Genomic DNA, 57,671 nt, shown 5'->3' on the forward strand with positions numbered 1-57,671 from the left:
CTCAAAAAATGTAAAGCCATTCAAATGTTTCAGGACATCGACGGCTTCTTTCATTTTTTCCATGTCCATGGAGGAAATAGGAGAGTTGCTAATGCTGTAATTCGGGTCATCGTAGCTATAATATCGACGGTCCTTCACAACTATAGGAGCATTATATCCAAGTTTATTGCTTCGCATCAACTGTATATCGCCTTGAATTGTCCTTTTACTGACACCACTATTGATCCCTTCCAACTCGTAAAGTGCATCCGAGACCTTTTCTATCAAGTCCTCCAAGGTCCATTTCCTATGGGTTTGTTGAAGGCATTGGTCGATGATTTTGTATCGAATAAGAGCAAGTTTGTTTGTAGACATGGATTTCCTTTCCTTTTTGGATAAAATAAAGATAGATAATTTAACATTACTACGCAAAGTATTTGCGTAGTAATGTCTTTTTGTAAATATGTTATAAAAAAGTTGTTAAATTAATTACTTGATACACAGTATTATAAATGTATATTATTAAAATAATTTGAATAAAATTTAACTACGCATAAGTGTTGCGTAGTGCTGTATGCATCTTTGTAATGTCGGGTATGACAAATGTTCTTTGATTAAACAAGCGATAAGCTTTTTATACGATATATGTCCAACAGGATATATAATCTGTAGAGATCAAATCGTAATCCTGGTGTCCTGTTTCTGTATGGCAGGCTAGTGCTTTTCCAGTAGGATGAAGTATTCTGATTATGAGATGGGTCTATAGATTAATTGTTTGCAGTGCAGGTTCGAATCCTGCTCCTGGTTTCCAGGATAATTCAAATGGCTAGAATAACAAACCCATGGTTGAAATAGGACCATAAACATCCTCACACGATGCATTTCCGTGGTAAAACACGATGGACGAGTTTAGGTCTTCTCTAAAAAGATCAAAAGCTTATTGCCAATGGTTCGGTTAAAGGCATGTTCATGCCAATAACAGTTGGAAAGGATCTTTGCAACTTTTTGCTAGACCTAGACCAAAGGCGAATTGTTCCTGAACTACCGGAAGACCTGTTCTCCCAGTGTGGAAAGGGCAAGGTCGCTGGATGGTCTAGGACTACCCTAGAGTTCCGTTCCGGACCGATGAACGATTGGCAATAGCTTTTTAGGATTAAATGAATGAGTGAAATAATTAAATAGAAAAACAATGAAAAAGGTATTAATTAACAGAAACGAAGTAGGGTTGATCATCAAAAACAATGCTGTAAAAAGGGTTGTGACTGAAGGAAAATACTGGTTAGGCTTTGGGGAATCCATTGAGCGCCATGATATGGCGAAACCATTTCAGGTTGCTTATCATCTAGATGTTTTGTTGACTGTACCTGGATTTGTAGAATTGGTTGAAATTGTTGAGGTCTTGGACAATGAAATCGCTTTGATGTTCAAGAACAAGAACCTTGTAGGCTTGTTGAATGCGGGAAGACATGTCTTCTGGAAAGGATTGGATGATTTGGAATTCCAAATTGAAAATATGGATACCTTGGAGGTACGTTCATCCATCAACAAGGCTTATTTAAGGAAAGACTTGTTCAAACCTTATGTGAGCAGATATCAGATTGAAGAATTTCAAGGAGCATTGCTTTTTGTAAATGGAAAATTTGAAAGAGAATTGTTGGCTGGCGAATACTTCTTTTGGAAAAACGCTGATGCCATTCAGGTGGCCATCGTGGACCAAAGAGCTACGTATATGGAGATTCCAGGTCAGGAAATCTTGACTAAGGACAAAGTGCAGATACGATTGAATATTGGTTTCCAATATCAAGTAAAAGATATCAAGATGGCCTTGTTGGAAAACCAATCCTTTGATAATCATTTATATGTTTTGATGCAAATGATCGTAAGAACGTATGTATCTGACCAAACATTCGATGGATTATTGGAAAATAAGGATGCGATCGCAAAGGTGATCTTGGAAGAAGCGAAGAGGTCGGTTCAGCGATTGGGAATTGAATTGATTTCCATGGGTATCAAGGATATTATCCTTCCGGGAGAAATCAAGGATATCATGAACCAAGTGTTGGTCGCTGAGAAGAAAGCTCAGGCGAATATCATTACCAGAAGGGAAGAAACGGCCTCGACAAGGAGCTTGCTGAATACCGCGAAGCTTTTGGAAGAGAATGCGATGTTGTTCCGGTTAAAGGAAATGGAATACGTGGAGAAGATTGCGGACAAGATCAATACGATTTCTGTTTCTGGAAACGGACAGATCGTAGATCAATTGAAACAATTGTTCTTAAATAAATAGGAAGTCCTGCAGGGTAATAAGGCCCTGCAGATTTATTAAATGGTCATTATTTGTTAAATTAATGAAAGATGGAAAATAAGAGAATTAATGGCAATGATTTGATTGCCTTAGGATATAAAGAGAATTTGGCTATTGGTGTTGCTTTGAAGATCAATAAGAAGCGATTGGGTTTTAGCAAAGAGGAAATGTTGACGAAATTTAAAGCTGTTTTGGATGATCCAAAAGCTTTTGCCGAAGATCCCGTGTTTTCACCGCTCTCATTTGCCTTGTTGAATATAGAGGAATTGGAAAAATACAATATCCCCTTGAAGACTGAAGAATTGCCATACGAGGTGTATGGCGCTGAGCAAATTGAGGATGGGGCAAAGAGCCAAATGAAAACGGCGATGAAACTGCCGGTAACGGTTGCCGGTGCCTTGATGCCTGATGCACACCAAGGCTATGGATTGCCTATTGGTGGGGTATTGGGAACGAAAAATGCAATCATTCCTTATGGTGTTGGGGTCGATATCGGTTGCCGTATGGCGCTCTCCATATTTGACCTTCCGGCCAGTTATGTGGATACCCATCGGGACGAGCTGAAAAAGATCTTGATGAAAACCACGCGCTTTGGTGCAGGGAACGGTTTCTTGAAAGATGAACGTCTTGACCACGAGGTGTTGGAGAACGATCAGTTTGATGCCAATCCTTTTGTGAAGCAATTAAAAGATAAAGCTTGGACACAGTTAGGATCTTCAGGTGGTGGCAACCACTTTGTGGAGTTTGGCATCATGGAATTTAATGAAGAGGATAAAGAATTAGGGGTTCCTCAAGGACAGTACTTGGCTCTATTGACGCATTCTGGCTCTCGTGGATTGGGAGCAATGATCGCCAATCACTATACCAAAATGGCTATGCAGTTCTGTCAATTGCCGCATGAGGCCAAGCATTTGGCTTATTTCGACTTAGATTCTGCTGAAGGTCAAGAATATTGGTTAGCCATGAACCTAGCGGGGGACTATGCCTCAGCCTGCCATGAAGTGATCCATGAAAAGGTGCTCTCTGAATTGGGTGCTGAGCGATTAACGAAGGTGGAAAATCACCATAACTTTGCTTGGAAAGAGATGTGGAAAGGAGAGGAGCTGATCGTGCACCGTAAGGGCGCAACTCCAGCGGCAAAAGGGGTGATGGGAATCATTCCGGGATCGATGGCTGCACCAGGATTTCTGGTGCGTGGGAAAGGGGCTGAGGGAGCGATTAATTCGGCTTCACATGGTGCAGGACGATTGATGAGCCGTACCCAAGCGATAAAGACCTTGTCACGAAAAGAGCTTAATCAGCGGTTGGAAGATCTAGGGATAACCTTGATCGGAGCGGATTTGGACGAAGCGCCAATGGCCTATAAGAATATCCATGAGGTCATGGATGCACAAAAGGAATTACTGGATGTGGTTGCATCCTTCCATCCAAAGGTGGTCCGCATGGCTGACGATGGTTCAAGGGAAGATTAAGCATGGAGGTATTGGCTTTTTGTTCGGTTCTTTGACCTTAATATTGCCTTTTAATAAAAAGGGATAAGGTTAGGCAGGATTTTTACCTGCCATCTTATCCTTTAGTAATTGTCACACTAATTACTCTCTTTAATATCTTAACTGGTTGAAGTTCCAGTTTTTGCCATCGATGATGGTCAACTGGTTTACAGGGACATTAAGTCCCAGAATAACTTTCAGGGTCAACATGGCCATCATGGTTCCAGTGATTCCCGCCAAAGCTCCCAGAACCCCAAATTGGTCACAGTTCTGTACATCCTCTGGATTAGGGGGACTTGGAAATATATCCCTTAGGTTCTTGCTGCCCTCATAATTGAATACAGCCACTTGACCCTCAAAGGAAAATATGCTTCCATAAACGAGTGTTTTTCCCATTTTGATACAGTGGTCATTAATCAAGTATCTCGTTTCAAAATTATCTGAACCATCTACGATGATGTCGTATCCCGAAAATACAGCCGCAATGTTTTCCTTATTTAGTTTCTGGTCGATGGGCTCGAAAGAAATTCCTGAATTGAATTGGCGTACAAAAGAATGTGCACTTTCGACCTTTGGCCTTCCAATAAAGCTTTCTTGGTGTATCACCTGTCGGTTTAAGTTGTGGATTTCAAGTATATCAAAGTCGATTGCAGCCAATTTCCCAACGCCTGCTGCTGCAAGGTATTGAATGACAGGGGATCCTAATCCGCCTGCACCGATCACCAGAACCCTTGAGTTTCCAATCTTGCGCTGGCCTTCTATGGATACTTCTTTCATGAAGATCTGTCGGCTATAGCGACTGAATTCTTTATCCATGGTTGCTGTTTGAGTTGCTGAATTGTTCAGAAAAACAGGAGTCCCAATCTTTCATGATAGGGTCATAGCCCTTGGCCTTTATTCTGTTCTTTATTTCTTCCATACTTCGTTCATCGGAAATTTCAAACTGCTCCAGAGATTGCGGGTCCACGACATATCCACCAGGATTGGTTTTTGAGGCAGCGCTCATGGTTGTTGCTCCCAATGCGATGATATGGTTCCTGAAGTTTTCACTTTCTCGCGTAGAGATTGAAATCTCCAGATCCGGATTCCAGATCCTATAGGCGCAGATCAATTGCAACAAGTGACGGTCCTCCATAATGAAGTTGGGTTCAATTATGCCCTCCGCGGGTCGCAATCGTGGAAATGAAACGGAATATTTGGTTTTCCAATATCGCTGTTGTAGGTAATTCAGATGAACCGCATTGAAGAAGCTGTCAATCCGCCAATCCTCTAGGCCTAATAGAACGCCTAGACCTATTTTATGGATTCCGGCAGAGCCTATGCGATCTGGTGTTTCTAATCGGAATTTGAAATTGGACTTTTTGCCTTTCGGGTGGTATATTTTATAGACTTCCTCGTGATAGGTTTCTTGATAGACCAACACTGAATGTACTCCTGCCTGATGGAGCATGGCATACTCTTCCTGGGAGAGTGGCTGTACCTCAATGGAGATATTTGAAAAAAAGGGTTTCAAGAGACTGATGGCGTTCAGGAAATATTGGATTTCTACGGTCTTATTGGCTTCTCCCGAAACCAATAGGACATGATTGATCCCCATCTCTTTTAATGCCATGGCTTCCAAGATGATTTCAGCATTGCTCAAGGTCCTTCGTTTTATTTTGTTGTCCATACTGAAGCCACAGTAGGTACAGATGTTCTGGCATTCATTGCTCAGGTATAAAGGGGCATACAGTTGTATGGTCTTGCCAAAACGCTGTTGGGTCAACTGGTTGCTTAGTTGTGCCATTGGTTCCAAATAAAGTTCTGCAGCAGGTGAGATTAGGTTCAGAAAGTCCATGATAGACTTCTTAGGCCGAATCAGGGATGCTTCAACATCGGAGGTTTTGCAATTCTGTATTTTGTTTTGGATTTCTTTCCAGTCGTATTGGTTTAAGGTTTCTTTGATGTCCATCCTGTTATTGATCCATTAAAAAACTAGTTAGTGGAGAAGATGGATTGGCATTGAAGCTCTTGCTTGCTAATCCAGATTCATAAGCCATCCTTCCTGAAATCACGGCCAGCTTGAAAGCTTCGGCCATTTTAATAGGGTCCGAGGCCGTGGCAATTGCAGTGTTCACCAATACGGCATCTGCTCCAATTTCCATGGCTTGGGCAGCATCAGAGGGGGTTCCAATGCCCGCATCGACTACTACCGGTACCTGACTCTGTTCAATGATGATCTCCAAAAAGTCTATGGTCTTTAATCCCTTGTTGCTTCCTATTGGAGAACCTAATGGCATAACAACTGCCGTACCGGCATCCTCCAGTTTTTTACATAAAACAGGGTCAGCATGAATATAGGGCATGATGATAAAACCCTGTTTGGCTAACGCCTCGGTAGCTATTAAAGTTTCGATGGGGTCAGGCATCAAATATCGAGGGTCAGGATGGATTTCAAGTTTGATCCAATTGGTTTCAAAAGCTTCTCTTGCAAGTTGGGCTGCAAAAATTGCTTCTTTTGCATTCCTAGCTCCCGAAGTATTGGGAAGCAAGGCCACATTGGGTAATGACAAGGAATTCAGCAAGGTATCCTCGGCAGATTGGTGATCCACTCTTTTTAACGCTAAGGTGACCAATTCGGTTTGAGAAACTAAAATAGCTTCCTCCATTTGGGAAAGGTTTCCAAATTTTCCAGAACCTAAGAAAAGTCTGGATTGAAATGTTTTATCGGCTATTTTCAACATAATCTTCTATGTAAAATTGATTCATTCTTGAAGTTGCAGAAGGGTCATTTTGAATCAGGCTTGATACAGCCACACCATAAATCCCTGCTTGCAACAATTCGGTTAAGTCCTGTTCTTTTATCCCTCCAATGGCATAAATTGGAGGGTATTGTACCTTTTCATTTTTTAGTCTTTGAATGATTTCCTGGTATCCTGAAAATCCTAGAACTGGACTCAGTTTCTGTTTGGTTGAGGTGAACCTTAATGGTCCAAGACCAATGTAATCGCATTCTTCCTGGATTCTTTGAAGTACATCCTGGAAGCTGTTTGCTGTCCCTCCAATAATTTTTTCATTGCCTAAGACAGCTCTAGCACTTAAAATAGATTCATCCTGCAACCCTAAATGGATTCCATCTGCATCCAGGTCTTTGGCTAAATATAAATGGTCGTTGATGATAAAGGTTGCCTGATAGAGTTCACAGAGCTTTCGGCTCAATTCTGCAAGCTGATGAAGTTCCTTTTCTCTTCCAAATTTCCACCTGAGTTGTAGCCACTTGATTCCTGAATCCAGAGCCTTCCTGATATTTCTTTCCTGGTCCGAAAAAGTTCTTCCATCAGATATGTATTGGATTCGACTTAAGTTAGTTTTCATAGTTGGTCTGCCTTCCATAATGCTAGTTTTTCATTGCAGGAGATCAAATAATTAGTTGGATCAATCTGATTCCAAATGGACCCTAACAAAGCAATTCCATCCGAACCTTTGCCTAATACTCTTTCCATGTTTTGATATTCAATTCCTCCTAGTCCAATCAAATCGACATCTGCATTGTCCTTTAGTTCAATATCTTCAAAAACATTGTTCGAAATACCGTGTCCAGGCTTTGAGATACTTTGAAAAATAGGGCTAAGAAAGGCGTAAGACCAAGTCTTGTTCAATTCATTGAATTCCTGAATAGAATGCGTGGAGGTCGATAAGATGTAATTTCCATTATACTCCAATTGCTTCCCTCTTATCCGATCATAACTATTGAAATGCAGACGCTCAATGTCCATAAACTCAGTCGCTAGGTGATGGTGGGAGTGAAGTACGATTTTCTTTCTTTGACAAACATCAATATTGTCCAAATACTCCAAAGCCAGCTCATCCGATGAGGCATATTTCCTGAAATGAAATAGCTCTAATCCATTATCTAACATGTTGTTGACATGCAATGGTTCGTTAGGATAATTGCTGTTTGGAGAAACGACTATGATCATAGGTATATTTCTTTTCCGCTTTCAATAAATTCCTTCGATTTTTCCAACATCCCTTCTTCGGTTGCCTCCCTGATCTCTTGCGTTATTTTCATGGAACAGAATTTAGGGCCGCACATCGAACAGAAATGAGCCACCTTTGCTGCATCTGCAGGTAAAGTTTCGTCATGAAACTCTCTTGCGGTATCAGGATCGAGTGAAAGGTTAAATTGGTCCTCCCATCTGAATTCGAATCTCGCTTTGCTCAATGCATTGTCTCTGTATTGGGCGCCAGGGTGTCCTTTGGCCAAATCTGCAGCATGGGCAGCAAGTTTATAGGTGATTACACCGTCCTTAACGTCTTTTTTATTGGGAAGGCCTAAGTGTTCTTTTGGTGTTACGTAGCACAGCATAGCACAACCGTACCAGCCGATCATTGCAGCTCCAATAGCTGAAGTGACATGGTCATAGCCGGGTGCAATATCCGTTGTCAATGGGCCTAAGGTATAAAATGGAGCCTCATCACATTCTTCCAATTGCTTTTCCATGTTCTCTTTGATCATGTGCATAGGGACATGTCCCGGACCTTCTATCATCACCTGAACATCATGCTTCCAAGCTATTTTAGTCAGTTCTCCTAAGGTTTCCAATTCTGCAAATTGAGCCTCATCGTTGGCATCGGCAATAGAGCCTGGTCTTAATCCATCACCTAAAGAGAAGGCTACATCATACTTTTTCATGATTTCGCATATCTCCTCAAAATGCGTATACAGGAAATTCTCTTTATGATGGTATAGGCACCACTTAGCCATAATAGAACCACCTCTAGAAACAATTCCTGTTACCCTTTTCGCCGTTAAATGGATATATCTCAACAGGACACCCGCATGTATCGTAAAGTAGGAAACACCCTGTTCTGCTTGCTCAATGAGGGTATCCTTGAAAATCTCCCAAGTCAGATCTTCGGGCACACCTTTAACTTTTTCTAAAGCTTGATAGATAGGAACTGTACCTATTGGTACTGGAGAATTTCGGATAATCCACTCGCGGGTTTCATGGATATTTTTTCCGGTAGAGAGGTCCATGATCGTGTCTGCACCCCATCGGCATGCCCAGACTGCTTTCTCCACTTCCTCTTCGATACTGGAACTTACAGCGCTGTTTCCGATATTGGCGTTGATCTTCACCAAGAAATTGCGGCCAATGATCATAGGTTCACTTTCCGGATGGTTAATATTATTTGGAATGATTGCCCTTCCGGCTGCGATTTCATCCCGCACAAATTCAGGGCTGATCCGTTTTGGCGTATTGGCACCAAAGCTTTCACCTTTATGTTGTTCAGCCATTCCTTTCGTAGCAGCCTGTAATTGTTCAATTCTTTGGTTCTCACGAATGGCGACATATTCCATTTCCGCAGTGATGATCCCTTTCTTAGCATAGTGCAGCTGGGTTACATTTTGTCCATCTGCTGCTCTTTTCGGTTTATGATTGTAGGAAAACCGCAATACATCCAAGCTTGGATCATGGAGTCTTTTTTGGCCGTACTCGGAACTGATGCTATCCAGAATCTCAACATCCTTACGGTCTACAATCCATTGTTCCCTGATCCTATCCAGGCCTTTACGGATATCAATTTCAGAATTCAGATCTGTATATGGACCAGAAGTATCATAAATCGTAACAGGAGGGTTTATTTCAAGACCACCCTTGCTCAACTTGGTTGGGCTCAGGGATATTTCACGCATTGCAACTTGGATAGGGTGCAGGTTGCCTGGAATATAAACCTTTTTGGAATTTGGAAAAGCATTGGTTGTAATCTTTTGTTGTGTCATGTCTTCAAATATTTAAGGGTTATCCGCCTTGAGTTGCGGTTATGATTAGGATAGAATCAGTATCAGTCAATAAGGTATCCGACCATTTGTCTCTAGGGATGACTTGGTTATTTAGGGCAACAGCAACACCTTTGGTTTTGCCTTTAAGCTCCAAATCCATTAATTCCTCCAAGGTAAATGGAGATCTCTTGTACTGTTTTGTCTGATTATTGATAATAAGTAACATTCCTGAATAGTTATTTAAGCATTAATGCTTTAGGAATGTCTACTTTAGGTACAGGACGCACCCATGAATGACATTTTACTTTTCCCTACGCTAGTATGATCTAGATCAGGTTATAAGGGTAAAATCTCAGCCTGCAATTAATGCAGACACCCCTAAAGCGTAGGCAAGTTAGCTAAATGAGTTAACTAAAAGAAATTATTTGTGATTATAATACAATTTACAGGTTGCTTCTTTACCGAGAAGAAACCTCAAGCAATCCCTAGAACTACTTTAGGATCAATCTTTCAGCAGGGTTTTTCTCTTTAAATTCTTTGTAGTATTTCTTGATATACACATGCAGGTCATAGCTGGTCCAATATTGGGCAGTTTCGAAATCAGGTCTATATTCCACCATAAACTGTTCCAGCTCTTCATCGTCCATGGGGATAATATCGCTGATGCTTGCTTTGTTGAAGATTTGGTCCACTTCCATATTTTTGATTTCTTGTTGCATAAAAGCATTGAACCTTCTCGCGTTTCTACCAGATTTACTGAATTTTTCGTAGAAGTAAGTAACGGTTGGCATGCCAAAGGGTAGAAGCAGGTACCATGGTGGTTCACCGGAGTAATATAGTCCCCCTTTAACGTTGATATCTTTTTTCATGCTTTCCAGTTCCTTCAGCTTTGCAGCTTTGGTATTCCCCATGACGACGATCTCTTCTAGCACGATGGATTTTTTCTGTAGGAAAACATGCTGCTTTAGATCTTCAGCCAAGATACTGAGGCTATTCCAATGCGGATGGACAAAGGTTATGCTATCAGACGGGCGGGCATCGATGCCAAAGGAACCATCAAAATCTGATCGCAGCGTTTGTTTTGTTCTTTGGTTAATGACATCCACATTTTTGATCAACAGACTGCTGTCACTGGAGTAAACTGTGCCGGTATACCTCTTTTGAGCTTGGGAAAATGCCACCAAACTATAAAGGAACAAAAGGAAGGAAATAATAATCGGTTTTAATGCCATAGCTCTAATATTAAGCTTTCATTTTCTTTAGGTGAAAATAATTCATCTAGTCTAATTTACTAAATCTAAATGCTTAGAATGACAGTAATAACTATATTTAACATATTGGTTAAGAAAATTAAATACAGGAAGTCGTTTGGGGAATTAATTATTCTCATTTCGCCGGTTTAATAAAAATGAAAGGCTATTTTTGGATTCAATTTTAAAAAGAGCGATTGACCATGTTTGCCAAAATCCGAAACACCAATATTGCTGTTGCTGCTGCCATCTTATCCATGATCTGTGTGCAAGGGGGAGCATCATTCGCGAAGCAGTTGTTTCCGGCCATTGGTCCCATTGCGACAACAACCTTGAGGATTGGCTTATCTGCCATTCTGCTCTATGCGATCAATAGGCCGAAGCTACGTACCTTCAACAAGCAACAATGGATGTACTGTGGTCTTTACGGAATCGGCATTGCCGTCATGAACCTCATTTTTTATATGGCCATCCAAAGAATCCCATTGGGCTTAGGTGTTACCATTGAATTCGTAGGACCTCTGTTCTTGGCCTTTGTCCTATCAAAGAAATGGACAGATGTCATCTGGGCAGTATTGGCGTTGACAGGAATTTTACTGATCGTTCCTTGGAAGAGCAATGGCATCGATCCGATAGGATTGGGATTAGCCTTACTTGCAGGGGTCTTCTGGGCCGTTTATATCCTGATGGGGGCCAAGCTTTCCAAAGTTATGGAGGGTAAACAGGCATTTACTACCGGGATGATGATCGCAACGGTCTTTATAGTTCCATTTGCCTTAATGGATGGCGCGATATTGAACATCAATACTGGGCAATTTTCCAAAGGGCTTCTCGTGGCCATCTTATCTTCTGCATTGCCGTTTTCATTAGACATGATGGCCTTGGGAAGACTGCCAGCCAAAACATTCAGCATCTTGACCAGTCTGCAGCCTGCATTCGGTGCACTCTCTGGACTGATATTTTTACATGAATACCTCAGTATCAATCAATGGGTGTCTGTCTTATGTGTGGTATTGGCAAGTATAGGGACGACAATTTTTTCTCGAAAACAGGAAAAGCTTGAACTATAAATAAAAAATTCCAACAAAAAAATCCATGAAATGTTCAAAGGGTATAAACAAATTTTCAATGATATGCCCAGAGAAAAAACACCCCAGATAAAAAAACCAAAAACCTATGATGCATTGGTAGATAAGGGGATGAGTAAAGAAAAAGCTGCCCGAATCTCAAATGCACAGGCTGCTGGTACCATCGATCATAATTCTAAAAAGCTGGAAGAAAGATCAAAATCTGATTTATTGGCAGAAGCAAAAGAAATCGGTATAAAAAATCGTCACAGCATGAATAAGGGACAGCTTATCAAAGAAATCAGAGGACATTAACAGTCCTCTTTTTTTTATCCTCCTAAATTTACTACGCGATTTAGGGAATCTAAGCTTGCAGTACATTTTTCATTAGCTTTCGTGCCTATGACTTGAGTATCGCTCTCTTCGACATCATAGCCTTTGCTCTTCAGGTAATGGATCAACGTATTCCTATGATCGACTTCAAAGTTTGAGATTACCTGCGGGAAGGTTGTGAATATTCTGTAATGATTATCTTTTCTGTTCTGTTGGATTAACTCTGATTTTACGGTCATGAGCATGACCCCACTGCCATAATCTGCTAGGTAATAGGCGTCGGCATCAAACATTCCGACTGCGATTATGCCCAATCGATGTAAGTCTTCCTGTTTGATCGAAAATTCAGGAGTCCTCAATTGATCTATTTTATTTTTCACACCAAACTCCTTCAATGCTTTCGCATCAATTAGGAGGTTTTCAGGTAAGTTTGATTGACTATTTGCCCATGACCAAAGCCAAGTGTTCACAGAATAAGAAAAGCTCCCAATAATCTGCAATGGAAACTCAAGTCCATCACCAAAAGTGATTGACCCACGGGTCAAATCCGCATCCCAGCTCTTGTCTTCAATTAATTCCGAAAAGTCCACTTGCTTTTCAAATCCATAAGCTGCATAACTCTCAAATAATTCTTTCTCCGTTTTTATTGGCTCAATTATAGGGCTTTCTTTGCTGGTTGGTTGTTCTGATTTTTCATTTTCCTGTTTAGGTGTAGGTTTTCCAAATAACCTATTTAAAAATCCCATAATATATTACTTTACTGTGTTAGTTTCTTTTGATGATTTAAGTTAACAAAGGCTGGTTGAAATCCATAATTAGAAGGGGCTAATGTTATAGGAAATTCATTTTTCGTAGTGTTATATCTACTGTTTGTAGGAGAAAATACTTATCAGTCTAAATCGTCGAATATTAATTTTACCTCAATTAAAGTGAAGTTAGGTTTTATTTTAGCTTATTAATGGTCGTTTGGTTAAATATTTGCTTAAATTCTGGACTTAATAAGGGAGCCTATTATAAGATCGTGTTTTTTTGATATTGTAAAATTTACATAGATAAATGGTTGTGTAACAATTTGTTATTGTAAAGATAGCCGAATTGTTACAGCAATGTCTGTTCAAACAGTTGTTTCGCTTAACAAAATAATCTTTCATTCTTGTGATTATTAGTGTTATGTGCTGAAAAGTAATTGTTTTATTGGCTATTTTTGACCATTATTATTTTTACCTGTGAAACCATTATTACTCTTGACCGGGCTACTGCTTTTAGTATCCTGTAAAAACCAAATTACATCTACTCAAGAATCAGAAAAGAATCCGTATTACGAACAGGCATACGATTTCTTGGACAAAAATGAGTTTGATAGTGCATTTGTCTATTTTGAGAAAGCAAAATCTCTGTTCTTGGAAAGGGATGATAGTGTCGGTGTGGCCGAAAGCTTGATCAATATGGCCGTGACCCAATCTGATTTTGGTGATTATTATGGTTCCCAGGAAACCTCCACCAAGGCCATTGAATATCTCAACCTGAACGATACCGCTCAATACGGCTTGTTGGGAATGGTCTACAACAATTTAAGTAATGTCTATACTTCCCTAAAGGATACTGAAAAATCAATTGAAGCCAATCAATTAGCTATACGGTATGCCGCAGACCCTTCCAATAAAAAGGTTTACGAAAATAACTTGGCTTCCACTTATATAGCGAATAGAGAATATCAAAAAGCCATTGAAATCTTAAAAAAACTACTATCCAATACAGATTCAAATTCCATTGATTATGCACGATTCTTAACGAATTATGCCAGGGCCAAAAGCCATGTCGATACGAATTACAGGTTTTTGCCCGTATTGAGGAAGGCCATGCTGATCCGTCAGAAGAAGAAAGACCCTTGGGGGCTCAATTCGAGTTATTCCCATTTGGCGAACTATTATAAGGAGAGGAACAAGGATTCATCGCTGTATTATTCCAAGCAGCAATATGAGGCGGCAAAGGCTATCAAAAATCCAGATGCCCAAATGGATGCCCTGCAGCGCATGTTGGAACTTTCTGTTCTAGAAAGAAACCAACCTATACTAGAAAGGTACCATAAGATACAGGACAGCGTCGAAATTGCACGGATGACTGCAAAAAATCAATTTGCATTAATCCGCTACGAGGTGGAAAAGAGTAAAACCAACAACCTGAAGCTTAGCAATGAAGTTGCTGAAAAGCAATATAGATTGAACTTGATGCGGGTATTCATCGTTGGTCTGTTGATTGTGGCTGCACTGACTTCATTCTATTTCTTGAATTGGCATAAAAGAAGGAAACAGCGAATGGAATTGGAAGCTGAAAATAGGGTGAAGGAAAGTCAACTGAAAACTTCCAGAAAAGTCCATGATGTCGTTGCGAATGGGATTTACAGGGTAATGGCTGAATTAGAGAATCGAGATGATATCAACCGAGAGGAGCTATTGGACCGGTTGGAAATCCTATATGATAAGTCTAGGGATATATCCTACGAAGTTGAAGACCTCGGGATGGATGATATTCAGTTCCATCTGACCATCTCCGAATTGCTGAAGTCATTTTCAAATGAGGACCGTACCATCCTGATTGCAGGGAACGAGGAAGCTATTTGGGAAAAATTCAATGCCCTTCAAAAGGACAACCTAGAGCAGGTCTTGCAGGAGCTGCTAGTCAATATGCAGAAGCATAGTAAAGCGCAGGAAGTCATCGTTCGATTTGATTACGATGGAAATAACCTTCATGTTCATTATAAAGATGATGGCATTGGACTTTCGGATTCCTTAAAATATGGCAATGGATTTAAGAATACGGAAAACCGTATAAATCTATTGAAAGGGACCCTTACTTTTGAGAAAAATAATAATAGAGGTTTAGGAATTCACATTTCCATCCCTATTCAAAAATAGGATGTTATGTTTAAAAAAGTATTGATTGCTGAAGATCATGAGGTGGCCAACCTTTCTGTCCATAAGACGGTACAGGAAATGGGAGTCACGGATACCAAATATGTCTATTACTGCGATGATGCCCTCAGTTGGATCAAAAAAGCAGTTCGCGAGGGAGAGCCGTATGACCTCCTGATTACCGACTTGGTTTTCGAAGATGATATCGTCCCGCAAAAGATTTCCCATGGTAAGGACTTGATAAAAGCCGCAAAAGAAGTACAACCAGATCTGAAGGTGATTGTCTTTTCTTCCATTGATCGGATCAGCTTGATTGAGGATCTCTTTAGAAATTATCAGATCGATGCCTATGTCAGGAAGGCAAGGCATGATGGGCAACATTTTAGAGAAGCGCTGAAAGCGGTTGCCAGCAACAAAATTTATCAATCACCCGATATCCGCTTGGCCCTAAGGTCAAAGAATTCACATGAATTTACCAATATGGATATCCAGATTATCTCATCCCTATCCCAAGGAGTCCTTCAAAAGAACATCCCTCAAATCTTGCAGGAAAAGAATATCAAACCTTCGGGATTGAGTAGTATCGAGAAAAGATTGAACCTGATGAAAGAGGTATTAGGCTTTACCAAGAATGAACAACTGGTATTGTATTGCAAGGATAAGGGATTAATATAAAATTAATGATTGCTTTACGGAAAACCGTATGGTAATGCCAAGTAGGGAAAGTATCTTTGCTTACTGATTTGACCAACCCATATTAACCAAAATAAATATAAATGGCTTCTAATTATTTAGAGGCCATTTTTTATGCTTTTTCCTGCCAATCTTGTTAAAAAATGTTAATCCATGGGTCTTAATATACATTTAGGCATTTGCTTTGCGTTAATAATAGCAAACAGAGTAAAAGAGTAAATAATTTCATAATTTAGGTTAATAATTGGTTAGTTAAAAAAAACCTGAGCTTCCCCGGCTCAGGTTTTTTATTGTTTATAATGAATATGATCCTATTGCAAATCGCCAATATTTGGCAATAGACTAAGTCAAATCAAAATTTACGGCAAACTTCAATAATTCAGCAAAGGATTTATTTTCCAGTTTCTTGCAAATGTTTTTTCGGTGTGTGGATACGGTATGGGAGGATAGAAAAAGTTGGTCTGATATTTCTGATGTTGAGAAGCCATTTGCCAGCATTCGAATAATCTCTTTTTCCCTTTTGGTCAGTTGCGCATATTTTTTATAATGGGCATGCACATATTCGTTTTGATCCAAAGTCTTATTGACCCGTTGGATGATATGGTCTAATCCATCAATAGGAGCAGATATCAAGATCAACTTAGTCTCGGTTTGAATTTCAGCAAGTTTACAACTGGTAAAACACCATTGGTACTGTTGATCGGCATACCTTTTTACCCTTTGGAAAAAATTGTATGTTTTATCAGCCTCCCCATTGATGATATACTTCTGTAAACCAACAAAAAAGCTGAATATTTCCTCTTTAACAAAGAAATGGTCGTAATAACCCATCCCCATGGCAGGGATCTCTTCAGGATATACCCCTAAATAACTGGTCCCCCAATGGTTCATATAACTGCAGCCATTAGGTGAATTTCCGTTCAAATCATGGATCATGAGGCTTGCCGGTAAGATATCGCCTAAGTCAGGAATGCTGAAATTCCCCATATTAAGACCATGTGAGATTTCAAATAATTGGGCATCAAGGGTAATCATAATAATTAATATATGGTTTGGAAATTAATTATCGCTTATCCTAAAATAGCGAACAATGTTTAAACACTAAAATAATTTTTTCAAATCTGCTAATCGAATTGCAATAAATAATTCTATTATAGAACCTATTAACCTTTTTTTAATGTAATCTTAATATTTTAATTGGTTTTAAACAATTGATAATCAAACCAATAACTTGGTGTTTACTTAAGGTTAACTAATGCGAATTTTTTATTTTGAAATAATAAAAAAGCCAAAAAAAACCTTTGTTACAGTTGTGGTAATATTTATTTTCGTAACAGTTTAATCTTTTTAACAAAATTAGATTCCAACTGAAAAATAGAATCATGAAAAAGCTAACGATCCTTCTCCTTATTATTTTCAACTGTCTGGCGGCATCGGCACAAAGAGGTAAAATCAGCAATAATTTTTTTGGTCACTTGGAGTTCAATTCCCTTGATGGAATGTATAAGGCCACCCTTGAAAAGAATATCTTCAATGGATTGGAATTTTATGACAATTCAAGCAATAGAATCACCTTTGATGAAAAGTACCTAGCCAAGCATTTTCCAGGGATCATGAGAGATAATGAAGGGAAAACCAATTTTCTGCGAAATCTGGTTCGTAAATATTCACGTGATAAAAATTATAGATTATCTCATGTCATTGACATGTTTGGCAAAGAGAAGATTGAAGACAATCGGGGTTATTCTTCCGAGAGAGGAACAGATATTTTTGGACATGAATATCATGAAGAATCGGGGAAGTTTGGTACTGCTAGCATTAAACGCAACTTGCAAGGTGTTCTTGAATATGATCGAAATGATTTTTCAGCCAGCTTAGGCAAAGATTTTCACAGGCAATGGGTATATGAAGATTCTCAAAAAAACAGAATCGAATTCAATCCTAGTTCTTGGGAAAAAATGATCAAAAGGTTCAAGTCTGATAAAGAAATCATGTTCTTCTTAATCGAACAAATGACTGATTTCTATGACGAAGATGACAACACCTATCTTGACGATTATTGAGGCTTACTTAGTGGTTCAATATGAATTCCACAGCAGCGTCGTCATCAATTTTTAAGCAATATAAGCCAGCAGCATCGGGTTGGTCATCTTCATGCGCAGAACTGCTGATAAATAATTCATCCATATTTGGCCCTCCAAAAGTGCAGGAAGTTGGATTTTTGGAAGGCAACGGGATATAATCGATGACCTCTAACCTTGCAAGATCAAATATGATGATCCGGTTTGCGCCCCAATTTGCTATGTAGAGTTTTTGGCTCCTGGAGAGGCACATTCCATCCAATGAACCTGTTCCATCATATTGAAAGACCAGGGTTTCATCCTCCAATTTTCCATCATTGTATTTGAATCGTCTGACTGAGTTTAATTCAGAATCGATGAAATAGATAAAAGTGTCCTCAAAGACAATCCCATTTGAAATAATGACTCCATCCAATAGTGGCTTTGCCTTGTCCTGCTTCAGTTCATATAAGGTTGCGTCAGGTAGCAATGGACCGTTATCACCATTATTGAGGTTGTTCATGCTGCCGATTAACCAAGTTCCCCAAGGGCTAACCGCACCATCATTATATCGGTAATTTGACCTATGCTCAGGCTGTGTGATGAAAGTCTTTCTCCCTGTTTTCCATTCCAATTCAAACAGACCGCTTTCAAGAGAGATTAAGATTATGTCCAAGTCAGGGGTCAATGCCAAACAACTCACATATTCGTTGAAAACATGCTCCTCAAAACTCTTTGTTTGGTAATCATAGATGTAAAGTTTTTTGTCCATGATGTCCACAAAGAAAAGTTTCTGGATCCTATAATCCCAAACCGGTCCTTCGCCTAATTTTAATGCTTCGTTATAAATTCTTTTCAGGGCCATATTTTCCTGGTTTTGGTAAATTGCTGTAAATCCTGAAATTGTTTCATTTTCAATTGCGGATTTCTTGGTCATTATCAGCAATATAAGTTATTTTTAGGTTTAATTTTAAACCTACATGAGATTTTTAGAGAAACTGGAAGCTGGTCAGACGGTTATCGGGCCATTTTCAAAAACTTCAGATCCTTCCATGATTGAAGCCATGGGATATGCAGGCTTTGACTTTATCATCATCGATTTGGAACATGGTCCTAATAGCATTTTAAATGCGCAGAACCTCGTGAGGGCAGCGCAGATCACAGGCGCCTTTCCTATCATCCGAGTTCCCGAAAATGCGGAATCGGCTATCGGAAAAGCATTGGATATTGGTGCCATGGGGATACAAGTCCCTCAGATCAGTAATGCCGAACAGGCAAAATTGGCTGTTGAGTATGCTAAATTTGGCCCCATAGGTATGCGCGGTGTTTGTAGGTTTGTCCGTGCTGCAGAGTTCTCAAACAAAGATAGGTTTGAATATTTTTCAGAGGCCAATAAGAATTACCTGATCTTGCAATTGGAAGGAGAAGAGGCTATCAGGAATATTGAGGAAATCATTCAGGTGGAACATGTCAACATTATCTTTCTGGGACCTTATGATCTATCCCAAGCCTTAGGAGTGCCGGGACAGATTAATCATCCTACTGTTATAGAGAAAATAGAATATATCGTCTCGCTCTGCAAAGAAAACTCGAAAAAAACCGGAATTTTTGCAGATAATCTTACGGACGCTAGAAAATGGAGGGACTTAGGGATTGATTACATTTCATATGCAGTTGATGTAGGGATCATACAAGAAGCTTCGAAGTCCATAATCACTGAATTCCTAAAATAGATTTAATTTGAAAATTTCAGGTTTTTTTTGTGCTCTTGTTTTGTGAAAATTTCCTATATGTATAAACATGTTTATATTTTTCTTTGATATGTAGGTACAATGTTTTAATATTGTGCTGTAGACCAATTGAAATTAAAGAATTTTTAGATTGCAAATAGATATGTTGGAAGATTTGTCAACCATGGAAAGCCCTTCAATCATTCGAGGTACCAGACAAGCAGTGATGCCATCCGTAATTTCAAAGGAATTTAGGGATGGATATAGCATTTATCCCTCCTTTTCCATTGCCGAAGGAATGATTTCATCGGGATATTCCTCTTTAGCAGACTGGATTATTTCCAAGAAAACGGTTTGTGTAGATGGTTATGTTGCGGTAGATTGGGCTGGGATCAAGGCTGCTTTGGAAAAAGAATTTGCTAGGAGATCCGTACGTGTGAATTGGATTGAAACAAAGGATTTCTTTAAACCTGAGGCGGAGATCGATATAATGGTAGCACCTTATTTGGGGGATGAAGACTCGGTATGGGGAAAGGTTTGTGACCTTAACCTAGCTGAATTCTTTGACATGGAGGGATTAAAGAATCTGGAAGCTGATCAAGAATTTGAACTCAATATAGTCTGGGGGATTGGAGCCAGTTTTGTTAGCACTTTTAATTCCATAGCCTATTTTGATATTCCAAAAAATGAACTGCTTTTCCGGGTAAGGGGAAATTCTGCCTTTAATATTGGATCCACGACAAGGTTCAATATGAAGAAAACCTACAAACGTTTGTATTTTGTGGATTGGATCGTGTTGAATGCCCATAAAAAGGCGATCCTTTCAAAGATCGATCTTCTTGCAGACAGCCAATGGTTGGATACCATAAATTGGATCCAAGGCGAAGATTTAAGAAATTCCTTATCTGAAATGAGCAGAGCGGTCTTCAGGCCTAGACCCTGGTTTGACCCTGGGGTATGGGGCGGACAATGGATGAAAGCTCATTTTCAGGAATTGGCCCAAGATGAGGTGAATTACGCTTGGTCATTTGAAATTATTGCACCTGAAAATGGATTGGTTCTAGAAAGTTCGGGGCATTTGTTGGAGGTCAGTTTTGATACGCTGATGTTTCAGGAGTCTAAAAATATTTTAGGCTCAGGTCATCCGCAGTTTGGTGATTATTTCCCGATCCGTTTTGATTTTCTGGATACTTTTGATGGTGGAAACCTTTCAGTTCAATGCCATCCAGCATTGGATTATATACAGGAAAATTTTGGCGAACAGTTTACACAGGATGAAACCTATTACATCATGGATTGCAAGGAAGATGCGAAGGTGTATTTGGGATTTCAAGAAGACATTGAACCAAACAGATTTAAAAAGGCTTTAGAAGATAGTGTAGTAGAAGAGAAGGAGCTGGAGGTTGCCGAATTTGTCCAGGAATTTAATTCCGAAAAACATAAGCTGTATCTAATTCCAAATCAGACGGTACACAGTGCTGGAAGGAATAATTTGGTTTTAGAGATTTCAGCAACACCTTATATCTATACTTTTAAGATGTACGATTGGCTTCAGCGGGACAAGGAGGGGAAGCCTAGACCCATCAATATTGAACATGGGTTCAGGAACCTGGATTTTTCAAGAAAAGGAGAGCTGGTTGAACGGGAACATATCTCCAAATCCTATGTATTAGAGGAACGTGTGGGGGCAAAAATCATCCAATATCCAACCCATCCTGAACATTATTATGCAATACAAAGATTAGATGTCAAGGATCAAATCGAAGTGCAGACAGCGGATAAAGTGCATGTCCTGATGCTTGTCGAAGGCAGTAAGATTGAATTGGAGGACAGAGCAGGAAATCAGCAAACATTCCATTATGCCGAAACTTTCATTGTACCGGCTGCAGCAAAACAGTATAAAATTAAGAATCTAGGAGAGGGAGAAGCTAAGGTTATTCTTTCTTACTTGAAATAATCAAAACGATAACCAATAGCAAAATCATGATTATGCAGCATTTTCGAAAGGTATTTTTTTCTGCGGCTTTATTTCTGGCAAGCGCTTCGAGCATTTTTGGACAAGAGAATACGATTTGGGAATTAGGAAAAGCAGATCATTCGAGCCAAGAATTTGCCTTAAGTCCGCAAGGATTTAAAGATTTTTTGGCGCATGATTTTGGTTATGAAGACAACTATTTTGTGGTTGGTCAACAGGTGCTCAACCAAGATTTTCCTTATGTTTTACCGGGTCCTGCGAACGGGTGGGGCGGCACAGGGGGGACTTCTGGTATCCGGACCCATTTTCTGAACCTGTACTATCAATTGACTTCCATAGACCCAAATGATAAATATGTACTGGAATTGGATTTCGTGAATTCTGAAGGTAAGGCCAAACCCACTTTGCAGGTGGGTATTAATGGACATCTTTTCAATTACGATCTAAAGAATGGTACTGGCGAAAGTAATCCTGTAGCAGGACAACTTGGCACTGAAAAAATCAGGATCGATATCAATCCAGGCATCCTGAAAAATGGTTTCAATCAAATTAACCTAACCAGTTTAAAAGGAGGCTGGATTGAGTTTGATTCCTTTAGGTTATTGGGACCATCGGGTACAAAACTCGTTGCTGAATACAGTACAGTTGTTAAGGGGCTTGAAACGGCTGATTTTGAACTGCAAAATGATAAAGAAAGGATCCAGAATTTACTGCTGGAAATCTTGCGATTAAAAGACAACCAAACCGTAAAGGTATTGGTCGATGGCAGGACAGAATATCAAAAGTCCATGGATCAAGGCTTGTCCAGGATCGAGATCCCGTTGCAGGCCGTGAAAAAAAGTAAGACCAGTACTGTTGAGGTATATGTTAATGATCAATTACTCAGCAAAGAGCAGGTGATTCGGAGTCCGAAACCCTTAGGTTCATTAGCAAATTATGTCAATACCATGATTGGCGCATCCCATTCCCGTTGGATGATTGCTCCAGGGCCATGGATGCCCTTCAGTATGGTAAAATTAAGTCCTGACAACCAAAATGTTGGATGGCAGGCCGGGTATGAACCATCCATTGAATCAATTGCTATGTTCAGCCATATCCATGAATGGACAATGGCCGGGCTAGGTACCTTTCCCACCTCGGGGCCATTGCAGATCCAGGTTGGCGATCAATATGATCCCGATTCAGGCTATCGCTCCAGGATCGATAAGACCACTGAAAAAGCACCATTAGGTTCTTATCATGTGAAATTGACAGATTATGATATTGACGTCGATCTTACCCAAACCACCAGAGCCAGTTTCCAACGTTACACCTTCCATCAGTCTGAGACAGGTCGGGTTATGATTGATCTAAAAGTCAATGGCGAATACCCTTATACCATCAAGGACTATCAATTAAAAAAGGTCTCAGACTATAAGATCATCGGTTATTCGGATCAATTATCGGAAAATGTTTGGTCCACAGATGCAAAACAGGACTATAAGGTCCATTTTGTAATGGAGTTTGATCAAGCCATAGTTGATTTTGGAACTTGGGAGTCAGATCGCATCCAGAAGGGGCAGAGTTCATCGGGGAAAGAGGTGAAAGAGGCGGGAATGTACGTAGAGTTTGATGTCCAAAAAGAAAAGACTGTACAATTACGGACAGGCATATCTTATGTCAGTATTGATAATGCGCAAGAAAATTTAGATAGAGAGATTTCAGGACCATTTGGTTGGTCATTTGAAAAGGTTAGGGGCAATCAATTAAAGACCTGGAACGCATTATTGGAAAGGCTGAAAGTGAAAAGTGATGATTACTTTGAAAAGGAGAAATTCTATAGCAATATGTATAGGTCCTTAAGCCGGAACACCTTTAGCGATATTAATGGCGAATGGCGTGATTCGCAGGAAAAGGTCCGTCAATTCAGCAATCCTCAGGATTTAGCCTTGGGTTGTGATGCTTTTTGGAATACCTTCTGGAATTTGAACCAGTTTTGGAACCTAGTTACTCCGGAATGGAGCAATAAATGGGTAAAATCACAGCTCGCGATGTATGACGCTGATGGTTGGTTGGCCAAGGGACCCGCTGGAATGGAATATATTCCTGTCATGGTTGCCGAGCATGAGATTCCGTTGATCGTATCGGCTTATCAAATGGGTATTCGGGATTATGATGTAGATAAAGCATTTGAAGCCGTTAAAAAAATGCAGACTACGATGCCTTCGAAATTTGCAGGTGGATTTGCAGGGAATAGGGACCTCGAGGTCTATTTAAAATATAGATATGTTCCATCTGATTTGGGAAGGTTCTCCAATACCTTGGAATATAGTTTTGATGATTGGACGGTGGGTCAGTTTGCCAAATCCTTAGGGAATGAAAAGGACTACAACTATTTCAATGATCGCGGCAATTGGTGGAAAAATGCCATTGACGTGGAAAGTGGTTATGCCAGGATGAAGGATTCAAAAGGGGAATGGTTAAAAGATTTTGATCCATTCAAATCTGGTGCAAACCATCATTATGTTGAAGGGAATGCTTGGCAATTGACGTTTTTCGTTCCTCAGGATATTCCTGGATTGGCCAATTGGATCGGTGCCGATGTATTTTCAGAGCGACTGGAATGGGGATTTGAAGAGAGTGTAAAATGGAGATATAACGGGCCCAACGATCAATATTGGGATTACCCGGTAGTTCAGGGTAATCAGCAGTCGATGCATTTTGCCTATTTATTCAATTATTTGAATAAACCTTGGTTGACACAGAAGTGGAGCCGTTCCATTGCAGAAAGGTATTATGGTAGAGGGATATCAAATGCCTATTTGGGAGATGAAGATCAAGGGCAGATGAGTGCCTGGTATATTATGACGGCCATTGGTCTCTTTCAGATGGATGGAGGTACAAGGAGCCAACCGGTCTATGAGATTGGAAGTCCTATGTTTGAAGAGATTCAGATTGACCTTGGAGAACAGTTTGGCAGGGGGGGGAAGTTTGTCATCAAGGCCAAGAACAATAGTAAAGCGAATGTTTACATCCAAAATGCTACCCTGAATGGTAAGAAATTGAACAGCTTTTATTTCAGTGCCGAGGAGTTGTTGCAGGGCGGTGAGTTGATTTTAGAAATGGGTGCCGAACCAAATAAAAATTGGGGTGTATCGAGATAGGGATCGATTTCAAAATAAAAAACTATTATAAACTATAATTCCGACATGTGAATATTTCCAATAAGCAATTGGCCTTTGTGGCCTTGATAGCCTCATTAGGTGGTTTTATTTTTGGCTTTGATATGGCTGTGGTATCGGGGGTTTTGCCTTTGGTGAAAATGCAGTTTAGTCTTGACAGCTTTTTGGAGGGCTGGTTTGTTTCATCGGCACTATTAGGCTGTATCCTCGGGGTCATGATTTCCGGTCATCTATCGGATAAATATGGACGTAAAAGCAGCATGCAATTTGCTGCTATAATATTTGTCATCGCCACTTTTGCCTGTATTTTTTTGGAGTCCTTTTCCTTGATTATCCTGACCAGGATCTTTACGGGAATTGGGATAGGTATTGCCTCGAATGTTGTTCCTCTATATCTGTCGGAAATTGCACCTGTTAAAGATCGTGGAAAACTGGTGACCTTTTATCAATTGGCATTGACCTTTGGCATTGTACTGGCTTATGTGTCGAATGCCTTGATCATTAAAGATCAGGATGTTTTGGCTCAATTCTCAGCGCAAGCATTCTTTCAGCATGTGTTTGTCGAAGAGGAGTGGCGAGCCATGATCGGTATGTCCCTGATACCCTCTATGGCCTTTTTTATTGGATTGATGTTTGTGCCCGAAAGTCCGAGTTGGTCTAAAAACAATGATGGAATGTCCAATTCAGGGTATGCAGAAGTCTGGAAACCAATTTATAGGAAAGCATTAATAATAGGTTTGTTTTTACCGATATTTTCCCAGTTCTGTGGGATCAATGTAATCATCTATTACGGTCCTACCATATTGAAAACTTTAGGGTTTAGCTTAGATAATTCCCTGTATGGCCAGATTATCATAGGTGTTGCCAATATGTTGTTTACACTGATTGCCATCTGGAAGGTGGATAGTTTAGGCAGAAGGCCACTCTATTTGATCGGGACTTTGGGCGGAGCTGTATCCCTGTTTCTGACCAGTATATTGTTTTTTCTGGATCTGGCAGATAGTTGGCTGCTGGTGATTTCGGTAGTCTCTTTCCTGGCATTCTTTGCATTCTCCATAGGGCCCTTGAAATTTGTGGTGGCTTCTGAAATCTTTCCTGCACATATCCGCGCCAAGGCTATGGGCTTGAGTATTTTAGCCATGTGGGTATCTGACTTTTTAATGGGACAGGTAACACCCTTCCTATTGGATGATATCGGCGTTGCTGGGACCTTTATTCTATTGGGTCTAGTTTGTCTGATTGGTTTTGTGTTTGTCCTTAAATATCTTCCAGAAACCAAAGGTAAGAGCAGTGAAGAAATCCAATTCCTATTAAATCAAAACTAAGATGAAAAGATTGTTCAGCTATTTAACATTTGCCGTTCTTAGCCTAGGTCATCTTGCTATGGCCCAACAACCGATTCAATCGGTGGATCTCTTTATTGGTACTGCCCATGCGCGCTGGTTTCATTTTGCTCCAGGTGCCATGCCATTTGGTATGGCCAAGCCCGGACCGTCGACCAATGGAAGTTTGGGGAATAAAAGTGGATGGGAGGCGACAGGTTACGACTTCCGCGACCATAGCATAGAGAGTTTTCCTAATTTCCATGAATTCCAGATCGGTGGGATTTCGTTAATGGCAAGCAATGGCAAATTGAAAACTATCCCGGGAAATCTGGATGATCCCCAAACGGGCTATCGTTCAAGTTTTGACCGTAAAGATGAACTGGCAGAACCGGGATATTACCGGGTATTGCTAAAAGATTATGGCATTACAGCGGAATTGACGGCTACCGAAAGAGTCGCGTTCCATCGCTATACCTTTCCTAAAAGTGATGAATCCCATATCATTTTCGATATTGGCAATATCATGGGGGAGAGCGGAAAGGTGAAGGACGCTGAGGTGAAAATAAACCATGATGGTACCATTGAAGGATATGCGATTACAGCACCATTTTATGTAGAGAAATATCAGGCTGGTTCCGATATCAGGATGTATTTCTATGCGGAGATCAACAAAAAAGCGAAAAAGCACGGCGTATTCCGGGGAGAAAAGCAGTTTGAGGGACTTGATCGGATTTCAGGGATTTCTTCAGGAGCTTATTTCACCTATACTACTGCTGATGAGGAAAGCATCGAAGTCAAGTTAGGCCTTTCCTATACATCAGTTGCTGAGGCCAAGGCAAATTTGACTGCAGAAGCCAGTAATTTGGATTTTGATGCTGCCAAAGAACAGAATCAAACCCAATGGAATGACATGTTGGGAAGGATTCAGGTGAAGGGTGGAAAGGAAACAGATCGTACAAAGTTTTATACCGGTCTTTACCATGCTCTGTTGGGCAGGGGATTGGCAAGTGATGTTTCAGGAGCCTATCCAAAAAATGATGGGACCGTAGGGTACATTGAAAAGGACCAAACAGGAGAGCCAAAACATCAACATTACAATACAGATGCGGTATGGGGGGCTTTTTGGAATTTGACACAACTATGGACCATCGCCTATCCAGAATACTTATCTGATTTTGTGAATTCGCAATTGTTGATCTATAAGGATTCAGGATGGTTGGCAGATGGAATAGCCAATAGCAGATATGTTTCTGGCGTTGGGACCAATTTTGTAAGCCTTGTTATTGCCAGTGCCTATATGCAGGGAATTCGGGATTTTGATGTGCAATTGGGTTATGAAGCGGCATTGAAAAATGAAATAGATGGAAAGGGGAGGCCACGAGGAGCAGGAAAATTGGATGTGGATCAATTTGTAGCGAAGGGATATGTGCCACATATTGATAAATCTGATAGTGAAATCCATGAATCTTGGATGTTTTCAGCTTCTCATACCTTGGAATATTCTTTCAGTTCCTATGCAGTTGCCCAATTTGCCAAAGCATTGGGCAAGAAGCAGGACTATGCACAGCTATCCACATTATCACAGGGCTGGAAGCATCTTTTTGACCCTCAATTGAAATTGATAAGACCTAAACTTGCCAATGGGGATTTTATTATAGATTTTAAACCTAGTCAAGCATGGCGGGGTTTTCAGGAAGGAAATTCCTATCAATATACATTTTATGTGCCGCATGATCCTAAAGGCCTGATACAGGCTATAGGTAAAACAGCGTTCAATGCTAGGTTGGACAGTATTTTTGTGCAATCGGAAGCATTAGGTTTTTCGGGAGGAAAAAATATTGATGCCTTTTCAGGACTAGAGGGGCTTTACAACCAAGGGAATCAGCCGAATCTACATGTATCTTGGTTATTTAACTTTTCTGGGAAGTCTTCATTGACGCAGAAATGGGTTCAGGAAATCTGTAATAAATTCTATGGTAATGAGGGCATTCATGGATATGGATATGGGCAGGATGAGGATCAAGGGCAATTAGGTGCTTGGTATGTAATGGCAGCCATGGGCATATTTGATGTGGCTGGACTAACGGATGCCGATGCAAAAATGGGCCTATCGACGCCACTCTTTGACGAGATCAAGATTCAATTGAACCCTAAATACTATTCAGGTAAGGACTTTGTCATTAAGAAAGAGAACCCAGGTTCGAGTGGTGCCTATATTGATCAGATTAATTTGAATGGCAAGATTGTCCATCAACCATTTATCCCATTAAAGTCAATAAGGGCAGGAGGGATACTGAAATTAAAAACTGGCAATCGTCCAAAAGATAAATACTAAGCTAAGGAGATGAAAGATCAGGGATTAAGACCCTGATTTTTCCAATAGCTGTATGGCGTCATATAACACCCCGGCTTCGCCTCTAAAGGTTCCGGATCCTTCCGGTTTGTTGTCTTTCGTGTACCATTCATAAAAGCCCTTGTTTTTGATCACCCGGTCCAGCATAGGTTTCAATTGTTCCTTTGCTTCTGTCACAAATCCGTTCCTGATCAATTGCTGAATCATTCTACCTCCAAACCAGGTCCAATCCCCTCCATTTTGATAGCCATAAGGATACATGCCTTTATTTTTAAAGAACCCTTCAGGATAGGTTGGATAAATCGTAAGCCCAATGGTTGCAGCTCCAGATTCTTTCACATTGGCAATCATTTTATCCAATGAAGTTTTGATCTGCTCTTTGCTCAACAGATTGGCTTCGATTGCAATTACAGTTCCTCCATGGTAAAAGATTTTATTTTCATCGAAATCAGCAGGAAAGGGAGACCCATTCAGGTAGATATGCGGAATAAATTTTTGATTCTTTGCATCCCAAAGATGTTTCATGGTATTGGTCGCAATATCTTTTCTGATGGTTTCCCATTTTGGTTTATTGTCAGGGACTAACACCATGAAATTGTCAAGGGCGATCAAGAACATGGCATTATCATAGATGTCAATGGCGATATGGGAATTATCATCCAAATGTACTCCCCAGTCATGTTCAGGCTGAACATCGCCCCAATCCACTGTTGTTGCGCCCCATAGCAGCCCATGTTCTTTGTCAAATCGTTTGTCCATTAAGAATTGAAGCGCTTGTTCCATTCGTTGAGCGACTGTAAACTGACCTACCATGGTCTTTAAGAAATCCCGGTCATCGGAAACCTGGATATATTTATAGACGGCCTGTATTAGGGATGCCTCTTGGTCAGTCTCCACCGTATTTTTATGGGCAGCCAATAAGGGTTCTAACTTAGACAGGATGCTGTAATAATCACTGGTTTTGCCTTTCAGGCTTTCTTTTGTCACGAAGCCATCTGGGATATTTCCATCCTTAGCTTGAAGACCAAAAAAGGCCAATAGGTTTTTCTTGATTTGATCGGCAGGTTGTACTTTGTAGGCAAGTCGGATAAAAGTATTGTAATCACGGATCCAAACCTCTTGGTATCCATCACCAGCGTTAAAACCAGACTTAACGATGTCCTTTGCCATGTCTTTGACAATAGTATAATAACTGTCGGAAATCACTGAATCCTGAATGCCTGAATTTAGATTGTTGTTGTTGCTTGTATGGTTGTTGCAGGCTGTTAGAGTTAGGCCGAATGCAACATAAAATAGATAACTTTTCATTGTTTTTATTGGTTATAACCTCGAAAATCGATAATATTAGGGCACTGAAGTATGTGTATACAAACATACATAATTTGCTATTTAAAAAAGAATTATCTTACTTTAAGTCACAATCAAAAAAGTATGAATCTGAAGATAGACCATAATAGCCCCATTCCCCTGCACGTGCAGGTAGAGACTTTGCTTCGAGATTTGATCAAACAGCCTGAATATCAGGATGGCAAGTATTTGCCCAATGAGATAGATCTGGCGAAGAAATTGTCGATTTCTAGGTCTACCTTGCGATTGGTGATCAATAAGTTGGTCTATGAAGAACTTTTGGTGAGGAAGAAAGGTGTAGGGACGAAAGTTACGCAACAGAAATTCAGTTCAAAATCCAAGAATTGGTTGAGTTTTTCACAGGAGATGAAGAACAGGGGGCTGGAGGTAAAGAATTTTGAGCTCCATGTTCGTTGGGTTGTTCCGGAACCCGCTGTTGCTAAGTTTTTTGAAATTCCGGAAGATCAGAAGGTCCTGAAGCTAGAAAGGTTGCGAGGTAAGCCAGGTGATCCATTTGTCTATTTCATTTCCTATTTTCACCCAAGGGTCGGACTGACTGGAGAGGAAGACTTCAAATTGCCCTTATATGATATTTTGCAGCAGCAATGCAATATCATTGCGGATCTTTCCCAAGAGGAAATTGATGCCAAAGCTGCCAATAAATTTATTTCGGAGAAGTTGGAGATTGCCATAGGAGAGCCTATTCTTTCGAGGAAGCGTTTTGTATATGATCAATCAGGAAAACCCATTGAGTATAACCTAGGTTATTACAGGGCGGAAAGTTTTACCTATAAAGTAGAAAGTAGAAGGGGAGAGAGCTAATTGGTTGGAGGGCGTAGTACGTAAAGATTAGCAAATCTCGCTAATTTTTTGTATCTTTGTATTCATTCATAAAGGCCCCTATCTTAATCCTCAGCCAATCCAGGTTATTTAAAGAGATACCCCTTTCATTTTTTAACTTAATAATTTTTAATGTCAAGAAACCAACTCACATTCAAGAAAAAAGAACTAGCAAAAAGAAAACAGCAAAAACTTCAAGAAAAGCAAGAGCGTAGAGAACAGAACAAGTCTCAAAACAACAAAGGCAAGTCATTGGAAGAAATGTATGCATATGTTGATGAATTTGGAAACATCGTCGATACACCTCCAACTGAAACCTATAAGTTTAAACCTGAAGACTTAGAGAGACCGAAGGATCCTGAGGATGAATTCCTATTGGGACGTGTTTCTTATTACAATGAAACAGGTCATTATGGATTTATTCGCGATAACGAGACTAGAGAAACTGTTTATTTTAACGATACCCTTGCAGGCAAGATTCTTTCTTTGCATCAAAATGTGAGGTATAAGTACACCAGAACCAGACAGGGTAACCAAATTTCGGAAGTGGAATTGGTATAGTCGGATTGTACTTGAAAATATATCGACTAATGCTAAGCCATTAGTTTTGCACAACAAAAAAAGCAGCCCTTTGGCTGCTTTTTTTGTTGTGCAACATGCACGTTTGAGCTAGATTATCTAACTACACGTACATTGATTGCATTAATTCCTTTAGGACCACTTTCAGTATCAAACGTAACATTGTCATTTTCTCTGATTTCGTGTACTAAACCTGTTGAATGTACGAATACATCTTTTCCTCCTTCGTTTGGAGTGATAAAACCGAATCCTTTAGTTACGTTAAAGAATTTTACTTTTCCTTCTTGCATGGTATTATTATTTACTTACTTAATTATTTAATTCGTTTCTAGTTGGAAGCCAATCAGTTTTTGGATTCCATGTAATGCTTTTTTCTCTTCTTCACTGCAGAAAGAATAAGCATGGCCAGCATTTCCGGCTCTACCTGTTCTTCCAATCCGGTGCACATAGGTTTCGGATTCAGTAGGAAGGTCATAATTGATGACCTGTGGTAATTTATGTATATCAATACCACGGGCAGCAATATCTGTTGCGATCAAAATCTTGGATCTGCCTGTCTTAAAAGATTCCAGGGCATTCTGTCTTGCATTCTGTGATTTATTTCCATGAATAGCATCTGCCTTGAATCCTCTTTTATTGAGTTGCTTAGCCAGACGGTCTGCAGCATGTTTTGTACGGATAAAAACCAGAGTTTGTAGGTTCTTATCTCTGTTCAATAGATCAACCAATAAGTCGGTTTTCTGTTTTTTCTCAATGAAGAAAACAGATTGATTGACATTTTCAGAGGCTTTTACAACGGGGTTGATATTTACTTCTGCTGGGTTTTTTAAGATCGTATTGGCAAACTTCCTGATTTCAGGAGGCATGGTGGCAGAAAAGAACAAGGTCTGTCTTTTCTCCGGTACATATTTAAGGATCTTCTTGATGTCATGGATAAATCCCATATCCAACATGGTATCTGCTTCGTCCAATACTAGGGTAGCAATGCTGTTCAATGTTAAATATTTCTGATTGATGAGGTCCAATAACCTACCTGGTGTTGCGATCATTATATCTACAGGCTGTTGAAGCGATCTAATATTTCTGGAGATAGGGACACCACCAAATACGACCAAATGCCTTAGACCAAGGTGTTTGTTCAGTTCAGCAAAGGTCTTGTCAATCTGAATAGCTAACTCGCGAGTAGGTGCCAAGATCAAGGCTTTTGGAGCTTTGGAATTCGATTTTTGCTTCGCACAGTTTTGTAGGATAGGGATGCTAAAAGCAGCCGTTTTTCCAGTTCCGGTCTGTGCACATCCGATGATATCATTTCCCTTTAAAATGTGGGGAATTGATTCAATCTGTATATCCGTAGGGGCCTTGTAGCCAAGACCTTCGAGTGCTTTTATGATTGGAGCGATTAGCTCCATATTGTTGAAATTCATTGATGTTTTTAAAATTTGTCTTCAAAAAATTTGTTTTACGAAATGCTCTTCGTTTGAACAAACTGCTTACAGACATAAAATATGTCAATTAATATTAAAATGAAATCTGAAGAAGCAGTGACAAAGTTTATTAAGGAGGGTTTACAAAGTCATTGATATTATAGAATAAATTCCAATATTATTACAAAATTACTAAAATATTTCGATAATATTTTTCTTTTTTATTAATGGGACGATTTATAGGTCCTAAACGGACATGAGTTTAATGACCTTGACATGCGATTTAAAGGCTGACCAGAAGGAATTATACTCGTTGTATTTTATTTCATAATCCTTGCAAGCCTGTCTAACGATCTTATTTAATGCCGGATAATGGATGTGGCTGATCTTTGGAAAAAGGTGATGCTCCACCTGAAAGTTCAGACCGCCCAATAGCCAAGTTAACATTTTGTTTTTGGTGGAGAAGTTTGCTGTGGATTGGATTTGGTGGATCATCCATTCCTCTTCAATTTTAGGTTGGTCACCAGATTTAAATTCCGTTTCTGAAACCACGTGAGCCAACTGAAATACCGTCGCTAAACAGATTCCGCATACTGCACCTGCAATCAAAATACCAAGTAGAGTTGGAATCCATCCTACATAAATAATCGGGATGACAATAAAGATCAAGGCGTGAATGAGCTTACTGATCCAGAAGATTACTTTTTCCTGCAATGGAAAGTGGAAAGTTCTTTCTGAGCTGCCCATTTTTTGCCTGAAGTATTTTTCATAATCCTGATAGAATATCCATGCTAAATATGAAATTCCATAAAGAAAAATAAAATAAATAGGCTGGAAGCGATGGTGTTTCTTTAGTTTCTGATCTTGATGGATACGCATAAACTTCACTTCGATATCGGGATCTTCACCATCAATATTGGTGTAGGTATGATGGGCGATATTGTGTTTTTGCTTCCAAAAAAATATATTTCCTCCCAATAGATTTAAAGAATAGGAAAGGATATTATTGACTTGCTTATTTTCAGAAAACGAATTATGGCCTGCATCATGCATAATATTGAATCCAATTGCTGCAAGATTGACACCAAATATCATACATAACAGGACACTGATGGCCCAATGCGGTTGTACAAAAACTAATATACAGTATATTAAAACAAAGGAAGCCATCAAGATTATGGCTTTACTGTACAACTTACTGTTTCCAGTCTTTTTTTGTATGGTATTATTAAAATATTCGTTAATATTATTTTTTAATGATTTTGAGAATAAGCTGTTTAAGTTGTTGAACTTTATGGTTGATTTCATATAATTATTAGCCACTTCCACTTTGTCGACCAGCCCGACAAGAATGTTGTATTTGTGCAAACTTACAATTTATATGGCAAATGATTGTTTAACTTAAGTTAAAAAACTCTAATTTTTTATTGAGCCTTAATTTAAACTTTGCTTTCTGATTTCTTCGATTTCCTCCACGGTTTTCACCAGGTCTGGACCCAATAATCGGTAACCATTCTCTTCAATCAAGAAATTGTCTTCAATTCGGATCCCCGAAAAATTACGGTAATCCTCTAGGAGATCATAATTGATGAATTCATGGTTTCTCTTTTCAGCCTTCCACATATCGATCAAGTCAGGGATAATGTATATGCCGGGTTCTACAGTCAAGACAAAGCCTGCTTCCAGTTCTTTTCCTAGGCGCAAAGATTTGAGCCCAAACGTATTTTTGTCCTTAGGCTCTCTTTCGGTATATCCCACATACTGTTCACCCAGGTCTTCCATATCATGGACATCTAATCCCATCATATGGCCTAAGCCACATTGAAAGAACATGGTATGGGCGTGGTTCGCAACGGCGTCTTCAGCATTCCCCTTCATCAATCCAACTGCAGTCAAGCCCTCTACCAAAGTTTTGGCAGCTTTCAGGTGAATATCCTTGAATTTAACCCCAGGTTTCATCATGTCTCTAGCATCTGTAAAGGATCTTAAGACCACATTGTAAAGATCTTTTTGTCTTTCCGTGAAAGTGGCGGATACAGGGAAAGTCCTGGTTAAGTCACCTGCATAACCCATTGGAGTTTCAGCGCCCGAGTCGTTTAAGATCAAATCACCGTTTTTAAAGCTGTTCTGACGGTATTGGTTATGGAGAATTTCACCATGAACCGTCACGATCGGTGGATATGCAAATGTGAAATTTTGGTCTGCAGCATATTTTTGGATTGCATTCACCAATTCATATTCTTTCATTCCAGGTTTTGCAATCTTCATGGCTAGGAGATGCATTTCGGTTGAAACACGAAGAGCCTCTTCAATCTGCTGGATTTCCTGTGGATCCTTGATCGATCTCTGCTTTACGACGGCCTTGATCAGTTTTTCAGATGGCAGTAGTTCATCTAAATGCCTATCCAAAAGTCTGCTCAATAGGATTTTGTTGTAAGATTGATATGGAGGTAAAAAATGGATTGGGCGATTGTTGAACTTAGCTTTCTGAAGGTAGTTCTCCATTTCTTTAAAAGGCATGGTTTCAGAAACGCCCGCTTTTAGGCTTTTTTCCTTCAAGGTTTCTTGTCTGCCGGTCCAAACCAGTGCATCCATGTCCAATTCATCACCAAAGATTATTTCCCGGTTTTCATCAATGTCGATGATCCCAGCGATAAAGGGGGCTTGGATTCCGAAATAATATAAAAAACTGCTGTCTTGGCGGAATGGGTAAGTGTTATGTTCGAAATTGATGGGATTTTCAATATTTCCTAATAAAACGATCACTCCATGGGAAACCTCATTTTTTAATTGGGTTCTTCTATTCTGATAGGTACTTGACGAAAACATTGCTCTAAAATTTTATAACGAAATTAAACAAAAACTGTGGAACCATCTTTAGGAACCACAGTATTTATAGGAATAAGTTGTTACCGGTTGATTAAGCAGCTTAATCTTTGCTTAGTTGAATTTGTGTAACGCGATTTGGAATGACATATCTACCCAAAGCATCTTTTTCAAAGCCTTTTAATGTATAACCACTTTCGGAATTAAACCTGATGAGATTATTCTCCAGGATTTCTGAATTTGGGATAAGGGTCAAAGTAACCGTTTTGTTTTTCTCATTATAGGAAAGTAGGTCCAGCTCTCCAGCATCGAGTTCAATCCAAAGTTTTTCTGGAGCTAGAAAGATTCGGTTTCTTGCTGCAGTTTTGATTTTAACATCAATATTTTCTTTATTCTTGACCAGGTTTCCTGAGAATGCCAACCAATCGAATTCGGGATGTTTGATGATATATGTTCCTGAATTAACGGCATAGCCATAAAATCCTGATCCATAATCGCCAGTAATACCATCGATTTCTAGGGTTGATGGATAGGAGTGGAACGCTGCTGGTCCGAATCCTTCTTGGGTAACATTTGCCAAAGCACCCATCATGCCAGCATGACCTACGCGCAGTAGGTAGAAGTCATCGGGATGGTCTCTATATTCGGTGAGAACTGGTATGGAATTCAGGGCAGAGCCGTAGTGATGTAGCTGTCTTTCAATTCTGGATAGTTTTCCGCCGTATACAAAGTCCCAATAACGGCGAGCACTGCCATTGTAGCCCCAATGGGGAACTGTCGGCATATAGGCTAATATGGCGTTGAGCGTCACTTGGGCTTTTTCATCGAAACCAAAGTACTTGGACCAGAGGTAAACTTCTTCCTGACCGGTAGAGTCCCATGGCATTTCGCTGCCAAATGGGTAATTTAAGGTTTTCCAATGCTCGGCACGTTTTCTCATTTCAGATTCCAATTTATTTGCAGAGTTCGTTAAGCCTTCCCTTCTTAGGTCATTTAGTATCAGCAGGAAAATACTGCCTTCCATCTGTCCGAATTGTGCATAATGTGGGGCCTTTTCAACCATGGCAATTGCCGTATGGAATGCCCGGTCGAGGTATACATCCCAAGGTTCTTCAGAAACTAGCTGGTTGTAATTCCTTGCGAGTCGGTACATGACCCAATGGGCAGCAGCAACATGGGGATAATTATAGGATCGGCCCATATTGTCGGCTTCTTTTTTAGGCCAAGCCGACCATGTTTTCCAGTTGATATCTTCACTATAGGTACCTTTTGGTAGGGAGTCTGGCTCATAATAGAAAAGACTTTTAACTACGCCATATTTATCTTTTCCCTCTTTGTGCTGGATTCGGCCATACATGGTTTCATTGACAAAACGCTTCAGTTTTTCAATTTCAATTTGGTTAGGTATCATAACCTGCTTCATCATTGCTGCGAGCCAGCTGGCAGCACCTGCTTCATCACTTAAGCCTGCATACCATGCCCTTTGCTCTTGGGTAACAGGTTTTCTTTCTTCAATATCGTATGTAATTACCGAAGGGGATCTTTTAAATGGATCATTTGAATCCTCAAACCATTGTTCATTGGTCAAGAAATTCCCCAAGTCCTTGACTACTTCCTTCTCAGGTTTGATGACCTTATACTGAATGGTTTGTTCGATTCCATCGTGATAGGTGATCTGCAGTCTTGCCCTTCCCCAGGTATTTCCTGATACTTCAAATTGATTCCAATTATCCTTGGTCTTTTTCAAGGTTTTTATGCTTAGGGCATCTTTTGGGAAAACCTCGATGTTCTTGATCTGTTTATTATGCTTGATGAATAATTTGCTTGGGTTGTCCATTGGAACGACATAACCTGGGGCTGCAATGGCTACAGGTCTATTATTGGCCAATAGGGTAGATTCAATTTCTTTGATGCTCGGTGCGAGAACAAATCTCAAGGAGAAGTTTTTGGTCTCACCAGGTTTCAAAATAGATGATGTAGGTTGATTCCAAGGGTTGACATTTTGCCATTCAGTTTCTGCATAAGCTTTGCTATGTATCAACCATTCATGAAAGCCTTCAAAGGTGATGCTTCTAGGGGTTGGATCTGTATTTAATGGGTTGTAAGCTTCAAAACCCGCATTTTCACTGGGCAGGACCAATAGGCTAGGTCCATTTCCATGAAGTCGGTTTACCTGCATATATCCGGCATCCTTTCCAATGTAAGGGTCGAAGAAGACATTTTTAGCATGGGCTTCGTCTAAACTTTTCCAATCCATGTTGTTGTTGAACGGTAATGGAATCCCAAGGCCTCCAATCTCAATGGATTTGGTTGAATTATTGATGATCTGGAAGGTAAGTTGCAGATTTCCATTTATGTCTTCCCATTTTCGGATTACCTTCAAAGGTATGTTTTGAAGGGTTGAACTCAGATCAGCCAAAGCCAATACATTGCCCTCAGGCTTTAATTCTAATACTTTTTGACGGTTATTTGCGGAGGAGAAGGCCTGCCATTCCTGGTTGCCGGCATCACGAATTTTGAGATTGATGTCCCCGATATGGAAGAAACCATTGCGATCTCTTTTGTTTAAGAGTTCGGTTGCTGTGTAGTCAAAGCTAGTATCTGCATGGATCAGCTTGATTGATGATGCGGTCTGAGAACTGTTTAAAAGCTGCAGGTTTAGTTCTTTCAAAGGAAAGGTTTTGTTGCCTTGGTCTATGCCAAGGGTAGGAGGTTCAGCAGCTACTTTTTTCCAAACAGGGTGCTCATTCTGTTGAGCATGAGCAGGTTGGGACAAGCAAGGTGTCAAGGCCACTAAAAGGAGATAATAGAAATTTTTAATTTTCATCATTTCTGTTGAAGTCTTGAATTATTAATAGAAAGCCAATTAATCTAATTCTAAAAATGAATGGAAGGAAAAATTTAATTGTATTAAGTAAAATAATTAGATTAGTGGAAGCAAAATTACAGTTTGGAAGAAATTAAATGGGGTGTTTTCCATTTACTCTAAAAAAACTGGTTTTATTAGCATTGATCCAAAGTCACACTTAATACACACGATTAAGTTTTTCCTGTTTGTTTGTTACAAATATGGTTTTAATAATTGTTTTAAGATTGCCGGATTTTAGCTTTATATGGCCAATTCTTAGCCATTCCTGTTAAATATTTTGCTGAATGACCTCTTTATAATTATATTTAGTGTTAAATTGACATTTATAAACTTTTTAAATTATGAAACCAATACAATATAATGTACCAGTTCCTAAGGATAGGACGGTATTTGTGCAGGAAGACATATTAGATAAGTTTTATCCGTATATGCATCGTCATGTTGAGTATCAGATTATTATGATTGTAGCTGGTAGCGGTCAACTGTTGGTTGATGACAATCTTCATAATTTTCAACAGGGTGATATCTTTTTGGTTGGTTCCAATCAAGCTCATGTTTTCAAGAATGACCAAAGTTCAGAAGGGATAAGGTCTGTTTCCGTATTTTTCAATCTAGAGGGCGCCTTGCTTAATTTGTTAAATTTGCCTGAGTTGAGCGTATTAATGGAATTCATCAGCAATAACTGTAGAGGTTTTCAGGTTCCAAAACAGCATTTAGCTCCGATACGGAGAAGAATCGAGGTTTTGAAACGATCTGATAGGATGGACCAATTGGTGAACTTCTTTTATCTGTTAAAATCGTTAAATATGGTCTCTGCTGATTTGACGCCACTTTCAGGGGTTTCTCATTATGAAACAGATGCCTTTGGTGGTTTCAAGATCAATTCTTTATGTAGGTTTATTGAGGAGAATTTTAAAGAGAACATTTCCTTATGCGATGTTGCAGAAAAGGCAAACTTAACCCCACAGGCATTCTGTAGATATTTCAAGAAATGCACGGGAAAGACTTTTGTATCCTATTTAAATGAAATCCGGGTTCGTGAAGCCTGTCGTTTATTAGGTAATGATAAATATGATTGTGTTTCCATTATAGCTTACAGCAGTGGATTTAACAGCATCACCAATTTCAATCGAGTATTTCGGAGTGTTATCGGCACCTCACCCAAGGAATATGCATTAAACTACAAGAACTTTTTATATCAATAAATAGAAAAGGTTAAAATTCAGTAAACAAATATTAAAAGGCGGTTAGGCGAGGAGCTATTAAGTGGCTAGTTTTGGTTATACAATTATAATTTAAAACAAGAAAACTTACTATGGCTCAATTAAATTGGAAAGGAATTTATCCTGCTGTTTTGACTCCATTTAAGGAGAATGGAGAAATTGATTTTGAAATGTTTGCCAAAAACACGGAGGCGCAGATTTCTGCGGGTGTTCATGGGATCATTATTGCGGGAACTCTGGGAGATGCTGCTGTACTAGACAATGATGAAAAATTTGAATTGCTCTCTTATGCGAAAAAAGTTGTTGCTGGAAGAATTCCACTAATTCTGAATATTGCGGAAAATACGACCAAAAATGCGGTTGACTTTGCAAAAAAAGCAAAGGAACTTGGCGCGGATGGTTTGATGTTACTGCCTCCAATGCGTTATAAAGCAGATGACCGTGAAGTGGTAGAATACTTTAAGGCTGTTGCCAGCGCGACTGACCTTCCTATCTTAATTTACAACAACCCTGTTGATTATGCGACCTACGTTTCATTGAGCATGTTTGAAGAATTGAAGGATTACCCAAGTATTCAAGCGGTGAAAGAATCAACCAGAGATCTGTCTAACATTACCAGAATGAAGAATAAGTTTGGCGATCGCTTTAAGGTTTTGGGTGGTGTAGATACCATTTCATTGGAAACCGTACTCCTTGGTGCAGATGGATTGGTCGCAGGATTGGTTGATGCTTTTCCAAGAGAAACCATGGCAATGTACAATTATGCCCTGGATGGTGAAATTGAGAAAGCCATTGAAATATATAGATGGTTTATGCCATTGTTAGAATTGGATATCCATCCAAAACTTATCCAGTACATCAAATTAGCTGCTACAGCTGAAGGAATCTGTACACCGCATGTTCGCGCGCCAAGGTTGCCTTTGGTAGGTGAAGAAGCGACAAGAATAAACAAGATAATTGCTGATGGCATTGCAAGTCGTCCGGTTTTGAATTAAATCGGAAGAAGTGCATTCTTTGGGACATAAAGTTGGTCTTACAGCTTTATGTCCCTTTAATAGTAAACCCAATTGAATATGAACCAAAAAAAAGAATACTTAGATAAATGTGTAGAGCTGGCTGCTGAGGCGTATCAATTTTTAAAGTCCACTACGGTTAGAGATCGGGCCAAGTTTATGCATGCTGTAGCAGATCGAATTGAAAGTCTAGGGACGGAATTGATCGAGACAGCAAATCAGGAGACTTCCTTACCTTTTCCTCGTTTGGAGGGCGAGAAGGCTAGGACCATCTGGCAATGGCGCAGTTATGCAAATGCGATTTCCAATGGCCTGTACAGTGAGGCAAGGATTGACTTAGCAAATCCAGAAAAAGGAAAGAATGATATTCGCAAATACAATCTAGGCATTGGGCCAGTGGTTGTATTTGGGGCTAGCAACTTTCCTTTTGCTTTTTCAACCGCAGGTGGAGATACCGCAAGTGCCCTAGCTGCAGGATGCCCAGTCATTGTAAAAGGTCATTCGGGGCACGAGAAAACTTCTACGATGATGTCTAAGGCGATCACGGAAGTCGTAAAGGAATTTGGATGGCCTGAGGGTGTCTTCAACCATATCCTTGGCAATGAAGTTGAAGGTGCCAAAGAGAAGATAGGCGCTTATTTGGTTGCTCAGCAAGGTATTAAAGCGGTGGGTTTTACCGGTTCCTATTGGGGTGGAAAAGCCCTGTTTGATATTGCGAACCAGAGGGAAGAACCCATTCCTGTCTTTGCGGAAATGGGAAGCATCAATCCAGTATTTGCCTTCGGGAATATATTGGAGGAGAAAGCAGAAGCTTTGGCAAAGGAATACGCATCATCCTTAACCTTGGGAGTAGGGCAGTTTTGTACCAATCCAGGATTGTTCATTGCGGTGAAAGGGGAAGCATTGGAACGATTTAAATCGAGCCTGCATGATGCGATTGCCGCGATCAATTCAGCCCATATGCTGAATCAAGGGATCTATTCACATTTTGAGAAAAACAAGGATCTATTGAGCAGTCAAGCTGAGGTTGCAATACTTTCAGAGTCGAATTCTATTGCTGAATCTGGCCAGGGCCGACCAAGGGTAGCCTTGACCTCCGCAGCGAATTTCTTGACCAATGAAGTTTTGGCTGAGGAAGTTTTCGGTCCGTTTGGATTATTGATAGAAGCAGATTCCATATCAGAAGTAGAGAAAATCGCAAGAAACCTAAAAGGACAACTGACGATAACTATTGCTGGAACGGAGAAAGATGCTGAAGACAATAAGACGATATTAAACATCATAAAAGATAAGGCCGGAAGGCTATTGTTCAATGGAATGCCAACCGGGGTTGAGGTCGTGTATGCGATGCAGCATGGCGGGCCTTTCCCTTCGAGTACAGATCCAAGGTTTACCTCGGTAGGACCTGATTCCATTAAGCGGTTTTTACGTCCATTGGCATTTCAGAACTGGCCAGATCAGTTTCTTCCAGCTGAACTGAAAAATGGCAACCCCCTTGCTATCAATCGCCTTGTGGATGGTACGAGTACTAAGGATTCCATAAATGCAAACCAATAGATAGATGAAGAAAACATTTTTTTGTATTGATTCCCATACATGCGGTTGCCCTGTGCGGTTAGTAGCTGGAGGTGGTCCATATTTGAACGGGAATTCCATGATGGAACGCAGGCTCCATTTTATGGAGGAGTATGATTGGATCAGAAAAGGGTTGATGTTTGAGCCTAGAGGCCATGATATGATGAGTGGTAGCATTCTTTATCCACCTATCGACCCTAATAATGATACGGGTGTACTCTATATTGAAACCAGTGGTTGCTTGCCGATGTGTGGCCATGGGACCATTGGAACAGTGACTATTGCCATCGAAGAAGGATTGGTGATTCCGAAAGTGCCGGGAAAGCTTAGATTGGAAACACCAGCAGGATTGATCTTGATTGATTATGTGCAGGAAGGCCCAAAGGTCAAAACAGTAAAGTTGACCAATGTGAAATCCTTTTTATATAAATCAGAATTGACAGTGGACTGTCCGGATTTAGGGGAGATTGTTGCTGATGTTGCATACGGAGGTAATTTTTATGCGATTGTAGATCCTCAGAAGAACTTTAGGGATATCAGTGATTTCTCCGCTAGCCAATTGATCCATTATGGCAAGTTGATCCGTTCCCTGTTGAATGAGAAGTATGAATTTATCCATCCTGAGAATGAAAATATTTATGGTTTGAGCCATATTCAATGGACCGGCAAACCGACCAAGGAGAATTCCACAGGTAGAAATGCAGTATTGGTAGGTGAGAATGCCCTCGATCGCTCACCTTGTGGAACAGGGACTTCAGCTCGCATGGCGCAATGGTATGCAAAAGGGAAATTAAAGCCAGGAGATGAATTTGTCCATGAAAGTTATATAGGCTCGCAATTTATTGGGCGGATTGAGGAAGAGACCCAATTGGCGGGTCATGCTGCCATCGTTCCATCAGTAGAAGGGTGGGCAATCATTACGGGATATAGTCAGATCATCATAGATGATATGGACCCGTATAAAGAAGGATTTCAAGTTATGTAATTCACGATAACCATTAAATAAAGTGTCAAAAAACCATAAAGGAAATGTAGTTATTATCGGGGCTGGGATTGCAGGTCTATCCACAGCATATTATTTATTAAAAGATGGTTGGCAAGTCACTGTTCTGGAGAAGGACAATGGCAAGAACAATTGTTCCTATGGCAATGCAGGAATGATCGTTCCAAGTCATTTTACACCTTTGGCAGCACCTGGAATGGTAGCCCAAGGAGTAAAATGGATGCTGAACAGTAAGAGCCCGTTTTATGTTAGGCCATCATTGAACCTCGGATTGATCGACTGGGGACTGAAATTTCTAAAATATGCCAATGAGAAGCATGTAGAAAGGAATGCTGAAGCAATCCGTGATTTGAATCTGGAAAGCAGTAAGCTATATGATCAGTTAGCTACAGAAGATGGCCTTGACTTTGAGCTGAGGCAGAACGGCATTTTGATGATGTACAAATCAAAAGAAGTCGAGCATGAGGAAATAGAATTGGCAGAAAAGGCGAACCGATTAGGATTAGATACTCAGGTTTTAGATCGGAATGGCGTGCAAGAATTAGAACCGAACCTAAAGGTCGATACATTGGGTGCTATTCTTTATAAGTGTGATGGAATTATGTATCCACCTAAATTAATGCAGGAATTGACAACCTATCTTGTAAATCATGGAGTGGAATTTCATTATGCAACTGAAGTTAATGGATTTGAGACCAGTGGGAATAAAATCAAATCCGCAGTGACCACTAAAGGAAACTTTCAAGCAGATGAGTTTGTGGTAACTGGAGGAGCAGCATTGGGCAAGATAGGTGCTAAATTACACTTGAAATTGCCACTGATGCCTGGGAAAGGCTATTCCTTTATGTTCAATCCTGAGGAAGGCACCTCGATGAATCACGCAGCACTTTTGCTGGAAGCAAGGGTTGCCGTGACACCGATGAACAATCAGATCCGATTTAGTGGTACCATGGAATTGGGCCCTGCGAATGATAAAATCTACCAGAACAGGGTTAAAGGAATCGTTGAATCTATCCCAAAATACTATCCTGATATTCAAATTGACTATCCAAACGATATATGGTTTGGATATAGACCATGTTCCCCTGATGGGCTTCCTTATTTAGGGAGGACCAAGAAATACAGCAATGTAATCATTGCCGGGGGCGGAGGTATGATGGGCCTAAGTTTGGGGCCTGCCTTTGGTAAAAGCATAGCAAGGATCCTATCCAATGAAAAGATAGAATCGAATATTTCGGGCTTTAATCCGGACCGATTCCAGTAGCAATTTAACCTACCTAAATTATGATTATGAAAAACCGGAAAAACATTGACCTTAAATCATTTATTGGAATTGGAATTATCGCTATGACTAGTGCTACAACATTTGCTCAAGAAAGTGGCTTGTACGATCATACCACTCCCATCGAACCTTATATCATACAATACAGAAATGACCTGCAGGCCATCAATTATTTTTATGGACCGATGCCGAAAGGTTGGGGATTTCAGAGTGCGGCAGCTTCTCCTGAACAAATAGGCAGATTACTCCTGCTGGATCAGGATTACGAAAAGAAACTGCAGCAGTTTGACTATAAAAAACTCAATACCAATGGTCAGGTCGATTATATTTTACTGAACAGAAAAATCAAAAGGAATATTGAGGACCTTAAATCCAATCAAACCGCATATAACCGTGTGAAGGGTTACCTGCCTTTTGCAGATAGCATCCTTGAATTTGAGAAGAAAAGAAGACGTGGTGGAGCAGTGGATGCAAAGGAGGTAGCAACGGCTTTTGAAAAAGCCTCGGCCCAGATTGATCAAGAACTTAAGAAATTGGAAGAGGTAAAAGCTATACCTTCTGCAGATGTTGAATATTTAGAAAGTCTCTTAGAGTCTCTTAAATTAAGATTGGAAAGCTCATTTGACTTCTATAATGGCTATGAACCTCTGTTTTCTTGGTGGGTTCCAAAATCCTATGATCGATTACAGGAAAAGCTAAAAGAGTATAAGGACCTTATAGTATCGAAATCAGATTTGAAGGCCTTTGATGATGGTAGCAATATCGCTGGTAAGCGCGTCGGCAAGGAGGTGTTAAATAAAATGCTGAAGGATGAAATGATTTCCTACAATGCCGATGAGCTCCTGAAAATTGCTGATAAGGAATGGCAATGGTGTGTTGCAGAACTTTTGAAGGCTTCCAAGGAGATGGGTTTTGGCGAAGATTGGAAGAAAGCTCAGGAAAAAGTAAAGAACTCTTATGTCCCTGAAGGAAAGCAACCTGAATTGATCAATGAGCTGTATGATAAAGCCATGAACTTTATCAATGAAAAGCAATTGATCGATATTCCACCCTTGGCAGATGAAACTTGGGGAATGATCATGATGACACCAGAACGTCAGTTGGTCAATCCCTTCTTCACGGGCGGTCGAGAAATCAGTATCTCGTATCCAACCAGTACCATGACTTACGACCAGAAAATGATGAGCATGCGTGGAAATAATCCACATTTCTCCCTTGGAACAGTTCAGCATGAATTGATCCCTGGGCATCATCTACAGTATTTTATGAACCGCAGGTATAAACCCTATAGAGAACAGAATTTCAATACCCCTTTTTGGACGGAAGGCTGGACCTTGTATTGGGAGCTGCTATTGTATAGAATGGGATTCCCGAAAACACCAGAAGAGCGGATAGGGATGCTGTTCTGGAGGATGCACCGTTGTGCAAGGATAACCTTCAGTATCAAATTCCATATCGGAGAATGGACTCCACAACAATGCATAGATTATTTGGTAAATCAAGTAGGACATGAGCCTGCAAATGCCCATGGCGAAGTAAAAAGATCCTTTGAAGGTTCTTACGATCCATTATATCAATTGGCCTATATGATCGGCGGTTTGCAATTGTTGAACATCAGCGATGAAATGGTCGGCTCAGGTAAAATGACGTATAAGGAATTTCATGACCGTGTGATCAAAGAAAACTATATGCCTATGGAGATGCTGAGGGCTATCTTGACCAATCAGAATCTGAATCCTGACCATCAATCTTCTTGGAAATTCTATAAATTCTAAACCAGCGACCTAAATTATGGAAGAAAACAAACAGGAATTTAAGAAGTCATTGGGCCTATTGGATGCAACCATGTTGGTGGCTGGTAGTATGATTGGATCCGGTATTTTCATAGTTTCGTCAGATATCGCCAGGAATACAGGTTCTGCAGGATGGCTGATGATCGTGTGGGCGATATCTGGGTTTATGACTTTGGCAGCAGCATTGAGTTATGGGGAGTTGAGCTCGATGTTTCCAAAAGCTGGAGGGCAATATGTTTATCTAAAAGAAGCTTATGGACCTGTGGTCAGCTTTACCTTTGGATGGACTTTTTTCGCTGTTATCCAAACGGCTACCATTGCCGCTGTAGGCGTGGCATTTGCAAAGTTTACCGCCTATTTGTTCCCAAGTTTGGACGAGGATGTCTATTTGCTAACCATTGGGACCTATCATATATCATCGGCACAGGTGCTGGCAATTGCCGTTATTTTGCTACTGACCTTTATCAATACCTTAGGGGTACAGAATGGGAAAGTGGTACAGACAACATTGACTCTGATCAAGATATTAAGTTTGGTATTGGCAGTATTGTTTGGCTTTGCGGCCTTCGACCTAGAAGTCTGGAATCACAATTGGAACAGCGCCGATACTTGGAGCCTCAGCCGTTTGGCCATAGATGGAAGCAAAAACGATTATACCTTTTTAGCAGGATTAGGGGCTATTTCAGCCGGTTTGGTGGGTGCATTGTTCAGCAGTGACTCCTGGCATTCCTCTTCTGCAGTGGCTGGCGAGATTAAAAATCCGCAGCGCAATATCGGCTTAAGCTTGGCATTAGGGACCATTATCGTAACAGTAATCTACCTTTTGACCAACCTAATGTATACTGGTGTCCTCCAAATGGAGGAAATGGCAAGTGCCCCTAAGGATAGGGTAGCGATGGTTGCCGCCCAAGAAATATTTGGCCCAATCGGAATCACCGTCCTTGCCATTATGATTATGGTGAGCACCTTCGGATGTAATAATGGACTGATTATGGCAGGTGCCAGAATCTATTATTCCATGGCAAAAGATGGCCTGTTCTTCAAAAAAACAAAAGAGCTTAACAAACATGCCGTACCGAGCTATGCGCTATGGTTACAGGGAATTATTGCCTGCCTCTGGTGTCTAACTGGAAAGTATGGAGACCTTTTGGATATGATCACCTGTGTGGTTGTGATTTTCTATGTGCTATGCATCATCGGGATTTTTATTTTAAGAAAAAACAGACCGGATATACCAAGGCCCTATAAAGCCTTCGGATATCCAATAATCCCCGCAATTTATATTGTACTGGGAATATCCTTTATTTTGTTACTTGTCTTTTACAAACCACAGTTTACTTGGCCGGGAATAATTATTACATTATTGGGCATACCGATTTATTTTATTGTAAAGTCTAAAAAATCGTCACTATGAAATTGAGAATTACTGCTTTTTTGCTGTTTATTCTTCAAGTTTCCAGCTATGCACAAGGAACCTTGGATGATTATAAAAGAGCAAAGGAGGTTCGAAACAATTTTGGAAAGATCTATAATATCCCTCAGCAGATCACTTGGGCTGAAGATGGAGGGTCTTTCGTCTACAAACTGAAACAGAAGGACAACAAAAGCATCCTGGTTTTAGTTGATGCACAAGCAAAGAGCAAAAAGATCATTGATCTTGAAGCTATGTCTGAACAGATGTCCAAGCTCCTTTCTGAAACTGTACCCTTAAACAACAGTTGGTTTGTGGGCTTAAAGCCTATCAACAACAATGAGATCGAATTCACGGAAAAGAAAAAAGTTTGGCGTTGGAATGTTGTGGAGAATAAACTTTCTATTCAAAAGGAATTGAATGACACCGATAGAAGTTCTGGATACTGGGGGCAAAAATGGGACGATAGCAAAGGAGATCCTGTTGAATCACCAGATCAGGTTTATCTAGCCTATATCAAAAACAACAATGTCTATGTCAGGAAGAAAACAGATCTAAAGAGTGAAAAGCAAATGACTTTCGATGGAAGTCCAGGGCTCTATTACTCTGCCAGAATCGATTGGTCTCCTGATTCGAAAAAGCTGAGTACCTCAAAAGTCAGGAAAGCTGAGGTTCGACAGTTGACCTTGTTAGAGTCATCGCCTACGGATCAATTGCAACCAAAATTGCAGTATAGAGATTATGCAAAACCTGGGGATGCCCTTTCGCAATATTACCCTGTCATAGTAAATGTTGAATCAGCACAGGTTGTGGAAGTAGATCCTAAGCAAGTGGAAAATCAGTTTTCGCTGTACAACATCCGTTGGAGACCAGATAATAATGCTATTACCTTTGAATACAACCAACGCGGACACCAACGCTATGACGTATTGGAACTGAATGCTGTAAATGGTCAAACAAAACCGATCATTTCAGAAACCAGCAAAACCTTTATTGACTATAGTGGCAAGAAATACAGAAAAGACCTAGAAAAGACCAATGAAATCGTGTGGACTTCAGAGCGTGATGGCTGGAACCATATGTATTTAATTGATGCAAAGACAGGCAAAGTGAAGAACCAAATCAGCAAAGGAGATTGGGTGGTGCGCAAAGTGATCAATGTCAATGAGGCGGATAGAAATGTTATTTTTGAGGCAAGTGGGAGGAATAAAAATGAAGACCCTTATCTAGTTCGATATTACAGTATTGGATTGGATGGTAATGGGTTGAAAGAACTGAGTCCTGAAGTTGCCAATCATCAAGGTTATTTTAATAAAGACTTTTCTAAGTTTATCGATATCTACTCCTTGGTTGACCAAGCACCTAAAGCAGTATTGAGAGATGCTAAGACAGGAAAGGTAGAATTAGAGCTAGAAGGTGCAGATCTGTCTGAACTGGCTGCCACCGGTTGGAAAGCGCCCGAGGTGTTTTCGTCAGTAGGTAGAGATGGGAAAACAGATATCTGGGGAATTATTATCAGACCTAATAATTTTGATCCTAATAAAAAATATCCTGTGATAGAATACATCTACGCTGGTCCACATAGCTCCTTTGTTCCAAAATCATTTACTCCTGGCTTGTCTGGCATGTATGAATTGGCGGAGTTAGGGTTTATTGTGGTTCAGATAGATGGAATGGGAACTTCAAACCGTTCCAAAGCCTTTCATGATGTAGCTTGGAAGAATCTGAAGGATGCTGGTTTTCCAGATCGGATTGCGTGGATGAAAGTTGCAGCACAGAAGTATCCGTATATGGATATTGATAAGGTGGGCATCTATGGCACCTCAGCTGGTGGACAGTCCTCAACAGGCGCTGTTTTGTTCCATCCTGAATTCTATAAGGTTGCGGTTTCTTCCTGCGGCTGTCATGATAACCGTATGGACAAAATCTGGTGGAATGAACAATGGATGGGCTGGCCAATCGGTCCGCAGTATGCAGAATGTTCGAATATTGAAAATGCCCATCGCCTGGAAGGTAAATTGATGTTGATTGTCGGTGAACTCGATGACAACGTAGATCCTGCTTCCACCTATCAGTTGGTCAACCAGTTGATCAAAAATGGCAAGGAACATGAATTGATCATGGTGCCGGGGATGGGGCATTCTTCGGGTGGTGATTATGGCGAAAAGAAAAGGAGAGACTTCTTCGTGAAGAATCTACTCGGAGTGGAACCTCCTGCTTGGAACATGTATTGATAAGCTAAAATCGTTCATAAAATAATTAAACAAAAAATGATGAGAACAATTGATAATGAAACAATAGATCAAGTACTGAATTATGATAGGATGTTGGAGGCATTGTACAAGACCTTTATTTCCAATTTTACCATGCCTGTTCGACATCATCATTTTTACAGTACCCCTGAGTCCGCTGAGAATGCATTGATCCTAATGCCAGCTTGGACGGACAAATACCTTGGTTGCAAACAGGTTATTGTAGCTCCCAAAAACGCTGAGCAAAATTTACCTGCTATCCACGCCTTGTATACCTTGTTCAATGCGGAAACGGGTGTGCCCTTGGCGCAGATGAATGCTACCAAACTAACTTCCGTACGCACTGCCTGTGCTTCGGCATTGGCAGCTAAATACCTCGCTAGGGAAGAGGTTGAAAACTTACTGATTATCGGAAGTGGTAGTGTCGCAGCTCATTTGGCCCAAGCCCATTCGGCCGTAAGGAATTACAAGCACATAGAAGTTTGGGCTAGAAATTCTGCTAAAGCTCAGTCCTTGGTAAATGGTTTAAATGAACAAGGATTTACAAATGTGTGCTTGGCAAACAATCTCCAAGAAGCAATACAAAAGGCTGACGTTATTTCCAGTGCAACGCTTTCAAAGGAACCAATTATCAAAGGAGCATGGTTAAAACCTGGCGTCCATCTGGATTTAATTGGCTCCCACACCCCGAAGACCAGAGAAGCTGACGATGAGGTCATCCGGAAAAGCTCAATTTATGTGGATTCCAGAGAAGGTGCTCTCCATGAAACCGGAGAATTGGCCATTCCAATCGCTTCAGGGATCTTGGATCCTCTTGAGGTGAAAGCTGATCTGGTTGAACTATGTAAAGCGAATAAATCAGCAAGAAAGGATGATGATGAAATCACCATGTTTAAATCTGCTGGATTAGCCATTGAAGATCTGGCAGCGGCATTAATGGTTTATGAAGCTGTTGCTGAATAAATATTGCACATAAAATAAATAAAAATAAAGTCTCAAAGGTCGCTAAAATTTTAGCGACCTTTTTATTTTACGAGCGATCTAAGTTTTTCCCTTTATTTCTCTTGTGATTGGATTATTTCATTTGGTCAATGATATGTTGATTATCTAATTGACTGATTGGTAGGTTAATGTTGATTAATTATTAATAATTCTAATTAGGGTTAAAAATTGATAAACACTTGCTAAAATATGCCTCATGTTGAAGAGCATTCCTTATTATCTTCGGAATAATTGTCTAAATAACATTTAACCATTATGAAGAAACCAAATATTATGCTCGTCATCCTATTTTCCTGTATACAGGTTTTATTTGCTCAAAATAAAATCCAGTTAAACGGGGAAGTAGTCAATACGACAGGGGAGAAATTATCGGGAGTGACAATTTCTCTAAGCAACTCCAACCAAAAGTTCATGACCGATGAAAATGGTTCATTTTCTTTCGAATATGTTCCAGGAACGGAGTTAACAATTAATTCCTTAGGATTTGCCACACAGCAAGTCACCTTGACAAATCAAACCACTTTGAGAATCGTGTTGATAGAATCTGAGGAAAACCTTGAACAGATTGTCGTGGTAGGATATGGTACCCAAAGAAAAGGGGAGACGACCGGTTCGGTGGCCAGTGTCAAATCTGAAAGCTTTAACCAAGGAGCTGTAAAGGATGCAGGTCAATTGATCCAAGGTAAAGTTGCAGGTTTGAGAATTACGACTCCGAGCGGTGATCCCAACGGCTCTACCCAAATCAACTTAAGAGGTTTGAACTCTATCCAAGGTGCGGTAAATCCTCTTGTTATTATAGATGGGGTACCAGGCGACTTGAATTCGGTTGCCCCGGAAGATATTGAGTCGGTGGATGTCATGAAAGATGGCTCTGCGGCAGCTATTTATGGTACGCGAGCTACGGGAGGTGTTATTTTTATTACGACGAAACAAAACCGTTCCACCGATGGCAGAACGACCATCGAATATAACAATTATGCATCACTTCAAACCTTATTTAGGGTTCCCGAACTGATGAATGCCGATGATTATAGAAGGTTGATCGGAGAAGGACAAAATTACACTGATTTGGGGCACAGTACCAATTGGGTAGATGAAGTGACTCAAAACCCTTTCTCCCATAATCACAACCTTTCCCTATTTGGAGGCAATGCTAGAACCAATTTCACAGGAACCGTAAATTTTCGCGATTGGAACGGTGTATTGTTGAAAAGTGGTCAACAGCGATTAAATGCTAGAGCCGATTTAAACCACGAAATGTTTGACGGAAAACTAAGGAGCAGAATCCAGATTATCAGCAACAGCATCAAAGCTTTGCAAGGCGGAAGTTCTGCATATATGTGGAGGCAAGCATTAATTAGAAACCCAACAGACAAGATCTACAACGATGAAGGCAAATGGCAAGAGAACAACGCTTATATGTACGACAATCCATTGGGGATGATCAACGAAACGGTCAATGACCGAATATTCAGAGAAACGAGAATGAATGGATCCTTGGATTACCGGCCTATTGAATCTTTGAGCTTCAAAGCCATGTTCTCTAGGGTTCAGGATAATGATTTAACCGGTACATCAACATCATTTGATCATGTTAATACCACTAAAAATAACCTGAATGGTACTGCTAGCCGATTTACCCAAGCGGGTGTGGAAAATCTAATGGAATTGACCGGAAATTTCAACAAATCTTTTGGAGACCATCACTTCGCAGTTCTGGGTGGGTACAGTTGGCAACGTAATACTTTCGAAAACTTCAGTGCCTATAATTATAATTTCCCAACAGATCAATACAGCTATAATTCCTTGGAATCTGGTATGGCATTAAAAGAAGGTTTGGCGACCATGGATAGCTATAAACAAGAATCAACTTTAGTTGGCTTTTTTGGAAGGTTGACCTATAACTACAAAGAGAAATACATGGCTATGTTGAGTTTGAGGAGAGAAGGATCCAGCACATTTGGAGAAAACAACAAATGGGGTAATTTTCCAGCAGTTTCCATAGGATGGGACATCGCAAAAGAAGATTTCTTGCTGGATCAACCTGCTATAAACCAACTAAAACTGAGAGCTGGATATGGGGTGACCGGAACCATTGCAGGTTCACCATACAACTCCCAGATCAGCTATAATTATACCTTCGATCAAGGAGCCTATATCAACGGGGAATGGGTTCCTGGATTCGTGCCTGCCCGTAACTTCAACCCAGACTTGAGATGGGAAAGGAAAAATGAATTCAATGTCGGCTTAGACTACAGTTTAGCGAACAACCGGATTTACGGTTCCTTGGATTATTACAACAGAAGGGTAAAAGACCTATTGTACTGGTTTGAAGTACCTGTGCCTCCGTATTTGACTTCGACCATGTTTATCAATGCTGGCGAAATGAGCAACAGTGGATTCGAGGCTTTGGTAAATGCTGATGTGTTGAACAAAGAAGGAGGGGTGAAATGGAAAACGGGCGTTGTCTTTTCTACCAATAAAAATAAATTGATCAACCTATCCAATGACAGATTTGGAGTAACCCAAGAGTTTTTTGATGCTGGCTATACCGGCGAACCCATTCAAACCTTTACACACCGTGTAGAAGTAGGGCGGAGCATAGGTGATTTCTATGTATGGAAAACTGTAGGCTTAGATGACGATGGGAAATGGTTGGTGGAATCCCAAAATGGGGAAATCATTCCAATCCAAGATGCAAGTGTGGAAGATAGGCAATACTACGGAAACGGAATCCCAGATTTCAATTTAGGATGGAACAACAATTTCCAATACAAAAACATTGATCTAACCATAAACTGGAGGGGTGCATTCGGACATCAGATCCTTAATATGCCTAGAATGTATTATGAAAATCCAGTCAACAAAGCATACAATGTTTTGAAAACCGCATACGACCCAATCGATGGTAAATTATTGAACAATGATTTAGTATATGTTTCGCATTACATCGAAGATGCAGATTATTTCAAACTTGATAATTTAACCTTGGGCTATACCTTCAGACCACAATTGATCAAAGGTATCAGTAACCTTCGGATCTATGTTTCCGGTTTGAATCTAGTCACATTTACCAAATACAAAGGTTTAGATCCTGAGGCTACAAGTTATGAAGGAGAATTTCAGTTTGCACCGGGAATTGAGCACAGGGACCGATATCCAACTACGCGGACCTATACCATCGGATTGAATGTTAAATTCTAAGAATATCACAAATCACATTCAGAGTTTGTATCAATTAAACTAAATCAAAATGAAGAATTTAAAATTAAAAAACATATTGCTCCTCAGCGGTTTATTCGGTTCGACTATGACGTTCAATGCCTGTACCGATTTGAATGAGGAAGTGTACTCTGAGGTTTTGGGTAGCACTGTGGATCCCAAGGAAAGAGATCTGCCCTTTATTGTGGCACCAACCTATAGTTCCTTCAGGTCCTTGATGTTTGGCTGGCAGGGTTATTTCGACCTTCAGGAGGAAAGTGCCGACCATATCATCACTCCAGTCCGACCAAACGGATGGGATGATGGTGGAACTTACAGAAGGATGCACCAACACATGTGGACCACCGAACAATGGCAACCTTATAATACTTGGAATCAAGCCTACGCAACCATTACCAAAGTAAATATGGTGATTATGCAGATTGAAGATGGCCTATTGGCATTACCAGAAGAAACTGGAAAAGATGCCATTGCAGAATTGCGGGCCACTCGTGCATTAGCCTACTATCTTTTGTTGGACAATCACGGAAATGTGCCAATTGTCACTGATTATCGAGATGATAGCCTACCTCAACAAAAGACGAGAAAGGAATTGTATGATTTTGTGATCAAGGAACTGGAAGAAGTCATTCCTATGCTTTCTGAAGAGGTAAGTTCGATGTATGGCCGAATCAATGTTTGGGCAGCAAAGACCTTACTGGCCAAGATCTATCTGAATGCAGAGGTTTATATCGGAGTAGCGCAATGGGAAAAGGTCATCAAAGAGACCAATGATATTATCGCGAGCAATGAATATAGGCTGGACGATGATTACAAGAATGTATTCTCCCATACTAACCAAAACTCTCCTGAAATAATATTTTCTGTGCCTTATGATGAAGTCTATGGGTTCGGGAATCAAATCCACATGAAAACCTTAGATCCATTGAGCAGGCTAGTTTATGGCATGGCTGCAGGGCCATGGGGCGGGAACTGTGCCGTGCCACAGTTTATCGATTCTTATGACAAGGATGATACTCGCTTGTATGACACTTGGATCCAAGGACCTCAATTGAATGCCAGCACCGGAGCTGAAGTAATCAACTATGTGAAACAAGTACCTGGAATTGGAGGAGATGGAACAGTAGCGGCTTCAAATGCAGGTTTTAGGATCGGAAAATATGCGATTAAACAGGGTGCTACCAATAATTTGGATAATGATTATCCGATGTTTCGCTATGCCGATGTCTTGATGATGAAGGCAGAAGCTTTGCTTAGGACCAATAAAGCCAACGAAGCCGCAGTTTTAGTGAGCCAAGTTCGAGCTAGGTCCTTTAAGGATAATCCTGCTAAAGCCCAGGTTACCGGTGCCCAATTGTTATTGGGCAGTAATTACAATTATGGCTGGCAAGAAAAGAACAATACGGTTTCTGGAGCAAATGGGGGAGCAGATGTAAAGTATGGAAGATTTCTAGATGAGCTGGGCTGGGAATTCGCTGCTGAGGCAAGAAGGAGACAAGATATTATCCGCTTCGGGGTGTTTCAGTCTAAATCATGGTTTAACCATAAACCACATACGAATGCACAGTCAAGAACCCTTTTCCCAATACCAAATGCAGAGATTACCAAGAACCCAAATCTTAAGCAAAATCCTGGTTATTAGTTAAAGTTAAATATAAGTTCGGCCCATCTCATTCCATTGAGATGGGTTTTTTATTGATTCTGGTCATCTGTTTATCCATTTCCTTAGCACGAATTCATTTCCTGTTAAAAAATGTCAAAAAACCGGTCCTTTGCCCTTAAAAACCACCATTATTTTCTATTTTATGAGAACATCGAAAATAAAAACTATGAAATGTCCAAATTGTAATGAAATATTATTGATGACAGAACGCCATCAAGTCGAGATAGATTATTGTCCTAATTGTCGGGGCGTGTGGTTGGATAAAGGCGAGTTGGATAAGCTAATGGAATATGCCTCCAACCAAACGCAAGCAAGGGATCCGAGAGACTATGATCGTCAAAATTCCTATCAGCAGGACCAGCGCGAAGAATACCGTGACGATAGATATGAAAGAGACCATCGAGACCATCGGGATTATCGTGGCCAAAACCAGAAATATCCGCGGAAGAAGAAATCCTTCTTATCTGATTTTTTTGACTTTGATTAAGGGTTGATTGGAAAAAAAAGATCTTTAAGGCAGTCGTTTTGAATAGACATTACGACTGCCTTTTTATATAAATAATACCCTGTTAGCCTAATAATTAGGCTAAATCTCTGCTCAGTTCCTTAGCTGTATCGATTCCCCCTTGATACAAAAAAGGATACTCTAGCGTATGCAAGAACCTGTGTTTCAATTCGTCATTTTCAATTATCAGCGTATTTTGGCTCTTCGAGCATTTAACCAATAATCTTTCCTCATCCCGCATTATAGAGAAGGAATAAAACTCATTGCTTTCAGTTCTTACAGCATGATACAAGGTCCAAACCTGGTTAATGTTAGATAGTTTAACATTTTGGTTTAGCCAAACGTTAAAGTCTGTGGTTTCCATGATGTTAGTGTGATAGGGCGAATGTAGATATTAAATTGAATTTTACATTACGGTTTCCCGTAAATACATATCAATTTTACATTTATTACCGATTATGGATACCGGTTTTTCTTTCTATTGTTGATTTTCGATTAAATTATGATTATATGGCCTGTTAGATTGTATTAGATTTTATTTTGTAACTTAAACTTGCAAAAACACCTATACCTACCAATATGAAAAGAATTTACTTCCTAGTTTTTATTCTTCTTATGGCTATTGGTTCCCAAGCCCAAGAAAAGTTAGTGCCTTTGGGAGACCCATTCATTATGCTTTATCATGGAACTTATTATGCCTACGGCACCAATGCTGCGAATGGCATTCAAGTCTATACCTCAAATGATCTCCAGGAATGGTCCCAAGAGTCTAATCTCGCCCTCAAATCTGAGGATTCCTGGGGCGGTAAATGGTTCTGGGCGCCAGAAGTATATTACATTAAGGAAAAGAAGAAATTCTTCATGTATTACTCTGCCAATGAGCATATCTGTGTCGCAAGTTCCAATTCTCCTTTGGGACCCTTTGTCCAAGAGAAAAAGGCTCCCATGCTGCCAAATGAAAAAGCAATTGACAATTCCCTTTTTATCGATTCCGATGGCAAACCCTATTTATATTTCGATCGCTTCAACGATGGCTTGAACATTTGGGTCTCCAAGCTCCAAGATGACCTATTGACCATTGATACCAATAGTATGAAACCCTGTATCCATGTTTCCCAAGACTGGGAGACCGTTTGGCCGCGTGTTAATGAAGGCTCATTCGTAATTCAACATAAAGGACTATATTACATGACCTATTCTGCCAATAGTTATGAAAGTCAACATTACGGAATTGGTTTTGCTACTTCCAAATCTGTCGAAGGACCGTGGACAAAGTATGATAAAAATCCCATCTTCCAGATGCCTGAAGACTTAGTAGGAGTAGGGCATAGTGCGATGTTCCGGGATAAAGAAGGGAAATTACGAATTGTGTTCCATGCCCATCATTCCAAAGAAAAGATTCATCCACGAGCGATGTACATCGCAACAGTTGATTTTAGTAA

Annotated in this window: 46 protein-coding genes and 1 riboswitch (2 of these 47 running past the window's edge); of the genes, 28 read left to right on the forward strand and 18 right to left on the reverse strand. The window is 40.2% G+C overall.

Features of this window, described 5'->3' with window-relative positions:
* Positions 1-354: the start of a helix-turn-helix transcriptional regulator gene (locus ACWIB3_RS05320; protein WP_454291082.1), read on the reverse strand. The gene continues 711 nt to the left of window position 1, outside the view; 354 of the gene's 1,065 nt are visible here — the first part of the coding sequence; its start codon is at positions 352-354; the stop codon falls past the left edge of the window.
* A 594-nt stretch (positions 355-948) separates the two neighbouring features.
* Between ACWIB3_RS05320 and ACWIB3_RS05325 the strand changes: the two genes are divergently transcribed.
* From ACWIB3_RS05325 to ACWIB3_RS05335, 3 genes are all read left to right on the forward strand, one after another.
* Positions 949-1,122, forward strand: a complete 174-nt coding sequence (locus ACWIB3_RS05325) for a hypothetical protein (RefSeq protein ID WP_185217190.1) — start codon at positions 949-951, stop codon at positions 1,120-1,122.
* Positions 1,123-1,168: 46 nt separating this feature from the next.
* On the forward strand, positions 1,169-2,266 hold the full coding sequence (locus ACWIB3_RS05330; protein WP_454291083.1) for a slipin family protein: 1,098 nt from the start codon (positions 1,169-1,171) through the stop codon (positions 2,264-2,266).
* 68 nt (positions 2,267-2,334) lie between these two features.
* A complete protein-coding gene (locus tag ACWIB3_RS05335; RefSeq protein WP_454291084.1) occupies positions 2,335-3,756 on the forward strand; it encodes an RtcB family protein in 1,422 nt (473 codons plus the stop codon).
* A 129-nt stretch (positions 3,757-3,885) separates the two neighbouring features.
* On the opposite strand, the gene ACWIB3_RS05340 is transcribed toward ACWIB3_RS05335, so the two are convergent.
* The 8 genes from ACWIB3_RS05340 to ACWIB3_RS05375 form a co-directional block, all read right to left on the reverse strand.
* Complete coding sequence (locus tag ACWIB3_RS05340) at positions 3,886-4,590, reverse strand: HesA/MoeB/ThiF family protein (RefSeq protein ID WP_454291085.1); 705 nt, start codon at positions 4,588-4,590, stop codon at positions 3,886-3,888.
* Positions 4,583-5,725, reverse strand: a complete 1,143-nt coding sequence (thiH, locus tag ACWIB3_RS05345; protein ID WP_454291086.1) for a 2-iminoacetate synthase ThiH — start codon at positions 5,723-5,725, stop codon at positions 4,583-4,585. Before thiH ends, ACWIB3_RS05340 begins: the two co-directional genes overlap by 8 nt.
* A gap of 4 nt (positions 5,726-5,729) precedes the next feature.
* Positions 5,730-6,497 carry a thiazole synthase gene (locus ACWIB3_RS05350; protein ID WP_185211519.1) on the reverse strand — a complete coding sequence of 256 codons (768 nt, stop codon included), beginning with the start codon at positions 6,495-6,497 and terminating at the stop codon, positions 5,730-5,732.
* The gene (thiE, locus tag ACWIB3_RS05355; protein WP_454291087.1) at positions 6,478-7,128 is read right to left on the reverse strand and encodes a thiamine phosphate synthase; all 651 of its coding nucleotides are present in this window, start codon (positions 7,126-7,128) and stop codon (positions 6,478-6,480) included. The genes ACWIB3_RS05350 and thiE overlap by 20 nt, the downstream gene beginning before the upstream one ends.
* Entirely contained in the window at positions 7,125-7,733 is a 609-nt protein-coding gene (locus ACWIB3_RS05360; protein WP_454291088.1) for a thiamine phosphate synthase, read from the reverse strand. The genes thiE and ACWIB3_RS05360 overlap by 4 nt, the downstream gene beginning before the upstream one ends.
* Entirely contained in the window at positions 7,730-9,541 is a 1,812-nt protein-coding gene (gene thiC / locus ACWIB3_RS05365; protein WP_454291089.1) for a phosphomethylpyrimidine synthase ThiC, read from the reverse strand. Before thiC ends, ACWIB3_RS05360 begins: the two co-directional genes overlap by 4 nt.
* A 19-nt stretch (positions 9,542-9,560) precedes the next feature.
* On the reverse strand, positions 9,561-9,767 hold the full coding sequence (gene thiS, locus ACWIB3_RS05370) for a sulfur carrier protein ThiS (RefSeq protein ID WP_185211523.1): 207 nt from the start codon (positions 9,765-9,767) through the stop codon (positions 9,561-9,563).
* A gap of 65 nt (positions 9,768-9,832) precedes the next feature.
* Positions 9,833-9,931: riboswitch (TPP riboswitch) on the reverse strand.
* Between the two features lie 101 nt (positions 9,932-10,032).
* On the reverse strand, positions 10,033-10,773 hold the full coding sequence (locus tag ACWIB3_RS05375) for a hypothetical protein (RefSeq protein WP_254528403.1): 741 nt from the start codon (positions 10,771-10,773) through the stop codon (positions 10,033-10,035).
* A 221-nt stretch (positions 10,774-10,994) separates the two neighbouring features.
* Here ACWIB3_RS05375 and ACWIB3_RS05380 point away from each other — a divergent pair, with 221 nt between their 5' ends.
* Both ACWIB3_RS05380 and ACWIB3_RS05385 read left to right on the forward strand, forming a co-directional pair.
* Positions 10,995-11,861, forward strand: a complete 867-nt coding sequence (locus ACWIB3_RS05380) for an EamA family transporter (protein ID WP_454291090.1) — start codon at positions 10,995-10,997, stop codon at positions 11,859-11,861.
* A gap of 30 nt (positions 11,862-11,891) precedes the next feature.
* Positions 11,892-12,173: a Rho termination factor N-terminal domain-containing protein gene (locus ACWIB3_RS05385; RefSeq protein WP_254528408.1), complete on the forward strand. Its 282-nt coding sequence runs from the start codon at positions 11,892-11,894 to the stop codon at positions 12,171-12,173.
* 14 nt (positions 12,174-12,187) lie between these two features.
* On the opposite strand, the gene ACWIB3_RS05390 is transcribed toward ACWIB3_RS05385, so the two are convergent.
* The gene (locus ACWIB3_RS05390; protein WP_454291091.1) at positions 12,188-12,937 is read right to left on the reverse strand and encodes a DUF6882 domain-containing protein; all 750 of its coding nucleotides are present in this window, start codon (positions 12,935-12,937) and stop codon (positions 12,188-12,190) included.
* A 480-nt stretch (positions 12,938-13,417) separates the two neighbouring features.
* Between ACWIB3_RS05390 and ACWIB3_RS05395 the strand changes: the two genes are divergently transcribed.
* Both ACWIB3_RS05395 and ACWIB3_RS05400 read left to right on the forward strand, forming a co-directional pair.
* Entirely contained in the window at positions 13,418-15,106 is a 1,689-nt protein-coding gene (locus ACWIB3_RS05395; protein WP_313258757.1) for a tetratricopeptide repeat-containing sensor histidine kinase, read from the forward strand.
* Between the two features lie 6 nt (positions 15,107-15,112).
* Complete coding sequence (locus ACWIB3_RS05400; RefSeq protein ID WP_185217178.1) at positions 15,113-15,778, forward strand: response regulator transcription factor; 666 nt, start codon at positions 15,113-15,115, stop codon at positions 15,776-15,778.
* A 360-nt stretch (positions 15,779-16,138) separates the two neighbouring features.
* Here ACWIB3_RS05400 and ACWIB3_RS05405 read toward each other — a convergent pair whose 3' ends face one another.
* Positions 16,139-16,831, reverse strand: a complete 693-nt coding sequence (locus tag ACWIB3_RS05405; RefSeq protein WP_313258754.1) for a response regulator transcription factor — start codon at positions 16,829-16,831, stop codon at positions 16,139-16,141.
* 347 nt (positions 16,832-17,178) lie between these two features.
* Between ACWIB3_RS05405 and ACWIB3_RS05410 the strand changes: the two genes are divergently transcribed.
* Complete coding sequence (locus tag ACWIB3_RS05410) at positions 17,179-17,859, forward strand: hypothetical protein (RefSeq protein ID WP_313258752.1); 681 nt, start codon at positions 17,179-17,181, stop codon at positions 17,857-17,859.
* 7 nt (positions 17,860-17,866) lie between these two features.
* On the opposite strand, the gene ACWIB3_RS05415 is transcribed toward ACWIB3_RS05410, so the two are convergent.
* Positions 17,867-18,793 carry an SMP-30/gluconolactonase/LRE family protein gene (locus ACWIB3_RS05415; RefSeq protein ID WP_313258750.1) on the reverse strand — a complete coding sequence of 309 codons (927 nt, stop codon included), beginning with the start codon at positions 18,791-18,793 and terminating at the stop codon, positions 17,867-17,869.
* Positions 18,794-18,836: 43 nt separating this feature from the next.
* On the opposite strand from ACWIB3_RS05415, the gene ACWIB3_RS05420 reads away from it, so the two are divergent.
* The 5 genes from ACWIB3_RS05420 (at position 18,837) to ACWIB3_RS05440 (ending at position 28,382) form a co-directional block, all read left to right on the forward strand.
* Complete coding sequence (locus ACWIB3_RS05420; RefSeq protein WP_454291092.1) at positions 18,837-19,589, forward strand: HpcH/HpaI aldolase family protein; 753 nt, start codon at positions 18,837-18,839, stop codon at positions 19,587-19,589.
* A gap of 160 nt (positions 19,590-19,749) precedes the next feature.
* Positions 19,750-21,543, forward strand: coding sequence for a class I mannose-6-phosphate isomerase (locus ACWIB3_RS05425; protein ID WP_454291093.1), 1,794 nt, complete (start codon positions 19,750-19,752; stop codon positions 21,541-21,543).
* 32 nt (positions 21,544-21,575) lie between these two features.
* Positions 21,576-24,704 carry a GH92 family glycosyl hydrolase gene (locus ACWIB3_RS05430; RefSeq protein WP_454291094.1) on the forward strand — a complete coding sequence of 1,043 codons (3,129 nt, stop codon included), beginning with the start codon at positions 21,576-21,578 and terminating at the stop codon, positions 24,702-24,704.
* Between the two features lie 47 nt (positions 24,705-24,751).
* Positions 24,752-26,047, forward strand: a complete 1,296-nt coding sequence (locus tag ACWIB3_RS05435) for an MFS transporter (protein ID WP_454291095.1) — start codon at positions 24,752-24,754, stop codon at positions 26,045-26,047.
* A gap of 1 nt (position 26,048) precedes the next feature.
* Positions 26,049-28,382: a GH92 family glycosyl hydrolase gene (locus tag ACWIB3_RS05440; RefSeq protein WP_454291096.1), complete on the forward strand. Its 2,334-nt coding sequence runs from the start codon at positions 26,049-26,051 to the stop codon at positions 28,380-28,382.
* 24 nt (positions 28,383-28,406) lie between these two features.
* Here ACWIB3_RS05440 and ACWIB3_RS05445 read toward each other — a convergent pair whose 3' ends face one another.
* The gene (locus ACWIB3_RS05445) at positions 28,407-29,708 is read right to left on the reverse strand and encodes a hypothetical protein (RefSeq protein WP_454291097.1); all 1,302 of its coding nucleotides are present in this window, start codon (positions 29,706-29,708) and stop codon (positions 28,407-28,409) included.
* Between the two features lie 123 nt (positions 29,709-29,831).
* Between ACWIB3_RS05445 and ACWIB3_RS05450 the strand changes: the two genes are divergently transcribed.
* Both ACWIB3_RS05450 and ACWIB3_RS05455 read left to right on the forward strand, forming a co-directional pair.
* Complete coding sequence (locus tag ACWIB3_RS05450; RefSeq protein ID WP_185211536.1) at positions 29,832-30,569, forward strand: GntR family transcriptional regulator; 738 nt, start codon at positions 29,832-29,834, stop codon at positions 30,567-30,569.
* 150 nt (positions 30,570-30,719) lie between these two features.
* The gene (locus ACWIB3_RS05455) at positions 30,720-31,148 is read left to right on the forward strand and encodes a cold-shock protein (protein WP_237219494.1); all 429 of its coding nucleotides are present in this window, start codon (positions 30,720-30,722) and stop codon (positions 31,146-31,148) included.
* A gap of 113 nt (positions 31,149-31,261) precedes the next feature.
* Here the strand turns inward: ACWIB3_RS05455 and ACWIB3_RS05460 are convergent, their stop codons facing one another.
* The 5 genes from ACWIB3_RS05460 to ACWIB3_RS05480 form a co-directional block, all read right to left on the reverse strand.
* The gene (locus ACWIB3_RS05460) at positions 31,262-31,456 is read right to left on the reverse strand and encodes a cold-shock protein (RefSeq protein WP_093095228.1); all 195 of its coding nucleotides are present in this window, start codon (positions 31,454-31,456) and stop codon (positions 31,262-31,264) included.
* Positions 31,457-31,483: 27 nt separating this feature from the next.
* On the reverse strand, positions 31,484-32,590 hold the full coding sequence (locus tag ACWIB3_RS05465; protein WP_454291098.1) for a DEAD/DEAH box helicase: 1,107 nt from the start codon (positions 32,588-32,590) through the stop codon (positions 31,484-31,486).
* Positions 32,591-32,836: 246 nt separating this feature from the next.
* Positions 32,837-33,898, reverse strand: a complete 1,062-nt coding sequence (locus ACWIB3_RS05470; protein ID WP_454291099.1) for a fatty acid desaturase family protein — start codon at positions 33,896-33,898, stop codon at positions 32,837-32,839.
* A gap of 126 nt (positions 33,899-34,024) precedes the next feature.
* Positions 34,025-35,419 carry an aminopeptidase P family protein gene (locus tag ACWIB3_RS05475; RefSeq protein ID WP_454291100.1) on the reverse strand — a complete coding sequence of 465 codons (1,395 nt, stop codon included), beginning with the start codon at positions 35,417-35,419 and terminating at the stop codon, positions 34,025-34,027.
* A gap of 100 nt (positions 35,420-35,519) precedes the next feature.
* Positions 35,520-38,246 (reverse strand): DUF5695 domain-containing protein, encoded by a 2,727-nt coding sequence (locus ACWIB3_RS05480; RefSeq protein ID WP_454291101.1) that lies wholly within the window; start codon positions 38,244-38,246, stop codon positions 35,520-35,522.
* Positions 38,247-38,626: 380 nt separating this feature from the next.
* Here ACWIB3_RS05480 and ACWIB3_RS05485 point away from each other — a divergent pair, with 380 nt between their 5' ends.
* The 13 genes from ACWIB3_RS05485 to ACWIB3_RS05545 all read left to right on the forward strand — a co-directional run.
* On the forward strand, positions 38,627-39,490 hold the full coding sequence (locus ACWIB3_RS05485; protein WP_185211540.1) for an AraC family transcriptional regulator: 864 nt from the start codon (positions 38,627-38,629) through the stop codon (positions 39,488-39,490).
* Positions 39,491-39,600: 110 nt separating this feature from the next.
* Complete coding sequence (locus tag ACWIB3_RS05490; RefSeq protein WP_254528452.1) at positions 39,601-40,503, forward strand: dihydrodipicolinate synthase family protein; 903 nt, start codon at positions 39,601-39,603, stop codon at positions 40,501-40,503.
* A gap of 78 nt (positions 40,504-40,581) precedes the next feature.
* The gene (locus ACWIB3_RS05495) at positions 40,582-42,078 is read left to right on the forward strand and encodes an aldehyde dehydrogenase (NADP(+)) (protein WP_454291102.1); all 1,497 of its coding nucleotides are present in this window, start codon (positions 40,582-40,584) and stop codon (positions 42,076-42,078) included.
* A 4-nt stretch (positions 42,079-42,082) separates the two neighbouring features.
* Entirely contained in the window at positions 42,083-43,081 is a 999-nt protein-coding gene (locus ACWIB3_RS05500) for a 4-hydroxyproline epimerase (protein WP_254528456.1), read from the forward strand.
* 22 nt (positions 43,082-43,103) lie between these two features.
* A complete protein-coding gene (locus ACWIB3_RS05505) occupies positions 43,104-44,363 on the forward strand; it encodes an NAD(P)/FAD-dependent oxidoreductase (protein WP_454291103.1) in 1,260 nt (419 codons plus the stop codon).
* A 26-nt stretch (positions 44,364-44,389) separates the two neighbouring features.
* Positions 44,390-46,156, forward strand: coding sequence for a DUF885 family protein (locus ACWIB3_RS05510; protein ID WP_454291104.1), 1,767 nt, complete (start codon positions 44,390-44,392; stop codon positions 46,154-46,156).
* A gap of 16 nt (positions 46,157-46,172) precedes the next feature.
* Positions 46,173-47,588 carry an APC family permease gene (locus ACWIB3_RS05515; RefSeq protein ID WP_454291105.1) on the forward strand — a complete coding sequence of 472 codons (1,416 nt, stop codon included), beginning with the start codon at positions 46,173-46,175 and terminating at the stop codon, positions 47,586-47,588.
* Positions 47,585-49,819 (forward strand): prolyl oligopeptidase family serine peptidase, encoded by a 2,235-nt coding sequence (locus tag ACWIB3_RS05520; RefSeq protein WP_454291106.1) that lies wholly within the window; start codon positions 47,585-47,587, stop codon positions 49,817-49,819. The genes ACWIB3_RS05515 and ACWIB3_RS05520 overlap by 4 nt, the downstream gene beginning before the upstream one ends.
* A gap of 36 nt (positions 49,820-49,855) precedes the next feature.
* Positions 49,856-50,800 (forward strand): ornithine cyclodeaminase family protein, encoded by a 945-nt coding sequence (locus ACWIB3_RS05525; protein WP_454291107.1) that lies wholly within the window; start codon positions 49,856-49,858, stop codon positions 50,798-50,800.
* Between the two features lie 294 nt (positions 50,801-51,094).
* On the forward strand, positions 51,095-54,043 hold the full coding sequence (locus tag ACWIB3_RS05530; protein WP_454291108.1) for a SusC/RagA family TonB-linked outer membrane protein: 2,949 nt from the start codon (positions 51,095-51,097) through the stop codon (positions 54,041-54,043).
* Positions 54,044-54,092: 49 nt separating this feature from the next.
* The gene (locus ACWIB3_RS05535) at positions 54,093-55,703 is read left to right on the forward strand and encodes a RagB/SusD family nutrient uptake outer membrane protein (protein ID WP_454291109.1); all 1,611 of its coding nucleotides are present in this window, start codon (positions 54,093-54,095) and stop codon (positions 55,701-55,703) included.
* A gap of 187 nt (positions 55,704-55,890) precedes the next feature.
* A complete protein-coding gene (locus ACWIB3_RS05540) occupies positions 55,891-56,211 on the forward strand; it encodes a TFIIB-type zinc ribbon-containing protein (protein ID WP_454291110.1) in 321 nt (106 codons plus the stop codon).
* Between the two features lie 597 nt (positions 56,212-56,808).
* Positions 56,809-57,671 carry the 5' portion of a glycoside hydrolase family 43 protein gene (locus tag ACWIB3_RS05545; RefSeq protein WP_454291111.1) on the forward strand. 58 nt of this gene lie beyond the right edge of the window, so 863 of the gene's 921 nt are visible here — the first part of the coding sequence; its start codon is at positions 56,809-56,811; its stop codon lies beyond the right edge, outside the window.

This window comes from Sphingobacterium sp. NPDC055431, assembly GCF_053644255.1.

Coding starts and splice junctions, on each gene's coding strand:
- ACWIB3_RS05350 (WP_185211519.1), bottom strand. CDS start 6,497: ATGTTGAAAATAGCCGATAAAACATTTCAATCCAGACTTTTCTTAGGT.
- ACWIB3_RS05440 (WP_454291096.1), top strand. CDS start 26,049: ATGAAAAGATTGTTCAGCTATTTAACATTTGCCGTTCTTAGCCTAGGT.
- ACWIB3_RS05470 (WP_454291099.1), bottom strand. CDS start 33,898: ATGAAATCAACCATAAAGTTCAACAACTTAAACAGCTTATTCTCAAAA.
- ACWIB3_RS05455 (WP_237219494.1), top strand. CDS start 30,720: ATGTCAAGAAACCAACTCACATTCAAGAAAAAAGAACTAGCAAAAAGA.
- ACWIB3_RS05490 (WP_254528452.1), top strand. CDS start 39,601: ATGGCTCAATTAAATTGGAAAGGAATTTATCCTGCTGTTTTGACTCCA.
- ACWIB3_RS05520 (WP_454291106.1), top strand. CDS start 47,585: ATGAAATTGAGAATTACTGCTTTTTTGCTGTTTATTCTTCAAGTTTCC.
- ACWIB3_RS05460 (WP_093095228.1), bottom strand. CDS start 31,456: ATGCAAGAAGGAAAAGTAAAATTCTTTAACGTAACTAAAGGATTCGGT.
- ACWIB3_RS05540 (WP_454291110.1), top strand. CDS start 55,891: ATGAAATGTCCAAATTGTAATGAAATATTATTGATGACAGAACGCCAT.
- ACWIB3_RS05385 (WP_254528408.1), top strand. CDS start 11,892: ATGTTCAAAGGGTATAAACAAATTTTCAATGATATGCCCAGAGAAAAA.
- ACWIB3_RS05335 (WP_454291084.1), top strand. CDS start 2,335: ATGGAAAATAAGAGAATTAATGGCAATGATTTGATTGCCTTAGGATAT.
- ACWIB3_RS05420 (WP_454291092.1), top strand. CDS start 18,837: ATGAGATTTTTAGAGAAACTGGAAGCTGGTCAGACGGTTATCGGGCCA.
- ACWIB3_RS05445 (WP_454291097.1), bottom strand. CDS start 29,708: ATGAAAAGTTATCTATTTTATGTTGCATTCGGCCTAACTCTAACAGCC.
- ACWIB3_RS05530 (WP_454291108.1), top strand. CDS start 51,095: ATGAAGAAACCAAATATTATGCTCGTCATCCTATTTTCCTGTATACAG.
- ACWIB3_RS05390 (WP_454291091.1), bottom strand. CDS start 12,937: ATGGGATTTTTAAATAGGTTATTTGGAAAACCTACACCTAAACAGGAA.
- ACWIB3_RS05430 (WP_454291094.1), top strand. CDS start 21,576: ATGCAGCATTTTCGAAAGGTATTTTTTTCTGCGGCTTTATTTCTGGCA.
- ACWIB3_RS05380 (WP_454291090.1), top strand. CDS start 10,995: ATGTTTGCCAAAATCCGAAACACCAATATTGCTGTTGCTGCTGCCATC.
- thiE (WP_454291087.1), bottom strand. CDS start 7,128: ATGAAAACTAACTTAAGTCGAATCCAATACATATCTGATGGAAGAACT.
- ACWIB3_RS05450 (WP_185211536.1), top strand. CDS start 29,832: ATGAATCTGAAGATAGACCATAATAGCCCCATTCCCCTGCACGTGCAG.
- ACWIB3_RS05535 (WP_454291109.1), top strand. CDS start 54,093: ATGAAGAATTTAAAATTAAAAAACATATTGCTCCTCAGCGGTTTATTC.
- ACWIB3_RS05500 (WP_254528456.1), top strand. CDS start 42,083: ATGAAGAAAACATTTTTTTGTATTGATTCCCATACATGCGGTTGCCCT.
- ACWIB3_RS05515 (WP_454291105.1), top strand. CDS start 46,173: ATGGAAGAAAACAAACAGGAATTTAAGAAGTCATTGGGCCTATTGGAT.
- thiS (WP_185211523.1), bottom strand. CDS start 9,767: ATGTTACTTATTATCAATAATCAGACAAAACAGTACAAGAGATCTCCA.
- ACWIB3_RS05405 (WP_313258754.1), bottom strand. CDS start 16,831: ATGATTACCCTTGATGCCCAATTATTTGAAATCTCACATGGTCTTAAT.
- ACWIB3_RS05410 (WP_313258752.1), top strand. CDS start 17,179: ATGAAAAAGCTAACGATCCTTCTCCTTATTATTTTCAACTGTCTGGCG.
- ACWIB3_RS05325 (WP_185217190.1), top strand. CDS start 949: ATGCCAATAACAGTTGGAAAGGATCTTTGCAACTTTTTGCTAGACCTA.
- ACWIB3_RS05475 (WP_454291100.1), bottom strand. CDS start 35,419: ATGTTTTCGTCAAGTACCTATCAGAATAGAAGAACCCAATTAAAAAAT.
- ACWIB3_RS05525 (WP_454291107.1), top strand. CDS start 49,856: ATGATGAGAACAATTGATAATGAAACAATAGATCAAGTACTGAATTAT.
- ACWIB3_RS05480 (WP_454291101.1), bottom strand. CDS start 38,246: ATGATGAAAATTAAAAATTTCTATTATCTCCTTTTAGTGGCCTTGACA.
- thiC (WP_454291089.1), bottom strand. CDS start 9,541: ATGACACAACAAAAGATTACAACCAATGCTTTTCCAAATTCCAAAAAG.
- ACWIB3_RS05360 (WP_454291088.1), bottom strand. CDS start 7,733: ATGATCATAGTCGTTTCTCCAAACAGCAATTATCCTAACGAACCATTG.
- ACWIB3_RS05485 (WP_185211540.1), top strand. CDS start 38,627: ATGAAACCAATACAATATAATGTACCAGTTCCTAAGGATAGGACGGTA.
- ACWIB3_RS05330 (WP_454291083.1), top strand. CDS start 1,169: ATGAAAAAGGTATTAATTAACAGAAACGAAGTAGGGTTGATCATCAAA.
- ACWIB3_RS05415 (WP_313258750.1), bottom strand. CDS start 18,793: ATGACCAAGAAATCCGCAATTGAAAATGAAACAATTTCAGGATTTACA.
- ACWIB3_RS05400 (WP_185217178.1), top strand. CDS start 15,113: ATGTTTAAAAAAGTATTGATTGCTGAAGATCATGAGGTGGCCAACCTT.
- ACWIB3_RS05495 (WP_454291102.1), top strand. CDS start 40,582: ATGAACCAAAAAAAAGAATACTTAGATAAATGTGTAGAGCTGGCTGCT.
- ACWIB3_RS05340 (WP_454291085.1), bottom strand. CDS start 4,590: ATGGATAAAGAATTCAGTCGCTATAGCCGACAGATCTTCATGAAAGAA.
- ACWIB3_RS05465 (WP_454291098.1), bottom strand. CDS start 32,590: ATGAATTTCAACAATATGGAGCTAATCGCTCCAATCATAAAAGCACTC.
- ACWIB3_RS05425 (WP_454291093.1), top strand. CDS start 19,750: ATGTTGGAAGATTTGTCAACCATGGAAAGCCCTTCAATCATTCGAGGT.
- thiH (WP_454291086.1), bottom strand. CDS start 5,725: ATGGACATCAAAGAAACCTTAAACCAATACGACTGGAAAGAAATCCAA.
- ACWIB3_RS05510 (WP_454291104.1), top strand. CDS start 44,390: ATGAAAAACCGGAAAAACATTGACCTTAAATCATTTATTGGAATTGGA.
- ACWIB3_RS05375 (WP_254528403.1), bottom strand. CDS start 10,773: ATGGCATTAAAACCGATTATTATTTCCTTCCTTTTGTTCCTTTATAGT.